General features: G+C 43.6%; 56 protein-coding genes, 1 other RNA gene and 1 riboswitch (2 of these 58 cut by a window edge). Of the genes, 30 read left to right on the top strand and 27 right to left on the bottom strand.

Features of this window, described 5'->3' with window-relative positions; translation table 11 throughout:
• The 13 genes from smc to FC51_RS01700 form a co-directional block, all read left to right on the top strand.
• On the top strand, nucleotides 1-1,529 hold the final stretch of the coding sequence (gene smc, locus FC51_RS01760; protein WP_057909101.1) for a chromosome segregation protein SMC. It extends 2,023 nt beyond the left edge of the window; 1,529 of the gene's 3,552 nt are visible here — the last part of the coding sequence; its start codon lies beyond the left edge, outside the window; the stop codon is at nucleotides 1,527-1,529.
• Entirely contained in the window at nucleotides 1,530-2,912 is a 1,383-nt protein-coding gene (ftsY, locus tag FC51_RS01755) for a signal recognition particle-docking protein FtsY (RefSeq protein WP_057909102.1), read from the top strand.
• A gap of 81 nt (nucleotides 2,913-2,993) precedes the next feature.
• Nucleotides 2,994-3,335: a putative DNA-binding protein gene (locus tag FC51_RS01750; protein WP_057909103.1), complete on the top strand. Its 342-nt coding sequence runs from the start codon at nucleotides 2,994-2,996 to the stop codon at nucleotides 3,333-3,335.
• Between the two features lie 14 nt (nucleotides 3,336-3,349).
• A complete protein-coding gene (gene ffh / locus FC51_RS01745; RefSeq protein WP_057909104.1) occupies nucleotides 3,350-4,786 on the top strand; it encodes a signal recognition particle protein in 1,437 nt (478 codons plus the stop codon).
• A gap of 162 nt (nucleotides 4,787-4,948) precedes the next feature.
• Nucleotides 4,949-5,224, top strand: a complete 276-nt coding sequence (gene rpsP, locus FC51_RS01740) for a 30S ribosomal protein S16 (RefSeq protein WP_057909105.1) — start codon at nucleotides 4,949-4,951, stop codon at nucleotides 5,222-5,224.
• Nucleotides 5,225-5,240: 16 nt separating this feature from the next.
• Nucleotides 5,241-5,489, top strand: a complete 249-nt coding sequence (locus FC51_RS01735; RefSeq protein WP_057909106.1) for a KH domain-containing protein — start codon at nucleotides 5,241-5,243, stop codon at nucleotides 5,487-5,489.
• Between the two features lie 85 nt (nucleotides 5,490-5,574).
• Nucleotides 5,575-6,096 (top strand): ribosome maturation factor RimM, encoded by a 522-nt coding sequence (gene rimM / locus FC51_RS01730; protein WP_057909107.1) that lies wholly within the window; start codon nucleotides 5,575-5,577, stop codon nucleotides 6,094-6,096.
• Nucleotides 6,093-6,893, top strand: coding sequence for a tRNA (guanosine(37)-N1)-methyltransferase TrmD (trmD, locus tag FC51_RS01725; protein WP_057909108.1), 801 nt, complete (start codon nucleotides 6,093-6,095; stop codon nucleotides 6,891-6,893). The genes rimM and trmD overlap by 4 nt, the downstream gene beginning before the upstream one ends.
• 89 nt (nucleotides 6,894-6,982) lie before the next feature.
• Nucleotides 6,983-7,345 (top strand): 50S ribosomal protein L19, encoded by a 363-nt coding sequence (gene rplS / locus FC51_RS01720; RefSeq protein ID WP_057909109.1) that lies wholly within the window; start codon nucleotides 6,983-6,985, stop codon nucleotides 7,343-7,345.
• Between the two features lie 263 nt (nucleotides 7,346-7,608).
• On the top strand, nucleotides 7,609-8,553 hold the full coding sequence (gene xerC / locus FC51_RS01715; protein ID WP_057909110.1) for a tyrosine recombinase XerC: 945 nt from the start codon (nucleotides 7,609-7,611) through the stop codon (nucleotides 8,551-8,553).
• Between the two features lie 13 nt (nucleotides 8,554-8,566).
• Entirely contained in the window at nucleotides 8,567-9,109 is a 543-nt protein-coding gene (gene hslV, locus FC51_RS01710) for an ATP-dependent protease subunit HslV (protein WP_057909111.1), read from the top strand.
• Between the two features lie 14 nt (nucleotides 9,110-9,123).
• Nucleotides 9,124-10,536, top strand: a complete 1,413-nt coding sequence (hslU, locus tag FC51_RS01705; RefSeq protein WP_057909112.1) for an ATP-dependent protease ATPase subunit HslU — start codon at nucleotides 9,124-9,126, stop codon at nucleotides 10,534-10,536.
• Between the two features lie 21 nt (nucleotides 10,537-10,557).
• Complete coding sequence (locus FC51_RS01700; protein WP_057909113.1) at nucleotides 10,558-11,433, top strand: aldose 1-epimerase family protein; 876 nt, start codon at nucleotides 10,558-10,560, stop codon at nucleotides 11,431-11,433.
• A gap of 89 nt (nucleotides 11,434-11,522) precedes the next feature.
• On the opposite strand, the gene plsY is transcribed toward FC51_RS01700, so the two are convergent.
• Nucleotides 11,523-12,158, bottom strand: a complete 636-nt coding sequence (gene plsY, locus FC51_RS01695) for a glycerol-3-phosphate 1-O-acyltransferase PlsY (RefSeq protein WP_057909114.1) — start codon at nucleotides 12,156-12,158, stop codon at nucleotides 11,523-11,525.
• A gap of 147 nt (nucleotides 12,159-12,305) precedes the next feature.
• Between plsY and parE the strand changes: the two genes are divergently transcribed.
• The 8 genes from parE to FC51_RS12230 all read left to right on the top strand — a co-directional run bounded on the left by parE (nucleotide 12,306) and on the right by FC51_RS12230 (nucleotide 21,415).
• Entirely contained in the window at nucleotides 12,306-14,261 is a 1,956-nt protein-coding gene (gene parE, locus FC51_RS01690; protein ID WP_057909115.1) for a DNA topoisomerase IV subunit B, read from the top strand.
• Between the two features lie 16 nt (nucleotides 14,262-14,277).
• Nucleotides 14,278-16,716, top strand: coding sequence for a DNA topoisomerase IV subunit A (gene parC / locus FC51_RS01685; protein WP_057909116.1), 2,439 nt, complete (start codon nucleotides 14,278-14,280; stop codon nucleotides 16,714-16,716).
• Between the two features lie 102 nt (nucleotides 16,717-16,818).
• A complete protein-coding gene (locus tag FC51_RS01680) occupies nucleotides 16,819-17,778 on the top strand; it encodes a LysR family transcriptional regulator (RefSeq protein WP_057909117.1) in 960 nt (319 codons plus the stop codon).
• 27 nt (nucleotides 17,779-17,805) lie between these two features.
• On the top strand, nucleotides 17,806-18,732 hold the full coding sequence (locus tag FC51_RS01675; protein ID WP_057909118.1) for a manganese-dependent inorganic pyrophosphatase: 927 nt from the start codon (nucleotides 17,806-17,808) through the stop codon (nucleotides 18,730-18,732).
• A 136-nt stretch (nucleotides 18,733-18,868) separates the two neighbouring features.
• Nucleotides 18,869-19,297 (top strand): peptide-methionine (R)-S-oxide reductase MsrB, encoded by a 429-nt coding sequence (gene msrB / locus FC51_RS01670; RefSeq protein WP_057909119.1) that lies wholly within the window; start codon nucleotides 18,869-18,871, stop codon nucleotides 19,295-19,297.
• Nucleotides 19,298-19,319: 22 nt separating this feature from the next.
• Complete coding sequence (gene msrA, locus FC51_RS01665; RefSeq protein ID WP_057909120.1) at nucleotides 19,320-19,841, top strand: peptide-methionine (S)-S-oxide reductase MsrA; 522 nt, start codon at nucleotides 19,320-19,322, stop codon at nucleotides 19,839-19,841.
• 68 nt (nucleotides 19,842-19,909) lie between these two features.
• Entirely contained in the window at nucleotides 19,910-21,028 is a 1,119-nt protein-coding gene (mutY, locus tag FC51_RS01660) for an A/G-specific adenine glycosylase (protein ID WP_057909121.1), read from the top strand.
• A 213-nt stretch (nucleotides 21,029-21,241) separates the two neighbouring features.
• On the top strand, nucleotides 21,242-21,415 hold the full coding sequence (locus tag FC51_RS12230; protein WP_155519312.1) for a hypothetical protein: 174 nt from the start codon (nucleotides 21,242-21,244) through the stop codon (nucleotides 21,413-21,415).
• A 42-nt stretch (nucleotides 21,416-21,457) separates the two neighbouring features.
• On the opposite strand, the gene xerS is transcribed toward FC51_RS12230, so the two are convergent.
• Nucleotides 21,458-22,546 (bottom strand): tyrosine recombinase XerS, encoded by a 1,089-nt coding sequence (xerS, locus tag FC51_RS01655; protein WP_057909122.1) that lies wholly within the window; start codon nucleotides 22,544-22,546, stop codon nucleotides 21,458-21,460.
• A gap of 229 nt (nucleotides 22,547-22,775) precedes the next feature.
• Here xerS and FC51_RS01650 point away from each other — a divergent pair, with 229 nt between their 5' ends.
• Complete coding sequence (locus FC51_RS01650) at nucleotides 22,776-23,618, top strand: LicD family protein (RefSeq protein ID WP_057909123.1); 843 nt, start codon at nucleotides 22,776-22,778, stop codon at nucleotides 23,616-23,618.
• 214 nt (nucleotides 23,619-23,832) lie between these two features.
• On the opposite strand, the gene FC51_RS01645 is transcribed toward FC51_RS01650, so the two are convergent.
• The 8 genes from FC51_RS01645 to FC51_RS01610 form a co-directional block, all read right to left on the bottom strand.
• Nucleotides 23,833-24,354 carry an NUDIX domain-containing protein gene (locus tag FC51_RS01645; protein ID WP_138491127.1) on the bottom strand — a complete coding sequence of 174 codons (522 nt, stop codon included), beginning with the start codon at nucleotides 24,352-24,354 and terminating at the stop codon, nucleotides 23,833-23,835.
• A gap of 13 nt (nucleotides 24,355-24,367) precedes the next feature.
• Nucleotides 24,368-25,216: a dihydropteroate synthase gene (gene folP / locus FC51_RS01640; RefSeq protein ID WP_057909124.1), complete on the bottom strand. Its 849-nt coding sequence runs from the start codon at nucleotides 25,214-25,216 to the stop codon at nucleotides 24,368-24,370.
• Nucleotides 25,188-26,519, bottom strand: a complete 1,332-nt coding sequence (locus FC51_RS01635; protein ID WP_057909125.1) for a bifunctional folylpolyglutamate synthase/dihydrofolate synthase — start codon at nucleotides 26,517-26,519, stop codon at nucleotides 25,188-25,190. The genes folP and FC51_RS01635 overlap by 29 nt, the downstream gene beginning before the upstream one ends.
• Entirely contained in the window at nucleotides 26,516-27,577 is a 1,062-nt protein-coding gene (folE, locus tag FC51_RS01630) for a GTP cyclohydrolase I FolE (RefSeq protein ID WP_057909126.1), read from the bottom strand. The genes FC51_RS01635 and folE overlap by 4 nt, the downstream gene beginning before the upstream one ends.
• Nucleotide 27,578: 1 nt before the next feature.
• Nucleotides 27,579-27,926 (bottom strand): dihydroneopterin aldolase, encoded by a 348-nt coding sequence (gene folB, locus FC51_RS01625; RefSeq protein ID WP_057909127.1) that lies wholly within the window; start codon nucleotides 27,924-27,926, stop codon nucleotides 27,579-27,581.
• 78 nt (nucleotides 27,927-28,004) lie between these two features.
• Nucleotides 28,005-28,535 carry a folate family ECF transporter S component gene (locus FC51_RS01620; protein ID WP_057909128.1) on the bottom strand — a complete coding sequence of 177 codons (531 nt, stop codon included), beginning with the start codon at nucleotides 28,533-28,535 and terminating at the stop codon, nucleotides 28,005-28,007.
• A gap of 51 nt (nucleotides 28,536-28,586) precedes the next feature.
• A riboswitch (THF riboswitch) is annotated at nucleotides 28,587-28,701 on the bottom strand.
• Between the two features lie 106 nt (nucleotides 28,702-28,807).
• Entirely contained in the window at nucleotides 28,808-29,680 is an 873-nt protein-coding gene (locus FC51_RS01615) for a DegV family protein (protein WP_057909129.1), read from the bottom strand.
• 19 nt (nucleotides 29,681-29,699) lie between these two features.
• On the bottom strand, nucleotides 29,700-30,113 hold the full coding sequence (locus FC51_RS01610) for a MarR family winged helix-turn-helix transcriptional regulator (RefSeq protein WP_057909130.1): 414 nt from the start codon (nucleotides 30,111-30,113) through the stop codon (nucleotides 29,700-29,702).
• 132 nt (nucleotides 30,114-30,245) lie between these two features.
• On the opposite strand from FC51_RS01610, the gene FC51_RS01605 reads away from it, so the two are divergent.
• Complete coding sequence (locus tag FC51_RS01605) at nucleotides 30,246-31,952, top strand: NFACT RNA binding domain-containing protein (protein ID WP_057909131.1); 1,707 nt, start codon at nucleotides 30,246-30,248, stop codon at nucleotides 31,950-31,952.
• A 60-nt stretch (nucleotides 31,953-32,012) separates the two neighbouring features.
• On the opposite strand, the gene FC51_RS01600 is transcribed toward FC51_RS01605, so the two are convergent.
• The 7 genes from FC51_RS01600 to FC51_RS01570 form a co-directional block, all read right to left on the bottom strand.
• A complete protein-coding gene (locus FC51_RS01600; RefSeq protein WP_057909132.1) occupies nucleotides 32,013-34,517 on the bottom strand; it encodes a carbamoyl phosphate synthase preATP-grasp domain-containing protein in 2,505 nt (834 codons plus the stop codon).
• Complete coding sequence (locus FC51_RS01595) at nucleotides 34,501-35,592, bottom strand: carbamoyl phosphate synthase small subunit (RefSeq protein ID WP_057909133.1); 1,092 nt, start codon at nucleotides 35,590-35,592, stop codon at nucleotides 34,501-34,503. Before FC51_RS01595 ends, FC51_RS01600 begins: the two co-directional genes overlap by 17 nt.
• A gap of 22 nt (nucleotides 35,593-35,614) precedes the next feature.
• Entirely contained in the window at nucleotides 35,615-36,148 is a 534-nt protein-coding gene (pyrR, locus tag FC51_RS01590; RefSeq protein WP_013727896.1) for a bifunctional pyr operon transcriptional regulator/uracil phosphoribosyltransferase PyrR, read from the bottom strand.
• 90 nt (nucleotides 36,149-36,238) lie between these two features.
• Nucleotides 36,239-37,147, bottom strand: coding sequence for an RluA family pseudouridine synthase (locus tag FC51_RS01585; RefSeq protein WP_057909134.1), 909 nt, complete (start codon nucleotides 37,145-37,147; stop codon nucleotides 36,239-36,241).
• A gap of 13 nt (nucleotides 37,148-37,160) precedes the next feature.
• Nucleotides 37,161-37,601 carry a signal peptidase II gene (gene lspA, locus FC51_RS01580; RefSeq protein ID WP_057909135.1) on the bottom strand — a complete coding sequence of 147 codons (441 nt, stop codon included), beginning with the start codon at nucleotides 37,599-37,601 and terminating at the stop codon, nucleotides 37,161-37,163.
• A 14-nt stretch (nucleotides 37,602-37,615) separates the two neighbouring features.
• Nucleotides 37,616-39,277, bottom strand: a complete 1,662-nt coding sequence (locus tag FC51_RS01575) for a formate--tetrahydrofolate ligase (RefSeq protein WP_057909136.1) — start codon at nucleotides 39,275-39,277, stop codon at nucleotides 37,616-37,618.
• 49 nt (nucleotides 39,278-39,326) lie between these two features.
• Entirely contained in the window at nucleotides 39,327-39,713 is a 387-nt protein-coding gene (locus tag FC51_RS01570; protein WP_057909137.1) for an EbsA family protein, read from the bottom strand.
• A gap of 30 nt (nucleotides 39,714-39,743) precedes the next feature.
• Here FC51_RS01570 and FC51_RS01565 point away from each other — a divergent pair, with 30 nt between their 5' ends.
• Nucleotides 39,744-40,136: a ribonuclease HI family protein gene (locus FC51_RS01565; RefSeq protein ID WP_057909370.1), complete on the top strand. Its 393-nt coding sequence runs from the start codon at nucleotides 39,744-39,746 to the stop codon at nucleotides 40,134-40,136.
• On the opposite strand, the gene FC51_RS01560 is transcribed toward FC51_RS01565, so the two are convergent.
• The 5 genes from FC51_RS01560 to FC51_RS01545 form a co-directional block, all read right to left on the bottom strand.
• A complete protein-coding gene (locus FC51_RS01560; protein ID WP_057909138.1) occupies nucleotides 40,129-41,241 on the bottom strand; it encodes an NAD(P)/FAD-dependent oxidoreductase in 1,113 nt (370 codons plus the stop codon). The two genes, FC51_RS01565 and FC51_RS01560, sit on opposite strands and share 8 nt — an antisense overlap.
• A gap of 51 nt (nucleotides 41,242-41,292) precedes the next feature.
• The gene (locus FC51_RS01555) at nucleotides 41,293-42,453 is read right to left on the bottom strand and encodes a THUMP domain-containing class I SAM-dependent RNA methyltransferase (protein ID WP_081037506.1); all 1,161 of its coding nucleotides are present in this window, start codon (nucleotides 42,451-42,453) and stop codon (nucleotides 41,293-41,295) included.
• A gap of 76 nt (nucleotides 42,454-42,529) precedes the next feature.
• An RNA gene (gene rnpB / locus FC51_RS12055) (RNase P RNA component class B) lies at nucleotides 42,530-42,903 on the bottom strand.
• 24 nt (nucleotides 42,904-42,927) lie between these two features.
• Nucleotides 42,928-43,305 (bottom strand): cell division regulator GpsB, encoded by a 378-nt coding sequence (gene gpsB / locus FC51_RS01550; protein WP_057909140.1) that lies wholly within the window; start codon nucleotides 43,303-43,305, stop codon nucleotides 42,928-42,930.
• Between the two features lie 57 nt (nucleotides 43,306-43,362).
• A complete protein-coding gene (locus FC51_RS01545) occupies nucleotides 43,363-43,935 on the bottom strand; it encodes an SLOG family protein (protein WP_057909141.1) in 573 nt (190 codons plus the stop codon).
• Nucleotides 43,936-44,059: 124 nt separating this feature from the next.
• Between FC51_RS01545 and recU the strand changes: the two genes are divergently transcribed.
• Nucleotides 44,060-44,659, top strand: a complete 600-nt coding sequence (recU, locus tag FC51_RS01540; RefSeq protein ID WP_057909142.1) for a Holliday junction resolvase RecU — start codon at nucleotides 44,060-44,062, stop codon at nucleotides 44,657-44,659.
• 18 nt (nucleotides 44,660-44,677) lie between these two features.
• Nucleotides 44,678-47,008 (top strand): PBP1A family penicillin-binding protein, encoded by a 2,331-nt coding sequence (locus FC51_RS01535; RefSeq protein ID WP_057909143.1) that lies wholly within the window; start codon nucleotides 44,678-44,680, stop codon nucleotides 47,006-47,008.
• A gap of 366 nt (nucleotides 47,009-47,374) precedes the next feature.
• Here the strand turns inward: FC51_RS01535 and FC51_RS01530 are convergent, their stop codons facing one another.
• From FC51_RS01530 to FC51_RS01510, 5 genes are all read right to left on the bottom strand, one after another.
• Nucleotides 47,375-48,097, bottom strand: coding sequence for a DnaD domain-containing protein (locus FC51_RS01530; protein ID WP_318529166.1), 723 nt, complete (start codon nucleotides 48,095-48,097; stop codon nucleotides 47,375-47,377).
• Nucleotides 48,098-48,137: 40 nt separating this feature from the next.
• Nucleotides 48,138-49,418, bottom strand: a complete 1,281-nt coding sequence (gene asnS / locus FC51_RS01525) for an asparagine--tRNA ligase (protein ID WP_372583779.1) — start codon at nucleotides 49,416-49,418, stop codon at nucleotides 48,138-48,140.
• Nucleotide 49,419: 1 nt separating this feature from the next.
• Nucleotides 49,420-50,640 carry a pyridoxal phosphate-dependent aminotransferase gene (locus FC51_RS01520; protein ID WP_057909146.1) on the bottom strand — a complete coding sequence of 407 codons (1,221 nt, stop codon included), beginning with the start codon at nucleotides 50,638-50,640 and terminating at the stop codon, nucleotides 49,420-49,422.
• Nucleotides 50,641-50,658: 18 nt separating this feature from the next.
• Nucleotides 50,659-51,165 (bottom strand): cell wall elongation regulator TseB-like domain-containing protein, encoded by a 507-nt coding sequence (locus FC51_RS01515; RefSeq protein WP_057909147.1) that lies wholly within the window; start codon nucleotides 51,163-51,165, stop codon nucleotides 50,659-50,661.
• 64 nt (nucleotides 51,166-51,229) lie between these two features.
• Nucleotides 51,230-54,067, bottom strand: coding sequence for a helicase C-terminal domain-containing protein (locus FC51_RS01510; RefSeq protein WP_057909148.1), 2,838 nt, complete (start codon nucleotides 54,065-54,067; stop codon nucleotides 51,230-51,232).
• Nucleotides 54,068-54,265: 198 nt separating this feature from the next.
• On the opposite strand from FC51_RS01510, the gene mvk reads away from it, so the two are divergent.
• The 4 genes in view from mvk to fni are tightly spaced (at most 20 nt apart) and all read left to right on the top strand, a layout consistent with a single transcriptional unit that may run on beyond the window.
• Complete coding sequence (gene mvk, locus FC51_RS01505; RefSeq protein WP_057909371.1) at nucleotides 54,266-55,243, top strand: mevalonate kinase; 978 nt, start codon at nucleotides 54,266-54,268, stop codon at nucleotides 55,241-55,243.
• Complete coding sequence (mvaD, locus tag FC51_RS01500) at nucleotides 55,224-56,210, top strand: diphosphomevalonate decarboxylase (protein WP_057909149.1); 987 nt, start codon at nucleotides 55,224-55,226, stop codon at nucleotides 56,208-56,210. The genes mvk and mvaD overlap by 20 nt, the downstream gene beginning before the upstream one ends.
• 20 nt (nucleotides 56,211-56,230) lie before the next feature.
• Nucleotides 56,231-57,316, top strand: a complete 1,086-nt coding sequence (locus FC51_RS01495; RefSeq protein WP_057909150.1) for a phosphomevalonate kinase — start codon at nucleotides 56,231-56,233, stop codon at nucleotides 57,314-57,316.
• A gap of 2 nt (nucleotides 57,317-57,318) precedes the next feature.
• Nucleotides 57,319-57,671, top strand: partial view of a type 2 isopentenyl-diphosphate Delta-isomerase gene (gene fni, locus FC51_RS01490; protein WP_057909151.1) — the 5' portion only. Its footprint extends 679 nt past the window's final position; 353 of the gene's 1,032 nt are visible here — the first part of the coding sequence; the start codon lies at nucleotides 57,319-57,321; its stop codon lies beyond the right edge, outside the window.

Genomic DNA, 57,671 nt, shown 5'->3' with positions numbered 1-57,671 from the left:
TTCAAAAAAACGAATTAGAATCACTTGAAAAGTCCACTGCTGAGATGGATCAAAAACTTGCTGAAAAAGAAACCGCTCTTAAACAGGCAAAAGCTGAATTAGCCAAAATATCAGCTTCACATGAGCGTGGTCAGCAAAAGCGGTTCGAATTTCATCAGCGAGTTCAAAGCTTGAAGAGTCAATGTGACAGTTTGCAGAATGCGGTCTCGACAAAACAACGTGAATTAAAGACGCTTGAACTGGCAATGAAAAATGCTGCTTCACAGCAGTCAACCAGTGATGAATCTCAGCTTAGTCAAAAACAGGCAGACATTGAACAAAAACTGCAGCAGACCAACAACCAGCTTGACGAAAAACGTGTTCAGCTGGCGAACGTGAAACAATCCGCCGAAACGTTTGCCACCCAAAAGCAGGCGCTTCATGAAGAAATTGTGGTTGAGCAGCAAAAATTACGTCAACTGCAAGTCGACCAAGCTGCCCTCAACAAACAAGTTTCGAACCACCAGACCGATAAAGCCGGCTTGTTGAAGCAACAACATCAACTTCAAGAAGAACTGAGCAAGCAAGTCGATTCCGGCAGCTTAAACGCCGAAATTAAACAATCAAGCCAAAAACAAACTGCTTTAAATCAGCAGCTTCAACAACTTAAAAGCAAGGTTGAAGCCGGTTCAACTGCCGTGGATCAATTAAACCAGACGATTCAAGATGAACAGATCAATTTAAACAATGCCAAGTACGAACTCAAAGCTGCTCAACAAAAATTGGCTAAGAATCAACAGAATTTAGATGCCAATCTGGCCAGCTTACAGGAACAGTACCAAATTCAAGTTCAGGATTTGAATAATCCGGACTGGAATTGGGATCCACAACAACTTGCCGGACAAATCAAGATGCTGCGGACGGGAATTAATGAAATCGGTCCGGTTAACGTTGGCGCCATTCAGGAGTTTAAGGCCGTTTCACAACGCTATGATTTCTTGATGAAACAAAAGCAGGATCTTCTGGATGCCAAGGATCATTTAATGGCAACCATGCAGGACATGGATTCAACCATTTCCAGCCGCTTTAAGGATGCCTTTGACAAGGTTGGTCGTGCGTTCGGCCAGGTTTTTGTCGACATGTTTGGCGGCGGCGAGGCCAAGTTGGTCTTAACCGATCCTAATGATCTGCTTAATACAGGAATTGAAATTATGGTTAAGCCGCCTGGCAAGAATTATCGTAATTTGAACCTGTTGTCAGGTGGGGAAAAGGCATTGACAGCCATCACGCTGTTATTTGCGATCATCAAGGTGCGGCCGGTACCATTCTGTATTTTGGATGAAGCCGAAGCGGCACTGGATCCGTTTAACGCCGACCGATTTGCCAAGTACCTCAAGCGGTTTGGTGATGAAACCCAGTTCGTTGTGATTACCCATCGAAAAGAAACCATGATTTACGCCGATCAGCTGTATGGGGTTACCATGCAGGAGTCTGGTGTTTCAAAAGTCGTAACCGTTAATTTGGATAATTTAAAAACAGAGGTGAGTTAATTGGGTCTTTTTGATATATTTAAACGTCGTTCCAAGAAAAATGAAGAAGAAATCAAAAAAACAGCAGAACCAGCTGAGTCAAAGCAGGATCAAGACAATGCATCAACGACTCAAGAAAATCAGTCAACAACTGATGAGCCATCAAAGCAAGCAGATGCGGACCAAGGTTCAACGACCACTGATGTCGACCAAACTCAATCCGAAACACCAGCCGAACCGACTGAGCCTAAAGAATCACAAGCTGAAGAACCCGTGCAACAGCAGCCGAGTGAGCCAGAAACGCCTGATGATTCCAAGCAAGCACCACAGTCTGTTGAAAAGGCTGAACCAAAGATAGCCAACCATGAGTCTGAGGATGAATCGCTAACAGAGAAAGCCCCGGAAGAATCCACGGGCGCTGAGCCTGAGGACAAATCCGTCCCGGATGCTGTCGAAGAAAAGCCAGAATCAACTACGCGGCAGTATGAAAAGGGTCTGGAAAAGTCCCGTTCGTCATTTGGCGCCAAATTAAATGCCTTGTTGGCTAATTTTCGACATGTCGATGAATCATTTTTTGATGATCTGGAAGATATGCTGATTGAATCAGACGTTGGCTTTGAAACATCTATGAGAATCGCTGATGAATTACGTGATGAGGTTAAGCTTCAAAACGCCAAGAAACCCAAAGATGTTCAAAACGTGATTGTTGAAAAGCTGATTGATTTATACGATAAGGCCGGTAACGGCGAAAACGCCGAGATTAACATGGCCAAAAGCGGCCCAACCGTTATTTTATTTGTTGGTGTCAACGGCGTCGGTAAAACGACAACCATTGGTAAAATGGCCAATATGTACAAACAGCAGGGTAAAAAAGTTGTCCTGGCTGCCGCCGATACTTTCAGAGCGGGGGCCATCGAACAGCTAAACGTTTGGGCAGAACGAGACGGTGTTGACATCGTTAAAGGAAAGGCCAAGAGTGATCCGGCATCGGTTGTATTTGATGCTGTTAAAAAGGCCCGGGATGAGAACTATGATATCTTGATGGTCGACACGGCCGGAAGACTTCAAAATAAGGTCAACTTGATGAACGAATTAAGCAAGATGAAGAAGATTTTGACCCGTGAAATTCCTGAAGCCCCTCACGAAGTCCTTTTGGTGTTGGACGCAACAACTGGCCAAAACGCGATGACCCAAGCCAAAATGTTCAAAGAAGCTACTGACGTTACTGGAATTGTGCTCACCAAGTTGGACGGAACTGCTCGTGGTGGAATTGTTTTGGCAATTAGAAGTGAGCTCCATCTGCCAGTCAAATACGTCGGCCTGGGTGAAAAGGTCACTGATCTAAAGCCGTTTGATCCAAACGACTTTGTCTATGGGCTGTTTAAAGGATTGATTTCAGAATAGCCTTCTCACAATAAACATTGACTGAAGTTGTATAAATCGGTAATCTATATTACGTATCGAGTCTCAAAGGAGCGCGTCGACATGGAACTTGAGAAAAATAATTACATTAACTCGTTGTTCGAATTTTATGAACCGCTGTTAACCAAGAAGCAGGCGAATTATATCGAACTGTACTATGCTGACGATTACTCACTTGGAGAAATTGCTGAAGAATATAACGTCAGCCGGCAAGCCGTTTACGATAACATTCGCCGCTCGGAGAAAATCCTCCAAGCATACGAAGATAAGCTCAACTTGTACCACAGCTTTGTCGATCGCAATGACAAGTTGGACCAGATCCAATCATACGTCGAACAAAACTATCCTAAAGACGAAAAGCTGAATTCAATGATCAGCAATCTCGAAACAACTGAAGAACAATGAAAGTGGTGAATTAATTGGCTTTTGAAGGATTAACCGAACGTTTACAAAATGCCATGAAAACGTTACGTGGCAAGGGCAAGGTCTCGCAAGCAGATTTGCGGGCAACCATGCGAGAAATCCGTCTGGCTTTACTCGAGGCCGATGTTAACTTCCAGGTCGTCAGAAACTTTGTCAAGACCGTGGAAGAACGTGCCAACGGTGCCAAGGTGCTGGAAGGCTTAAATCCATCTCAACAAATCGTTAAGATTGTCGATGAAGAATTAACCAAGACCATGGGGGAAGAAGCCGTTCCCCTCAACAAATCCGAGAAGATCCCAACAATCATTATGATGTCGGGGCTTCAAGGTGCTGGTAAGACGACAACTGCCGGTAAATTAGCATTAAAATTAAAAAATGAACAAAATGCGCGGCCACTGTTAATTGCCGATGATGTGTATCGACCAGCTGCCATTGACCAATTACAGACGGTCGGACAACAAATTGACGTACCCGTTTTTCAGCTCGGAACGGATGTTGATCCGGTTGAAATTGCCAAACGTGGGGTTGAAAAAGCCAAAGAAGACCACAACGACTACGTGATTATTGATACCGCCGGTCGTCTTCAGATCGACGAGAAATTGATGGGCGAATTAAGCGACATCAAGAAAGCCGTCAGTCCTGACGAAATTCTGTTGGTAATTGATGCCATGACGGGTCAAAATGCCGTTGCAACCGCCGAAGGTTTCAACAAGACGTTGGACGTTACCGGTGTGGTTTTAACCAAGTTGGATGGCGATACCCGTGGTGGTGCCGCGCTTTCAATTCGAGCAGTGACCGACAAGCCAATCAAGTTTGTTGGTCAAGGTGAAAAGATGACCGATTTGGACGTCTTTTATCCTGACCGAATGGCTTCTCGAATCTTGGGGATGGGTGATATGCTTTCACTTATCGAAAAGACGCAGCAAGAATATGACGAAAAACAAGCTCAGGAACTTTCGGAAAAAATCAAGGAGAATACCTTTGACTTCAACGATTTTCTTGATCAGCTAAGTCAAATTCAGAAAATGGGCCCACTGGATGAAATCATGAAAATGATTCCTGGGATGGCTAATAATCCAGCCCTCAAAAATGCCAACATGGATCCCAAAGATATTGAACATCTCAAAGCAATTGTTTATTCAATGACCGATCAGGAACGAACCGATCCAGATGTTTTAAATCCGTCTAGACGACGTCGAATTGCCCGAGGGTCTGGTCGGCCAGTTCAAGAAGTCAATCGAATGATTAAACAGTTCAGCCAAATGAAGACCATGATGAACAAGGTGTCGAAAGGCAATATGTCCGGAATGGAAAACATGATGAACAGTACCGGAATGGGCGGTAAAATGTCCAAGCTGGCGATGAAACAGTTTAGCCGCAAGATGAAGAAAAATAAAAAGCGCCGGTTAAAGAAAAAACGGAAGCGCAAGTAATTTTCTGACAAGATTTAACACTAATACACCAATTATTTGCTTAAAAGAAACCACAAGTTATCAATAGCCAAGCCATTTTGACGGTGTAAAGAAAAAAACCTTTACAACCATTCAAATTACTGGTATATTATTAATCGTTAAAACATTACAGGAGGTAAAAGCATGTCAGTTAAGATTCGTTTAAAGCGCATGGGTTCAAAGAAGCGTCCATATTACCGTATCGTTGTTGCCGATTCACGTAGTCCTCGTGACGGCCGTTTCATCGAAAACGTTGGTACTTACAGCCCATTAACTCAACCAGCCAAGGTGACTCTTGAAGAAGAATCAATCATGAACTGGTTAAACAATGGTGCCCAACCATCTGATACTGTTCGTAACATCTTATCAGATGCCGGCATTATGAAGAAATATCACGAAGCTAAATACTCAAAAAAGTAAGTGAGTGATTATCATCATGACAAGTATTGATGGTTTAATTAATAAGATTATCTCACCGTTAGTTGATTATCCTAAGGATATTGAGATTTCGCATAACGAATCCGATCGTTTTATGGAATATCATTTACGTTTGAACGCAGATGACATTGGTAGAATTATTGGAAAGCATGGCCACGTGATTCAAACAATCAGAACAATTGTTTACAGTGTTCCGATTGAGGGCCAAAAGAAAGCTCGTTTGATCGTCGACGATGAGAAGCAATAAGGGTTCTTAAGCGAAACGTTTGTTTTGTTTAGGCCCTTTTTTCTTGTTCTAAAACTACGATGAATAAAGCTGGAGGAAATAGTTGATGGATTATTATAACGTTGGAAAAATTGTCAATACTCAAGGCTTAAAGGGAGAGGTTCGGGTGATCTCGACGACTGATTTTCCTGATAAACGGTTCAAAATTGGCAATACAGTTTACGCAAAACTACCTAATAAGTCCGGTTTAGTCACGTTGGTTATTGATGGCGTTCGAAAGCACAAGGGCTTTATACTCCTGCATTTTAAAGATCACCCATCCATTAATGACGTTGAATACTTAAAACCATCAGAATTAAAGATTGACGACAGTAGTCTTTCCAATGATGACCTCAAACCGGGCGAGTATTACTATCATCAGATTATTGGCTTAACGGTCGTTGACACTGATGGCCATCCAATCGGGACGATTAAGGAAATCCTGTCTCCTGGGGCCAATGACGTTTGGGTCGTGGAACGGGCTAACCAAAAGGATCTTTTATTACCAAAGATTGATTCTGTCATTATTGACGTCAATCTGGATTCAGGAACCGTTACAGCTGACGTTCCGGAGGGCTTGGACGAATGAGAATTGATGTTTTAAGCTTATTTCCGGAAATGTTTACTGCCCCAATGCACGATTCAATTATTGGCAAGGCGGTTGAAAATCACATTGTTGATCTGAACGTCACCAACTTTCGAGCATTCACCAAAGATAAGCATCGTCACGTGGATGATTACCCATTTGGCGGTGGTGCGGGTATGCTGCTGCAGGCCCAACCGATTTTAGACGCCTATGATCACACTAAACAGGTGGCTGAGGCTGCTGGTTATCCAAAGGGCAAGGTGATCTTAATGGATCCGGCCGGAAAACCATTTAAGCAACAAGATGCCGAGCTGTTATCACATGACGAACATCTGACATTTATTTGTGGTCACTACGAAGGTTACGATGAACGGATTCGATCGATTGTGACCGACGAATACTCATTGGGCGATTTCATTTTGACTGGTGGCGAATTACCCGCAATGGTGATGATCGACGCAATTTCGCGTCTCATCCCCGGCGTTTTGGGCAACAACCAATCCAGTGTCGAGGAATCATTTTCAACCGGTCTGTTGGAAGAACCCCAATACACGCGTCCAGCTGAGTTTAGAGGAATGAAAGTTCCTGAGGTGTTGATGAACGGGGATCACAAAAAGATTGCCCTGTGGAATCAAAAAGAAGCCCTAAGGCGGACTTACTTGCGCCGACCGGATTTGATCGACCATCGAAGATTAACCAGCACGCAAAAAAAGCTGCTTGCCGATGTTCGAATCGAAGAGGAAGAACGCCAGGCTGCCAATGCAGCTGACAAGAAAAACACCTTTACAGACAAGTCATAATTGTGGTACACTAATTTTTGGCGCAAGCCGCAAAACAACATTCCGCTGTCATACAAGATAATGAATGTTAGTGAAAGGAAGATTTGTTTATGCGACAAAATCAATTGATCGAAAGCATCAATGAAAAGCAACTACGTAATGACATTCCTGATTTCCGTGCTGGAGATACTGTGAAGGTTCACGTTAAGGTTGTCGAAGGTACCAGAGAACGTATCCAGTTGTTTGAAGGCGTTGTTATCAAACGTAAGGGTTCAGGCATTCAAGCAACCTACACTGTTCGTAAAGTAAGTAACGGTGTTGGTGTTGAACGTATTTTCCCACTTCATTCACCACGAGTAGAAAAAATTGAAGTTGTAAGACAAGGTCACGTTCGTCGTGCCAAGCTTTACTACTTACGTGACTTGCAAGGTAAGGCTGCTCGTATTCGGGCCTCACTTCGTGCACGTTCGTAATCACAACAAAAAGGTTGGATCAGATTTTCTGATTCGATCTTTTTTTGTATTTACTTATAGGATTTATTAAATTTTAAAAGGTTAATTTCTGATAAAGACTCACCAGATTTCTGGTTCAATCAGCGGATATTCGCTAGAATAACGCTAATTCATTTTTTATGAATGAATTAACGAAAAAATAGGTAATTATCAGCACATCCGGCGTTTATTTGCTATCATGGTAATAGTGCTTGTACGCGATTACATTGTTGAGGATGGTGGCTATGGTTGAGTTAACTAAGGATCAAAAAAATATTAACTGGTATTTGAAGTATCTCAAAAGTGATCGCAACTATTCTGCGGATACCATCCAAGCGTATCAGCAAGCCATTTCGGACTTTGTTGATTTTATTGCGGAAGTTCCAGAGGATCAAAAGCAATTGACCGAAGTCGACGCTTTTGATGTTGAGTCATTTCTGACGCATTTATACGAAAAACAATACGCCAGAAATTCAATCGCCCAAAAAGTTTCAGCCTTAAAGTCCTTTTATGCCTTCTTGGTCAAAAGCGACGTTATCAGCAACAATCCTTTCGAATACGTTCATCTAAAGACCAACAATCGCAGATTACCCCGATTTTTATATCAGGATGAAATGCGGGCATTGTTTGACGGCGCCAAGCAAAATTCGGATAAACGGCTTGGACTTCGTAACTTGGCGGTATTAGAGACGTTGTATGCGACTGGGATTCGGGTGAGTGAATGCGCTGGGATTCAATTAAACGACATTGATTTGGACAACCGAACCATATTGGTCACCGGAAAGGGCAATAAGCAGCGCTATGTCCCGTTTGGTGAATACGCGCAAAATGCAATTGAAGCCTGGTTAACAGACGGCAGAACGCAAATTATGGCCAAATACAAGCAGGTCCATTCGTTTCTGTTCGTCAATCATTACGGTCGGCCACTGACCGCTCGGGGAATTGAATACATCATGGATGAGATCGTCCAAAAAAGTAGTCTCACCACTAAAATTCATCCCCACATGCTGCGCCACACGTTTGCGACTGAAATGCTCAATAATGGCGCCGACATGCGGTCGGTACAAGAACTTTTGGGCCACAGCAGCCTATCAACAACCCAAATTTACACACACGTCACAAAATCACATTTAATGAATGATTATAAGAAGTACTTCCCACGGAATAATGATTCGTTAAAATCTAATTAAAAAGGGGTATATTATGCCAATCAAATTTGAAGCAACCACCATCGTCGCCGTTCGTCACAACGGACATCTCGCAATGGCCGGGGACGGTCAGGTCACTATGGGTGAAAAAGTCATTATGAAGGGAACCGCACACAAGGTTCGCCGGATTTACAATAACCAGGTCGTTGTTGGGTTTGCCGGCAGTGTTGCCGATGCCTTCAACTTGGAAGAACGGTTTGAAAAAAAGCTGAGTCAATTTGACGGTGACTTAAAACGATCCGCAGTTGAACTTGCTCAAGAGTGGCGCGGTGATCAACAACTTCAAAAACTCGAAGCTTTGCTGATTGTGATGAACGACAAGGACCTGCTCTTAGTATCAGGCCAAGGTGAAGTCATCGAACCGGACGATGATATTTTAGCAATTGGATCTGGTGGCAACTTTGCGCTGGCCGCAGCAACCGCAATGAAACATCATGCTCAAAATATGAGTGCCAGAGAAATTGCCGAAGCTGCCATTCACATTGCCGGAAACATTGACATCTTCACCAACCAAAACGTCATTTCTGAAGAATTATAGAGAGGAATTTAAAATTGACAGAATCTACTCAAACACCTAAAGAAATTGTCGAAGTTTTGGACCAGTACATTGTCGGCCAAAACGACGCTAAAAAAGCGGTCGCCGTCGCCTTACGCAACCGGTACCGCCGAATGCAATTATCCAAAGAGATGCAGGATGAAATTTCACCTAAAAACTTGTTAATGATTGGACCCACCGGTGTCGGGAAAACAGAAATTGCCCGTCGGTTGGCCAAAATCGTTAATGCACCGTTTGTTAAAGTTGAAGCAACCAAATTTACCGAAGTCGGCTATGTTGGTGGCGATGTTGAATCAATGGTTCGCGACTTGGTTGAAAATGCGATTCAACTTGAGCGGGCTGATCAATACAAACAAGTTCACGTGGAAGCCGAAAAAAAGGCCAACAATGAATTAGTCAAGCTCTTGGTCCCAGCAAAGAAAAAAGAAAATCGCCAAAATGAAATGCAAAATCTGATGAATATGTTCAGCCAACTTCAAAACGGTCAGGCGCCCACTCAAGACAATACCGACCAAGAAGAAGTCACCGACGATGTCCGTGAAAAACGAATGTCAGTTGCCGAAAGACTACACGCCGGCTTACTTGAAAATGACCAAGTCGAAATTGAAATGGACGATCCTTCCCAACAACTGTCCGGTCAAAATACGATGCTCAATCAAATGGGCATTGATTTAAACGATACCTTATCCGGTTTGATGCCCAAGAAGAAGATCAAGCGAACGGTTCCCGTCAGTGAAGCCCGCGAAATTTTGACTCGTCAGGCTTCTGAAGCACTGATTAACAAGGCTGATTTATATCACAACGCCATCGTTCGCGCTGAAAATACCGGGATTATTTTCATTGACGAAATTGATAAGATTGCCGCCGGCAGATCTCAAAACAGCGGTGAAGTTTCTCGCGAGGGTGTTCAACGAGACATTCTGCCAATCGTTGAAGGGTCTCAAGTCAACACCAAATATGGGGCAGTCAATACCGATCACATGTTGTTTATCGGCTCAGGAGCCTTTGCTGAAAATAAACCATCCGACTTAATTCCTGAACTGCAGGGCCGTTTCCCAATTCGAGTGGAACTCAAAGATTTGACCAAAGACGACTTTGTGCGTATTTTGACTGAACCAACCAATTCGTTAACCAAGCAATACATGGCTTTGATTGGAACGGATAATATTAAAGTGACCTTTACCATCGAAGCGATCAACCGAATTGCTGAAATTGCGACTGACGTCAACCACAACACCGATAATATCGGTGCCCGTCGCCTGCACACAATTCTTGAAAAGCTGCTCGAAGATATTTTATACGAGGGACCTGACATGCAGATGGGCGATATCACGATTACTGAGAAGTATGTAGACGATAAAGTCGGCAAGCTCGCTCAAAATAAAGATCTTTCGCGTTACATTCTTTAATACTTGGAGGCAGATGGCAGGATGATTACATTAAAGAATCAGTATTTAACCGTTTTAATCAACGAGTTGGGCGCCGAATTAACCAGTGTCAAGGATTCGGAGGGTATCGAGTACATTTGGCAGGCAGATCCGACGTACTGGAAACGCCACGCCCCCATTTTGTTTCCAATTGTTGGTCGACTTAAAGATAACCAATACCAATTTAATTCAAGGACGTACGACATGACACAACACGGATTTGCCCGTGATCACACATTTGCGGTTGAATCTCAATTACCGACCAAAGTGTCTCTGGTCTTGAAATCAAATGAAGAAACCCTGGTGAACTATCCTTTCAAATTTGAATTGCGGGTGATTTACGAACTGGTGGACCACAGCTTAAATGTTAGCTTAAACGTTATAAACCCAACTTCCGAAACACTGCTTTTTTCAATTGGTGCTCATCCCGGGTTTAATATTCCCCTGGTCGAAGATGCCGGCAGCTTTGAAGATTACTTTGTGCGGGTTGCACCAAAGAAGGCATACTCTCAGATACCGTTAAAACCGCCGTACAGCGATCCTAACGATCGTCGGGAGATTGACCTAACCAAGCCGCTATCTTTGAACCACGAGCTGTTTAATAGCGATGCAATTGTCCTTGACCTTAATCGTCAGGAAACAACCGTCATGCTGGCATCCAGCGTCAACGATCACGGAGTTTCGCTCACCGTGGAAAACGCACCTTACGTCGGCATCTGGTCACCTTATCCAAAGAAGGCCCCATTTGCCTGCATCGAACCTTGGTGGGGACTGGCAGATACGGTGGACGCCAATGGCAAGCTGGCAGATAAATTTGCCATTAACAAATTAGCCGGGCGCCACGCGTTTGCGGGGAAGTACCAAATCAGTTTCTTTTAGACAAATCAGGTTAATTTAATAATAGTGAGTCAAAAAAACGGGTGATTCCGATTAAAGAATCACTCGTTTTTAGTTAAATTAATCGTCAGTTAATTATTTTCTTTTTTCTGCCGTAACAGGTGACCGAGCCCAAACGGCACCATACTTTCGGTACCGTTTCGAATACGACTGATGTTGGCCCTGTGACGGTAGAAAATAAAGACGGTGAGGATTGCAGCCAGAATGCTTAAAAAAACATCGTGGGTGAAAAAAATTGCGATGGTCGTTAAGGTAAAACCAACCATACTGGCAAGGCTCACCATGCTGGTCAAAAGGATTACCAAAACCCAAATTGCGAGTGCCAAAAAGAAAAAGGCCGGTTTGTAGGCTAAAAGCATCCCTGCACTGGTAGCGACCGCCTTGCCACCCTTGAATTTATCAAAAATTGAGAAGGTATGGCCTAAAATTGCGGCCAGTCCAAATACCAGTGGACTGATGGTATAAACGTGAAAAAAAGTTGGCAGCAGGGTTGCCACGGCACCTTTTGAAATATCCAGGGCCATGACAACGGTTCCGGCAATTGGGCCTAAAACCCGATAGGTATTGGTCGTTCCGATATTTCCGGAACCGTGTCGTCGAATGTCGATGTGAAAGAAAGCTTTGCCGATCCACACACCGCTGGGAATTGATCCCAATAAATAAGCCGCCACTAACATTAATATAACTTGTTCAACATTGTTAATCATCCTAAACCTCACAGTAATCAAGCTTAATAAACTTCATAGCGTTTTTAATTCTAGCATGATAATTGCATTGCGCCAACAAAATTTCGTTTCCATAACCGCAAAATTAGGTTATTATGAAGTAGATTGCAAAAAAAGGAGTCATAACGAATGGTAAAGCAAAAGCAAAAATATGATGATTCCTCGATTCAAATTCTTGAGGGACTCGACGCAGTTAGAAAGCGTCCCGGAATGTATATCGGTTCCACAGACTCACGCGGATTACATCATCTTGTGTATGAAATCGTTGATAATGCTGTCGACGAAGTCTTGGCCGGTTACGGGGACGAAATCCAAGTTACAATTCATAAAGACAACAGCATTACCGTTGTTGACCACGGAAGAGGAATGCCAGTTGGAATGCACGCTTCAGGGAAACCAACTCCTGAAGTGATTTTGACGATGCTTCACGCAGGTGGAAAATTTGGCCAGGGCGGCTACAAAACTTCCGGTGGACTACATGGGGTTGGTGCCAGTGTTGTTAATGCCTTGTCAACTTGGCTCAAAGTGGTCATCGTTCGTGATGGCTATAAGTACGAAGAAGATTTTAAAAATGGCGGCCATCCGGTTGGCACATTAAAAAAGTTGGGCAAGACCCGCGACCATAGTGGGACGACGCTGACATTCAAGCCGGATCCGACGATTTTTACCAGCACCGTTTATAATTTTTCCATTCTTTCCGAACGGCTCAGGGAGTCAGCCTTTCTTTTGAAAGGGACCAAGATTACGCTGACCGATGAACGAACCGATCAGGAGCAAGAAGAAGTCTTTCACTATGAGGAAGGCATCAAGGAATTTGTCCAGTATTTAAACGAGGACAAACACACGCTGGGCGATGTCATGTACTTTGATGGTAAGAGCGAAGGCGTGGAAGTTGAGGTTGCCGCTCAGTATAACGACGGCTACTCCGAAACCATGTTGTCTTTCGTCAATAACGTCCGCACCAAAGACGGTGGAACCCATGAAGCCGGATTAAGAAGTGCCTGGACGAAGGCTTTCAACGATTATGCCCGCAAAGTCAACATGCTCAAGGAAAAAGATAAGAATCTTGACGGAAGCGACGTCCGGGAAGGTTTATCGGTCGTTCTCTCATTGCGGATTCCAGAAGAAATTCTTCAATTTGAAGGCCAAACCAAGGAAAAGCTGGGAACGCCAGAAGCCCGTTCCATCGTTGACAACGTTGTCAGCGAGAAGCTGGGTTACTATTTGATGGAAAACGGCGAGTTTGCCCAAACGCTGGTCCACAAAGCGCTAAGAGCCCGCCAAGCCAGACAGGCTGCCCGTAAAGCCCGTGATGAAACCCGGAGTGGCAAACGTCATAAGAAACAAGAACGACTGCTTTCAGGAAAATTGACCCCGGCTCAATCAAAGGATTATAGCCGCAATGAGCTTTTCTTAGTCGAAGGAGATTCAGCCGGTGGATCCGCCAAACAGGGCCGAGATCGTCGTTATCAGGCAATTTTGCCGCTTCGAGGGAAAGTCTTGAACACCGAACGGGCCAAGCTTCCCGAAATTATGAAAAACGAAGAAATTAACACGATGATTTATACAATTGGCGCTGGAGTGGGTGCTGATTTCAACATTGACGACGCCAATTACGATAAAATTATCATTATGACCGATGCCGATGATGATGGTGCCCATATCCAGATTTTATTGTTAACTTTCTTCTACAAATACATGCGGCCAATGATCGACAATGGCCGGGTGTTTATTGCCCTACCACCGCTATATAAGCTGCAAAAAGGTGCCGGTAAGAAGCTGAAGGTTCAATATGCTTGGACCAACGAAGAGCTCAATCAGGTTTCCAAAACCTTTGGTAAGGGATACAGTCTCCAACGATTTAAGGGACTGGGTGAAATGAACGCCGATCAACTTTGGGAAACCACCATGAATCCTGATACCAGAACGCTCATCCAAGTTCGAATTGATGATGCAGCCTTAGCTGAGAAGCGGGTAACCACGTTAATGGGCGACAAGGTTGAACCACGGCGAAAATGGATTGAGCACAACGTCAAATTTAACCTCGAAGAAGACGGCAGTATTTTAGATAACACAAACGATTAGGGGGCGCGACTAAAAAATGAGTAAAATTGAAAGTTTAACCCTCGAAGACGTGATGGGTGAACGATTCAGCCGATATTCCAAATCCATTATTCAAGAACGGGCTCTCCCTGATATTCGAGATGGGTTAAAGCCTGTTCAGCGACGGATTTTATATGCGATGAATAAGGATGGCAACACCTTTGATAAGGCCTTTCGTAAATCCGCAAAATCCGTCGGAAACGTCATGGGTAATTTTCATCCCCACGGGGACAGTTCAATTTATGAAGCGCTGGTTCGAATGAGCCAGGACTGGAAGGTTCGAGAACCGTTAATTGAAATGCATGGTAACAACGGTTCAATGGATGGCGATCCGCCTGCAGCGATGCGGTATACCGAAGCTCGCCTGAGTAAAATTGCCAGTGAAATGCTGCGGGATATTGAAAAGGATACCGTTGATTGGGTATTGAACTTCGATGATACTGAGTATGAACCGGTCGTTTTACCTGCACGATTCCCGAACTTACTGGTCAACGGCTCAACCGGAATTTCTGCCGGATACGCCACGGACATTCCGCCGCATAATCTGGGAGAAGTCATCGACGCTATTTTATATCTTCAAAAGAACCCGAACGCGACTTTGGATGACCTGATGCAGTTTGTTAAGGGGCCTGATTTTCCAACCGGCGCGATCGTTCAGGGCATTGACGGAATCAAAAAGGCTTACGAGACGGGTCATGGCAAAATTGTTGTTCGGTCAAGAACGTCAATCGAACCGCTGAAGGGCAATAAATCTCAAATTGTGATTACCGAAATCCCTTATGAGGTGAATAAGGCCCAATTAGTAAAACGGATTGACGAAATTCGTTTGAACAAAAAGGTTGACGGTATTTCTGAAGTCCGTGATCAAAGTGATCGAAACGGTTTGAGCATCGTCATCGAATTAAAACGCGACGTCGACTCAACCGGGATTTTGAACTACTTATTCAAGAATACCGATCTACAAGTCTCCTATAACTTCAACATGGTCGCAATTTCTCACATGCGGCCAGAACGGCTGTCGCTTAAAAAGATATTGGTGGCTTACCTGGAATTTCAACAGGAAGTCATCAAAAAACGAACCCAGTATAACTTGAAGAAAGCCCAGGACCGGCAACACATTGTCGAAGGGCTGATTCATGCGTTGTCCATTTTAGATAAGGTTATCAAAACCATCCGCGCCAGCAAAAACCGCAAGGATGCCCGCGATAATTTGGTTAAGGAATATGGCTTTTCTGAAAAGCAATCAGATGCGATTGTCGCCTTACAACTTTATCGTTTAACGAACACAGATGTCACTGAACTTGAAAATGAGCACAAACATCTCTCCGATGAAATTAACAAGTTCAACAAGATTCTCGACAATCCTAAGGAGCTTAACCGTGTCTTGGCCAACGAATTAAAAGCCCTGGCGAAAACCTATCGGAATGCAAGACGGACCGAAATTCAAGCTGAGGTCTCCGATATCAAAATCAATACAGACGTGTTGGTTCCCGATGAAGATGTCGTTGTCATGGTCAGCCACGATGGGTACATTAAACGAAGCAGCATTCGTTCATACAAGGCCTCGACTTCCGATGACGGACTCAAAGACGAAGACTACCCAATTTTTATGGAGCAGTTAAATGCCCGCGATCACTTGTTTATGTTCACCAACAAAGGGAACCTGATTTATCGGCCAGTGTTTGAAATCGCTGATGCCAAGTGGAAAGAGACCGGCGAGCATATTTCGCAAACCATTGGTCTGGATCCTGATGAAGAAATTATCGGGACGTATGCCTTTAATTCACTCAAAGAAAACGGCACTTTCCTAATTGCCACCGATGATGGGCACATTAAGCAAACCGGTTTTGAATCTTTGACGCCAGGACGAACGTACAAGAAACACGCTTATACCTATGAAAAGTTAAAAACACCGGATTCTCGAGTTGTTTCAATCGAGTATCTGCCAACGCCGGAAGCTGCCGGCCAATTACTCCTGATTTCTAAAAACGGCTTGGCGCTTCGCTTTGATGTTAACGCAGTTCCAGTTAACGGCGGACGCACAACCGGCGTAAAATCAATGGGGCTCCGTGGTGATGATAAGGTTACCAATCTACAACTGGTCAACGAAAACAGTGTGATTGCCCTTGTGACTCAGCGCGGTTCGTTCAAGAAGCTGGCCATCAAAGAAATTCCTGCCACTTCCAGGGCACGAAAAGGTGTCATGATTCTACGCGAGCTAAAGAGCAATTCCCATCGGATTGTTGATTTTTGCACGATCGAAAATGATGACCAACCACTTGAGGTGCGGACCGACCATCATCGTATTCATGATATTTTGCCAGCCGACTATTCGTTTGGCGGCAGATACTCCAATGGCTCGTTTGTCATTGATGTTGACAGTGAAGGGACACCCGTTTCCATCCGGCCAAAATTGACAGACTTATCAATTGATTAAATTTTTATCATATCAATTGATTGTGGTTGTAATAAGAATTATCATAATAGCAGTATCCTGTTAATTATTTAATGGTCTATGTGACCGATAAGGAGAGACTGAATGAAAACCACTCAGGAAAATATTTTCGCATCGAAGACATTGTCGTATTTTCTCCAGTTGTCTGAAACCATGAACTACACTCAGGCGGCTCAGATCTTGGGGATTACCCAACCGGCACTGACCCAACAGATTAAGAAGCTTGAAAAGACGATGGGGACGCCATTGTTCTATTCGGTCGGCAAGAAATTACGCCTGACTGATGCAGGTTTGATTATGTTAAAGACAACCCGTGAGATTTATGATTTGTTAAACGATGCCAACGACCAAATTCAACAAACCACCAGTTCAACAACCGGCCAGGTTAATCTTGGAATCCTGGCATCAATTGAGACAAAGGTATTCGAAGATTTCGCGCTGGAATTGTACAAAGACAATCCGGATTTGGAAATTAATTTCCATATGTTAACCAGAAAAGAAATCTGGGAAAGCTTGGAAAACAACCGCATCGATTTGGCCATCATGTATTTGCCTGATGAATCGATCAAGAATTGGAAACCATACAGTTCCAAGAAGATCATTTCAGATGATTTGTTGTTTATTCATCACAATCCCAGCTTGGCAAAGAAAAAGCGTGTTCGCCTAAAGGATGTCAACGATCGCCCTTGGGTGATGTACCCACAGGATTACTATTTGAACCAAACGCTTCATGAAGCGTTCAAGAATCAAATGGTTGATTGGCCAAAGGTGGCCGCACGTTACACGATGCCCGAACAAATCTTGAAATTTGCGATTAATTCTCACACCAACACCGCTTTACCAAATTCATTTATGCTCAACATCGATTTGAAGAAGTTGACCGATGACGATATTTGGGTAACTGAATTGGAGCCAAAGGTCAAATTTGATTTGAATTTTGTTTACCGTAACAAGAAAAACGAAATTCCAAGAATTGAACGCTTCTTGGAAAAGTTCGATGAATTTCTTGCTGAAAAAGATTATTTAACCCGCTTGGGAAAATAAATCATAAACTCAAAGGAGATAATTTTAATGAGTAAAGAATTAGTTTTTGGTCACCAAAGTCCAGATACAGATGCAATTGTTGCTGCCAAAGCATTTTCGTACCTTCAAAACCAATTAGGATATGATACTGAAGCAGTTGCTTTGGGCGAACCTAGTCCAGAAACCGCCTTTGTATTGAACTATTTTGATGAACCAACTCCTCGAATCATCAAAACCGCTAAAAATGAGGTTGACTCAGTCATGCTGGTTGACCATAACGAATTTCAGCAAAGTGTCAGCGACATCAAAGATTTAACCATCACTCACGTCGTTGATCACCACCGAATTTCAAACTTCCAGACTGATCAACCACTGTACTACCGTGCCGAACCAGTTGGCTGCTGCAGTACAATTATCGTTAAGATGTTTGATGAAAATAAGATTGAAATTCCGGTTCAATTAGCAGGATTGATGCTCTCAGCAATTATTTCAGATACTTTATTGCTGAAGTCACCAACGACAACTGAAGAAGACAAGATTGCCGTTAAGACATTAGCTGAAATTGCCGATATCGACTACGAAAAATACGGTGTTGAGATGCTTAAAGCCGGCACCAACGTATCTGCAAAAAGCGACCAGGAATTAATCGATCAGGATGCCAAATCATTCACCATGGGTGGTAAGAGTGTTCGAATCGATCAAATCAACGTCGTTGAATTCAGCGAAATTGATGCTCGTAAAGACGATATTGAAAAAGCCATGAAAGCAGAATCTGCTGACAAGGGCTATGATTTATTCCTAGTATTGATTACCAACGTCTTAAACAGTGATTCTAAGATGCTGGTTGTGGGTGATCCGATTTCAGCTGTTGAAAAAGCATTCAACGCTAAAATCAGCAATAACACCGTATCGCTTCCAGGCGTTGTTTCCCGTAAGAAACAAGTTGTGCCACCGTTGACTGACGCCTTAAGCTAATTTGAAACATTGTGCGGTTATGACTAATTAATGATTGGTTATGACCGTTTTTGTTTACATTCATTATCAAAATCCTTATAATGAGTGAGAGATTAAGTTGTGTGCAATTTAATAAGCTCGTGATGGAGGGTTTAAAATGGATAAAGAAGACCTTAAAAACAAGTTAACACCGGAACAATACGCGGTCACCCAGCAAAAAGCGACGGAAGCGCCTTTTAGTGGTGAGTATGACGACTTTTACCAAGATGGCATTTATGTTGATGTCGTGAGTGGCGAGCCACTATTTTCGTCGACTGATAAATACGATGCCGGTTGTGGTTGGCCATCATTTACCAAGCCAATTGATCAAAATAACATCGACAATCATATGGATTTATCCCACGGCATGATTAGAGAAGAAGTTCGTAGCAAAACAGCCGGTTCCCACTTGGGCCACGTCTTTTCCGACGGCCCCAAAGAAGCTGGTGGCCATCGTTTTTGTATCAATTCTGCAGCCCTTAAATTTATCCCGGTTGATCAACTAGAAGCCAAGGGCTACGGAAAGTATCGGCAACTATTTAACTAAATTTGAATTGAGGTGTCCATTAATGGAAGATACAGCAATATTTGCAGGCGGTTGTTTTTGGTGCATGGTTAAGCCGTTTGACACAATGCCCGGAATTAAACAGGTAATCTCGGGATATACCGGCGGCCACGTGGCCAATCCAACTTATGAGCAGGTTGCCAGTCACACGACCGGACATACAGAAGCCGTTAAGATTATTTTTGATCCGGAAGTTATCAGTTACAAACAGTTGGTTGAGATTTATTGGCATCAAACCGATCCAACGGATGCCATGGGGCAATTCCAAGACCGCGGAGATAACTATCGACCGGTTATTTTTGTCAAGGATGAGGAACAACGAAAGATCGCCGAGGCTTCCAAGCAGGCCTTGGCTGATAGCGAACAGTTCGATGCGCCAATCGTCACTTCGATTGAAGATGCCAAGCCATTTTATCCAGCGGAAGAAGAACACCAGGACTTTTACAAGAAAAACCCATTGCGTTACCAAATGGAAGAAATGGGCGGCCGAGAAAAATTCATCAAGAAAAACTGGCAACATCAATAATGGCTTCAGGACAGCCACTCTCCATAAGGGGAAGCTGTCTTTTTGTTGTCTGGTGAGAGGAGAAACTGATGGTTGAGTGGTCTCAAGATCAAATTAACGCATTTCAAACAACTTTATTGACCTGGTACGACCAACATAAACGTGATCTGCCTTGGCGACAGGATCACGATCCGTACCACGTTTGGGTGTCTGAAATCATGCTTCAGCAAACCCAGGTTCAAACCGTCATCCCGTACTATTTACGGTTTATGAAGCAATTTCCCACGGTTCAATCCTTGGCAGAGGCTGACGAAACGGATTTGATGAAGGCTTGGGAAGGCCTTGGCTACTATTCTCGCGCGAGAAATTTACAAAGAGCCGCCAAACAAGTGGTGAATGACTACCATGGTCACTGGCCAGAAACAGCGTCCGAACTGCAGGATTTAAGTGGCATTGGCCCATATACTGCCGGCGCGATTGCCAGCATTGCCTTTAACCAGCCAGTCGCAGCGGTAGACGGCAACGCATTTCGGGTGTTTGCCAGGCTGTTGGAAATTGACGATGATATCGCCAAACCACAGACACGAAAAATCTTTGAAACGGTCATCAACCGACTGATTTCAAAAGAGCGTCCTGGCGACTTCAACCAGGCAATTATGGACTTGGGGGCCAGCTATATGACTGCGACGAATTTTGATTCCAGCAATTCACCAGTTAAAGCCTTTAACCAATCGTATTTGGATGGGATCGAGTCCAAGTACCCGGTTAAGACCAAGAAGAAGCGACCAGTGCCTCACAATTATTTCGGGCTCGTCATTCGATCATCTAAGGGGTATCTACTCGAAAAACGACCGACAAGTGGCATTTTGCCAAACTTTTGGATGTTTCCGTTGTATGATCAACAAGCACTCATCAAAGAAAAAGCCGATTCTCAAGCACAATTAATTCAACGCTTGGAAAAGCAATTACAAGCGGATTACCAACTGTCAATTCAACTCCACAAGGTTGCAGGCAAAACCGTGAGCCACACCTTTACACATCAAAAGTGGCTGATTACGTTATTGGAAGGCGATTTGTCAGCAACAGCCGATTTGAGTTATTTTCCAGGAAAGTGGATTCAAACGACTCAGTTTCCAAAAATGGCCTTCTCAAAAGTTCAGTCAAAAATGTGGGAAGCCTATCAGAATCAACGATTATCTAAAAAATAGAAACGAGTAGGCGCACTTTTAGTCTTGTTCCGGACCTCCTTGTACAGTTAGGTTAAAACATTGGTTTGGTAATGAAAAATTGGATTATTCAAGCAAAAAAATGCACCCTCGGGTATTTTGACTTAGATCAGGGATCACAAAAAGATATTTTAAATATAATTGATTTTAGATGGTTGCTAAATTTTAGATAACTGGCAATGGAGATGTTGAACAATGAAACCTAATTATGAAGTGATGACTAAGTTAGAATTAATGGACGCTTACCAAGAGAAGTTCCATGAAGCGTTCCCTATCCGGATGGCTGGGGACGCATTAATTCAAATGCGACAAGCGTTAAAGACTGGTAAGCCTTTCAAACCCATATACGATGACGATAAAGTATACTAAGCATTCTGGATGTTCTACTAACCCCATTACGGAATTTAATCGTCACTTCGTTTTATGCAACCCATCAAGGGCGCGCCGCTGCTTTGTGTCAATGATGTGTGTATACAACCCAGTGGCATTCGTTGAACTTTGGCCAAGTTGGGTTGCGACCAGATGTTCATTATTAGTCTCCAAATATAATTTGGAAGCCAGTGTGTGCCTTAACTTATGTGGTGTAATTCGCACATGATTAAACGCCTGCGAATATTTTCCGACTAATAGCTCAACGGTGGCAGTTGAAATCCGCCTTGGCACCTTTGCCCCTTTCGTCAAAAAGAGGGCAGGGGTGTCTTTTGTGGCCAGGTAACGATCTTTTCTGATCTCCAAGTAAGCTTGAATATAGGGGAGCACCCAACCGGCGATCGGCACCAAGTCACGTTTGCCGCCTTTACGACGGACAGAGATTGTCGCTTTTTTCAAGTTCAAATCTGAGACGTTCGCGTTGGCAAGTTCAGAAACTCGGATGCCGGTTCCAAACATCAATGCATTAATTGCCGTATCACGTTCCCGGTCCCGTTGATATCGGTGCAGTGTTTGCGGATTTTTGATGGTTGTTGGATAGGTATTTTGAATAAAATCGAGAAATTGAACGTCAACATTTCCCAGCATTAATTGATCTTTAATGTTATTTGCCCGAGTTTGATAAGTTTCGTTATCGGGAACCAAGGCGATTTTCTTCATCACGTTTCGGTAGAAATAAGGCTCACCATCGGCGTTTTCAGTTTCCTCAGTCAGATACCTAAAGAGCGCTGAAAGTGCGTTCAGAGACCGGTTAACGGTTCTGTGAGAGATGGTTCCTTGAGGGTTGGCTGCCGTTTGCTTACCGCGATTCAATAAGTACGATTTGTAAAGCTCCATGTCTTGTTTTTTGAAGTGTTCAAGCGTTGAAAGCGGGACATCTTTAGTCTGATTGACTGAGGTGATATTAGCATCAATCATCCAGGTAAAAAAGCGATGAAATTCGTTTAGGTATTGGTACAAAGTCGCGGGGGACAGCGGTACGGTTGACTTATCAAGATAGTATTCGTTGATATAATCAGGCATCTTGGTCAGCATTTCCTGATTATGATGTAAATATTGATCGTGATTCATGTTAAACTCCTTAATTAAATTAATCGATAAAATACTTGAATTTTGGTGGGGCTGTTTTTAAAATAAGTGTAACTTAATAAAATCTGTATTTTATTAAGTTAATTATAGCATATTCAGGCAATATCTTTGACCTAGCAGGTACAATGTTTAGAATAATAAGTTAATCGTATTAATCAACATAAGGCGATGTCAATATCTCAACCGACAAAATTAAGGGGGGGCTTCTAGAATGGTTGATCTGAAATTGATTCATAAAGTTCAATTAGGTATCTTAGCAAATGTCGCTTCAGTAGCCGCAAAACATCATCTACAATTCTTCTTGACTGGAGGCTCCGCAATCGGTGCTATCCGTCATCATGGTTTTATTCCGTGGGACGACGACATTGATATTGGATTGTCGCGCACGGATTTCGAAAAATTCCTGCAGGTTGCACCAGCTGAGTTGCAGTCAACGGGCTATTTTGTTGAAGAAAACCGGCTTGATCCGCAATTCGAATATGATTTTGCCAAAGTCATGGCCGACGGAACGCGAATTTTGGAACACGGCCGTGAAGAAGCCAAAGTGCGCAATGGGATTTTTATTGACGTGTTTCCGTTTGACCGGATGCCGAATAAACGCAACCTGCAGCAGTCTCAGCAACAGCAGTTAACTGCTATTCTTAACGAAATCAGAAAACGCTTTTATCCGGAACAGTATCGTGGCCAAGTCATTGATTCCAAGTATTCGCATTTGACGTTAACTGATTTGTACAATAGTCGATTCAATCTAATGACCAAATATAACGGTCATCCAGAATTAACATTAGCCAATATGTCATCACCATATGCATATGGCAAAGAAATCATCAAACCACACGAACTCAATCAGGTAATTACCGTGCCGTTTGAAAATTTGCAGGTGCCAATTCTAAAAGATTATGATGCGTATCTGACCAGGTTGTACGGTGATTATATGAAATTACCACCGCTTGAGAAACGCATTCAGAGACACGTTTTAAAAGTCAAAGTGGATAATCATCAAGCGAGTGCCCAAGCTCAACCGGAAAATAATTTTGAGCAAGCTGCTGGGTAAGTTGGTTATCCACGTCATCAAACAAAAAACGATTGGACGATAACTGCCATTAAATGAATGTGGCAGCTTTATCTCCAATCGATTTTTTCGTTTTTTGACTACTTCGTATAATATATATTATGTAAAGTAGAAAATGAATTAACAAGCTAACGTCTTTTGAGAGCCCCCCGCTTCTTGTTATCTCCTGTTGCGTCATCTTGTTAATTCGAAATTATTATGAGTTTAATTTCAAATCAAAATACGCTTGGAATTCCTCCGGAGCTCGTTTTTGCTCAAGTCGAAATACTGGCAGTTCTGCTGAATTTTGTAATTGAGATTCCAACATAAAATAATAGCGGAAATCAACATGTTGATGCTGTCCCTCATGCTTAATCGGATTTGCGGGAATCTGGATCAAATTGACATCAATTAACTGCCCGGTGCCTGCTTGAACCATGAGTCCAGTTTCTTCATGAAACTCACGCACGGCACAGACAATTGGCAGCTCGCCAGGTTCGACATGGCCTGCCGGCAACAAAATCGTGTGCAAGTATGGATGACGAATAAAAATTCCTTTGAACCGATCGAAAACCATCGCACTGGCTGATAAATGAAGCGCTGATTTGCGATCACGTAGCCCATCAGGATGTGTAATCATGAGTTGTTGGATAGTCGCTAACTTTGTGGCAGATAGCCAACAATAGTCAGCTTTTTCAAGTTGTTTGATTTCTTGTGTTAATTGCGTCATTAATTTCATGATTGCTTAATCCTTAGTTCAAAATGTCTTGAAATAGTTGATAAGTCTTCACCAGTTCCTGAGTTTCCTTAACGTTATGCACACGGATAATTCTACCGCCCAATTGCGTCATGTAGGCCTCAAACAATAAAGTTGGGATCAGTCGTTCATCCGGACCGGCATCGAATAATCGTTTTGCAAAGCTTTTTTGAGAAATAGCAATCATAATCGGCGCGTTAAACTGTCGAAGCTGTTTTGTCGCCCGCATTTTGATTAAGTCAAACTCAAGCGTGTTTTGATTGGAAAAGCCAACGCCGGGATCAATGACGATATTTTCTCGGTCTAGCCCCTGCTCTTCTAATCGTTGAATTGAATCGGTAAAAAATGACGTCATTGTGTCTTCGAGTGTTTGCGGTTGCTCGTCAAAGTTTCGGCCATTAAACATGGTGACAACCGATGGCTTATACTTTCCAACCAAATCAAGTTTTGTTTGAGAATTGAAACCATCAATATCGTTAATAATCTGGATGCCAGACTGAAGTGCCCGTTCAATCACTTCATCGGTGTTTGAGTCAATCGCTAAAACCGCTTTGGGGAAGCGCTCCTGGATTGCTTTAAGATATGGCGCCACCCGATTCCATTCCTCATCGGCAGAAATATCATCGAAGTGTGGCTTGGATGATTTACCGCCAAGTTCAAAAATTTTGGCGCCATATGTTAGTTCGGTTTCGATTCGGTGAAGCACTTGGTCAATTCCAGTATTCACACCACCATCGTAAAATGAATCCGGTGTTAAATTCAAAATCGAATAGATGATTGGGTCTTTGGAAATGTCAAAATCAAAATGAGCGCCTTTAAAGTGAAGCGGTTGTGTTCGGGACATGAAAATCACTCCTATTCTCTAAAATAAATGTTCGAATTGGATTCAAAAGATAAAACGACCCCACGACAAAGATCACCGTATCAGGTTGAGAAGCTGCTTCTTTAACTGCTGCTTTCAACGCCTGAATTGGATCGGCAATGACTGGGTAAGTAACACCCGTTTGAGTCGCTAATAATTTCTGTAAAATCACCGGATCAAGCTGTCGCTGCTCATTATCAGGGGTTGTCAGCCGAAACGCAGCATTCGGAATTTGACTCAGTAATTTAATGTTGTCAGCATAATCTTTATCGGCCAGAAATCCGGTAATGATCAGCTTCTGTTGAGACTGGAATTGCTGATTCACGGTTTGGACAAACGCTGTAATGGCATCGACATTGTGGGCACCGTCCAGGATAAGTCGCGGTTGATCGGAAATGAGTTCAAACCGCCCCGGGATATTCAGCTTGCCTAACGACTGAGACAGCAATCGATCAAGCTCGATCGTTGGCCGATCACCCGCAAAACTGAGTAACCACCTCACGACTGTTCGAACATTCTCCAGCTGATAGGCCCCCTGAAGCCTGAACGTAAATTGGCCTTGATTTTGACCAAGCTGATAAGCCACCGTCGATGCTTTTGGTTCAAACGTGATGGTCAGATCATTTGCATCAAAGAAATTGGCCGCTTTTTGTTCCGCTTCCTTTTTAATAATTTGTAAGGCTTCGGGCCGTTGGTTGGGAGCTGAAATTGTCGTGTTATGGGGACGAATAATTTTTGATTTAGTTGTGGCAATTTGTTCGATCGTATCACCCAAAATGCCGACATGATCCATGCCAATTTTGGTAAAAATGGAATACATGGTCGTTTTGACGGCGTTGGTCGCATCCAACTCACCGCCGAGCCCGCACTCCAAAACAACGTAATCAACCTTCTCATCAGAAAAAGCCATCATCGCTGCCACAAAGAGTGCTTCAAATTCGGATAATTGCTGCTGGTTAAAGGTTGCCGTTGCCATCGTTTGTTTAAGCGAATCAAAATAAGTCGTCAACCGACGCTGAGAAATTGGCTTTTGATTCACTTGAACACTGTTAGTGACGTCACCAATAAACGGACTGGTGAACAGCCCAACTCGATACCCCATTTGTTGCAAAATGGCCGCAATCATCAATGATGTGGAGCCCTTACCGTTGGTGCCGCAAACGTGAATGATTGAAAAATCAGTATCAGGGTTGCCTAGAGTCGCCAACACCTGCTTCAGTAACCCAATTCGATCTCCCTGGTCATACAAAAATCCAGTAAAGGTTTCTGTTAAATCTTTTGTCATATTTGGCCTACCTGAATTGAATTCAAAAATTCGCTTCGTAACTCGTCATTTTGCTGGAAAACACCGGAAAATTTAGTCGTCCGAGTGACTGTTCCGGTCTTTTTGACACCACGCATTTCAATACACATGTGGCGGGCATCAACCACCACGCCTACTCCTTTGGGATGAAGGATTTTTTCCATCTGATCTAAAACATCATCGGTTATCTTTTCTTGTAAACTTAACTTGTGTGATACAAAATCCACTAACCTTGGGATTTTGCTAAGACCGATAATTTTGCCGTTATCTGGTAAATACGCGACACTGACCTTCCCCCAAAATGGCATCATGTGGTGCTCGCACATTGAGTAAAACGGAATTTCTTTAACCATAATCGTTTTTGAGTCATTTGATTCAGGTGAGTCAAATAATTTGTAATCTTGAAAATCCTCAATTCCGATAGAATCAAATATGTCCGCGTACATTCGGGCAACTCGATCAGGCGTTTCAATCAGACCCTTGCGGTTGGGATCATCACCTATGGCAGATAAGATGTGGGTCACATTGGTTTTAACCTCGGTGGCAAAATCATTTGCGGGGTTTACTTTCTGGATTGTCTGGTCCTGATTCTTGAGTGACTCAACCGCCTGTTTGATTTGTTCATATTGAGAAAAGTGCTCGTCGACCAGTTCCAAAATCGGAACCAGTACGAATAGCCGCTTAAAAGCTTCGGGATGCGGCACAGACAAATTTGCTGTCTGAATCTTTTGATTCCCAAAAAAGATAATATCAATATCAACGGTTCGGGGTCCCCAATGAATCTTCCGAGTACGATGAAGGCCACTTTCAATTTGATGGATCACTTCGAGTAAAGCTTCCGGAGAATAAGTAGTTCCAATCTTAACGGCGGTATTAATAAATGCCCGTTGTTTGACGCCACCAACCGGTGAGGTTTCATAAAAATCAGCCTGTTTTTCAATTAGAATTTGAGGATCGTTTCCAAGCCCGTGAATTGCTTGTTCCAAAAATGCTTGTCGATTACCGATGTTACTCCCTAAGCTTAAATAAACTTCGTCCATATTAACCCTCCATTTCGATTTCAACGTTATCAAAGACACCGTCAATTGGCGTTGCCTGTTTTTGAATCCGAACTTTGACCGCCGAAATTCGGTTGTCAACCGCTGTAATTTTCTTGATAATCATCTGGGCCAATGTTTCAACGAGATCGACGCGATTGCTTCGGATGATTTCGGCAATCACCGGATAAAAATCGGCGTAAGAAACGGTTGAGTCGAGTTGGTCATCGTGCGGGACAGCATCGATGGTTGTTTCGAGATCAATCGCAATATTTTGACCGACAACTTTTTCTTCCTGCAAGACGCCAATGTGACTATGAAAGCGCATATTATTCAATCGAATGACATACATCAGCAAAATCTCCTTTCAAAATGACGACAAAAAGCGGCCCGCCGAACAACAAAGTTGCCCAGTGTGTCGCAATAATGACTATTTAAATAAACGCGTTTGGATATTTTTTAACGTCTGAGAATTTAAACTATAGTAAATAATGGCCATCTGAATTGGGGTCATGACGATTTCTTTAATAATTCTAACCGGTAAGTACTGCCAAAATGGTGTCTGATAGAGAATCGTCAACCAATAGGTATTCAATAACGCATTGACAACCACTGCAATTAGTAATTGGGCAATAATTACCCGCCGCCAAGTGACCGTGTGACCATAGAAAAAGTAGCCATAGATAGCAGCTCCTAAGATCGCCGAAATAGTAAATCCCGGGAAATAGACGCTTCCTGAAACCATGGTACCAATCACGTCAACAACTGCCGCAATGGATGCAGACCAAAGTGGCCCGTAAAGCAGACTTGCAAAAGCAACAACGACGAACCCAAAGCTCAGCCGCCACGCTTGAACCCCAACCGTAAACCGATTGAGAACCAGCAGTAGAGACATAAAAATGCCTAAAACAACAATGTCAACAACCCGCAACTTGCGGAAACCCAATGATAATGACTTCATGATGCAGCATCTCCTTAAAAGGAGCTCACCATTATTTAGAAATCTAAATAATATAGCGAATGCGCAACCAGCACCGCAAGTATCCGACAAGTCGTAGCCGAACACCTTTCGTTCGAAGTTCACATTCCGTTCCTTCGACACTTAACGCGCTGATTCCTACCCCATATTTATTTTATGTAACTATTAAAGTTTACCACACGAACTAAAAAAAGCAATCGCTTAGTTCGGATTTTACCGAACGTTTAGTGATTGCATTAGAAAATTGTTCATCTTTATAAATTATCCTGATCAAAATCACGAAGCCATGCGAGTGCTAAAGCCTTGTCTCCCAAGTGGGTTCCAATGACCGGACCGAAATAACTTTGCTCAATTTTCATGTCTGGATACAGTTCGTGAATTTTGGCTGCCCACTCGTTACCGGCTTTTGGATCATTGGCATTAATGACCAGTGCTCGAAGTGGATAATCGGCTTTTTCCCGTGCGGCAGCAAACAGTTCTTCGACGCGTTTGAGAGCCTTCTTGCGAGACCTGATCTTTTCAAAGGCAACAATTTCATTGCTCTTATCATCGAAGGTCAATAATGGCTTGATTTTTAAGATGCCGCCAATGAACGCAGAAGCGTTGGAAAGCCGGCCGCCTCTTACCAAATTTTGTAAATCATCAACCACAAAAAGTTCATCAATCGTCGCTCTTAAGCCGTCCAGATATGTAAGAATCTGTTCTGGGGTCCGACCGAGCGCCGCCATTTTACTGGCCTGAATCGCCATGTATCCCATTAATTTGACCGTAATTTTTGAATCATAGGGAATCACCTTAATTTTATCAATGGAAGGTGCAATTTGTGTTAATGAATTATAAAAGCCGGAAATTGTACTTGCCAGATGAATACTGATAACCGTGTCATATCCCTTATCTGCCAAGGAGTTGTATAGGTCAATCATCTCACCAATTGGCGGTTGGGAAGTACTTGGGAAAGCCTGAGAATTTTTTAATTTATCATAAAATTCGGTTGTGGTCAGATCGATGCCCTCATTATATTCACGACCGTCAATAATCACCGGAATGGGTACAACGGTAATGTTGTACTTGTCCGTTTCTTCTTTTGTTAAATACGCCGTGCTATCAGTCACGATCGCAATTTTCATTCAGTTCACCTGCTTGTAATTAAATTCTACCCAAACTTTTTTCCAGTCGGTTAATCAAAATCTTGAGCAAATTCTTTTCTTCATCTGTCCAGTGATTAAAAACGCGTTCGGTTAGTTGATCAATTTCAGTTTGGACGTATTCACTGGCTTTAACACCCTTGTCCGTAACTTTGTATATTAACTGACGCTTATCCTTGCCAACTGCGGTCTTTTCAATCATTTGTTTTTCAACCAGCCGTTTTAACTGACGTGATAATGTGGAAATATCTAATTTGGTAGTTTCTGATAATACTTCTTGCGTCGTATTGCCAGCAATCACTTGAGTGAGCAATTTCCACTCCGAGATTGTCAGCCCCGTCGCCTTTGTAATACTAAAAAGCTGCGTTCGATGATTTTTGGCGGCGGAGTTAAGCGCCACAAGAATATCCTTCATAATGAAAAGACCTCCGAAAAAATAGTATACGCTATTTGATAATTACTTACAAATAACATGTGTCTTCCTTCGCATGAGTGGGTAAAATGCGCTATACTAGTACATGCTACTTATACGAAAGTGAGTGATAAGATGTCATTTGATGGTTCTTTTACCCATTCTATGAAAAACGAATTAACTAATCTTCTGCAAACTGGCAGAATTAGTAAAATTAATCAACCTTATCCTAATGAGCTGATCCTAACGATCCGCGCTCATGGGAAAAGTCACCAATTACTATTATCAGCCAATCCAACTTATGCCCGGGTTCAAATCACCAAGGTACCATATGTAAATCCGAGTGTGCCGACAAACTTCACCATGATTATGCGAAAGCATTTAAGCGGCGGAATCCTGACCGATATTAAGCAACAAAATAACGATCGGGTAATGACGTTTACCTTTACTGCCAGAAATGAGCTGGGGGATCAAACCAAGTTGGATCTGATTATCGAAATCATGGCTCGACATAGTAATATTATTTTGGTCAACCAAGCGGATCGAAAGATTATTGATGCCGTCAAACACGTCGGCTCAGACGTGAACCGATACCGGTTATTGCTACCCGGTGCAACCTACATTAACCCGCCAAAACAGGATTTACAAGATCCGTTTGTCAAAACGGACTTTGCAGATATTGAACAGCTGGTCAAAGATTTTCCGAATATTGATGTTCTGGCAGGCAATCTAAGGAAAAGTCTCCAAGGACTCGGTAATGACACATCCTTGGCACTAGCAAGTTTCTTGCATCGAGACGGAAAAGTGGCCGTTAATTTCCAGGATTTCTTTAAACAATTTGACGATCCAAAGCCAACCTTTAGCCATATTGCTAGTAACAAGATTAATTTTACCGCATTTCCCTATCCAGATACAACCAAAAATCGATTTTATCCAAGTTTAAGTGAATTATTGGATGCGTTTTATGCCAATAAAGCGCAACGGGATCGCGTCAGGGAACAAGGTTCTGTCTTGATTCAAGTTGTCAAAAAACAACTCAAAAAAAATCGAACAAAACTCAAAAAGTTGCAACGCGATATGGCGGAAACTGAAAATGCTGATGATTATCGCATCAAGGGTGAAATTTTGACGACCTATCTCAATCGAGTCGATCGTGGAATGACGTCAATTGAACTGCCCAATTACTATGATGAAGATCGCCCGATCAAAATCCAACTTTCCAATCAACAATCGCCTTCACAAAACGCTCAGCGGTATTTCAAAAAATACCAAAAGCTTAAGAATGCAGTTAAGTTTGTCAGTGAACAACTCAATTTAACCAAACAAGAGATTGATTATTTCGAAAATATTCAATCTCAAATTGAGCTGGCTGACCCACAAGATTTGGTCGATATTCGTTATGAATTGGAACAAGGTCATTACCTTAGAGACCACGAACAAAACAAAAAGAAAAAGGCTAAACGCCAAAAGATCAACAAACCTGAAGAATTTATTTCAAGTGACGGCACTGAGATTTTGGTTGGGAAAAATAACTTACAGAATGAAAAGCTGACGATGCATACCGCCGATAAGCGCGAAACCTGGCTGCATACTAAAGATATCCCGGGCTCTCATGTGATTATCCGCAGCTTCGATCCGTCAGAACAGACCCTGGCCGAAGCTGCCAATTTAGCAGCTTACTTCTCAAAGGCACGCGATTCGTCTAAAGTCCAAGTTGACTACACCAAGGTTAAAAATATCCGGAAGCCAAACGGCACCAAGCCCGGCTACGTGATTTATGACAATCAGACGACACTATTTATTACACCGGATGAGCAACTTGTTGAAAGCTTAAAGAAATAAACTGACACAAAAACAGCGTTATGGACATTGAAACTTCTGTCCAAAACGCTGTTTTTTAAGTTACGATTCAAAGTTTTTAAATGAAATCGCAGAGCCAACCTCTTGTTTGGTCGTCCCTTCTGATTGACGGGACTGCAGTTCTCTAAACGGAAATTTGGCAATCATCGTCGAAGAGCGTTGATGTTGCGTTGGCGTCAGTTGCTCTCGAAGTGACTTCATATCCAAAATACCCAAATACTTTCGCACCAACACACGGACCCAATTAATTCCAGTCGTCTTGGTTAAAAAAGCCGTTTCTGTAATTCTAACGGGCCGAATACCGGTCATCTCGTAGTTTGAATCACCAGTTGTATTATACAATATTTGGACGAGTCCCTGCCATTTGCTGGAATCGACCTTTTTTACCGCATCAGCGATTAAATCAGCCTCATCGGTTTGCCAATGATCCATCGGTTCTTTGTAGTCATTAATGAGTCGCAAATCAGTGCGTTGATCCTTGCCAACAAAAGAAATGGTTGCAACTGGCAAGACTTCATCTCCTTCAATAAAGAGATCGACGGCGGTCGTCGCCTTTTTTTGGTTGTATGTAGCAACCTTCTGGTCTGGCGGCAACACCACAATATTCAAATCTTCAAATTGTTTGAGCTGTTCAGATAAATAGTGCCGGTTGCCAGGCAAAAATACAATGTCCGGCTTCTCTAAATCGACAATGTTTAAAATATTTCCAAGCTGAATCGGTTCGATATATTCTTTATCACTCAACTGGGGCGTCAATGACACCGCGTTTGGATTGGTATTCATAATAATGGTTTTGTAACCAGCTTTATGAAGCGAAATCAATACCTGAGCAGTATAATAATCCGCTGCTGAGTTGGGGCCCAGTTGATTGCCCCCACGACCAATCACCAATGCACTTTTTTCAGCAAACGGCTTACTTTCATTTTCGAGTTCGTAGCTGCTATAGAAAATATTGGTTGCTTCCATGAATTCACCAGCACTTGGTTCAATGGCTTTGTAAGTGACTTGATTTTTGACATTATGATTCATGCGCTGAATGGTTGAAATATTCACTTGCCAAAGTTCGGCCAGCATACCATCACCAAAACCGTATTTATGCCCGATTTCAACTGATTGTGGCGACAACGGATTGTTAACCACATAGTCTTGAGCGCGCAGCAATTGATTTAATTTGTAAAAGTAGAACCGATCAATTTGAGTTAATTCAGATAATTCATCAATCGAAAATCCCCGCCGAAGTGCTTCCATTAAAATCAGAATCCGACTCGCCAACGGATGAATCAGTTGATTGATGACGTCATCATCATTGACTTTAGAAACACTTGGCAAAATGTCCCGTGGTGAAAATTGGGAACTGTGCATTGCTTTAATAATCGCTTCTTCAACCGTGCGGCCCACCCCAATGGTTGATCCCACGGATTTCATCAAAGTATTCAAATGTTGATCGACGTCGGTAATGTCTCGAAATGGCCATAGTGGGATCTTAACGACCACGTGGTCCATAGTCGGCTCCATAAAGGCTAAAAACTTGCTGTATTTGCTTGGTAATTTGATTTCGGTAAGATTATACCCCAACTCCAAAAAACTCGACACGTACGTTAAGGGATAGCCTGTCGACTTGGCAGCTAAAATAGTATTCCGCGTGAAAAACGGACTCACTTTGGTTACAAAGTAATTCGCATCCGTTCGACTCTGGGCAAATTGCACATGGCAAGTCCCAGTGACATTGAGTGCATCCATAATTCTAAAGGTTGCAGTCCGAAGCGCCTGGTATTCCTCGTTAATTAAAGTTTGCGTGGGCGCAAAAATAATCGAATCGCCGGAATGAATCCCAATCGGATCCATATCTTCCATTCCGGAAATCAAAATCTTGTTGCCATTAGCGTCTCGAATCCCCACCATTTCAATTTCTTTGTAGCCGACAATGCTTTGCTCAATTGAACACCGTTTGATATAGGTCCGCTTAAAGCTGACATCAAGGGCATCTTCCAATTCATCGGTATTATTACAAATAAAACGGCTGGTATCATGACTTGCCGACATTGGTTTAACAATGACCGGAAAGCCAACTTCCCTAACGAAATCCATCGCCTCGTCGTCATCGGCAACAATCTTTGACGCAATCACTTTCTCATCAATTTCGGTGAGTAAATCTCGCAGCTTTTGATTATCAATGACTTTTCTCAAATCAGCTGGTTTAATCCCTAATAAGGAAATGTTGTTGGATGCAAGGATCCCGCTTTCCGCAAGCTGCCAAGCAATTTGCATCGCGTTAAGGCCACCCTGGGTTGCCATAATGGCATCAGGCTTTTCTTTATCAATGATGTTGATCACATTTTGAAAATTGACTTCTTGAACATAGACGTTCGCTGGCTGAATTTCTTCGCTGGTGACCGAAAATGGATTGTTATCAACATAAATAATTTTGGCACCTGTTTTTTTAAGGGCCATTAACCGCTCAAATGCAGCAGCATCCAATTCGTTTTCGTGTCCAATATTGGTCGGCCCACCGCCGAGGAGGAGAACTTTTTTAATATCTATCGTCATTGTTGTCACTCCTTCTTGACATGAATTCCATGAAGTCATCAAACAAGCCGACGCTGTCCTTGGGCCCGGGAGCGCCATCTGGAGAAAACTGCACTGAAAAAGCAGGGTAATCCCGGTGACGAAGACCTTGAACCGTTCCGTTAACTAAATCGACATGCGTAATAAATAGACTGGCATGATCGATGGATTTTGGATCAACCGCGTAACCTTGTTCTTGACCAGAAAAAAAGATTTCGTTGGTAATGATTTCACGGATCGGATGGTTGCTGCCATGGTGCTCAACAGCTAATTTATAAACTTTGGCATTATTGGCTAATGCAAACAATTCATGGCCCAAACCAATTGCAAATAACGGCGCTTGAGTCTGGACTTCGGTAATCATTGTTAATACAGATTGCGGCAGATTGGCGGGTGAACCAGGACCGGTTGACAACACAATTCCATCCGGATCAAGATCAAGGATCTGCTCGGAGGTAAAATTCCACGGGACGACGGTCACGTTGCAGTTACGATGGGATAATTCGCGTAAAATCCCGCTCTTTAAGCCAAAATCGACCACAACAACGTTTGCACCCTCATCCGGGTTGGGAAATGGCTTGGGCGTGGCAACTTGAGCCACCTGCTGATTTGTCAGCACCGTGGCATGAAGCTGGTCAAAAGCATGATCATCGGCAACATCCACAATACTGGCTTTCATATTGCCCCGCCGTTGAAGATGATGACGAATTTCCCGAGTATCAACATCATAGATGCCAGGAATCTTATGTTGCTTTAAATAACGGTCTAACGATATGCGTTTAAAATGATCGGTCGCAAGATTTTCATATTCCCGGACAATGACCCCTTTTGCAGTCGGCAAAATGGACTCGTACGCATTTTGGTCGAGTCCGGTATTTCCTATAGATGACTGGGTGAAAACAATGATTTGGTTATGATAAATTTGATTGGAGATAATTTCTTGATACCCATTCATCGTTGAGTTGGCCACAATTTCACCCGTTGTGGTGGCAAGCGATCCAAATGCCTTTCCAGCATATGCGGATCCATCTTCTAAAATTAAATATCTTTCCGTCATGCTGACTCCTCGTTAATAAGCGCTATTTGATGAGTTCAACAGCATCCTTATCATCAATCTCTGATACGTACACTTTAATTTTTTCTTTTTGCGAACTTGGAATGTTTTTACCAACAAAGTCTGCCCGAATTGGTAATTCTCGGTGGCCACGATCAACCAACACAGCTAAATTGATACTCTTGGGTCTGCCAAGATCCATAACAGCTGACAAAGCCGCCCGAACCGTTCTTCCGGTATATAAAACATCGTCGACTAAAATAACCCGCTTTCCTTCAATGGAAAAGTTGATTTTGTTGTTCGACATTTTAACGTCGCTGCTCATCGCATCGTGTTCAATATCGTCACGATAGTTGGTAATATCCAACTCACCGACGGGAATTGAGACATTTTCCAACTGTTGAAGCCGATCAGCAATTCGATTTGCCAAGAAAATGCCGCGGGTTTTAATCCCGATCAAAACTAAATCTTCAACACCCTTATTTTTTTCAACGATTTCATACGTAATCCGTGTCAAGGCGCGTTGCATCGCCATTTTGTCTAGTATTATCTTTCCCATTAGTAAAAGCTCCTTAATTGAGTCACATTTGTACTTTAACCCGTATAAAAATGTTACACCACTTCAGAATATGAAAACAGCGCCGGATTGTCAAGATCCTAAAGCGTTGTTTACTCGTAAATTATTTAATGTATCTTCAAATATCTTTGGTAATGGTGCCGAAAAAATCATCAATTCATGTGTTTTGGGGTGCTCAAATCCCAGTTCTTGGGCATGCAGAAATTGTCCGTGCCCAGAAATGGTCTTGCGGGGACCATAGAGTGGGTCGCCTACAATTGGATGATGAATATATTTCATATGGACCCGGATTTGGTGTGTCCGGCCCGTTTCCAAGCGGCAACTAACCAGGGTATAATCGGCAAATCGTTCGAGAACTTCAAAATGTGTGACCGCCGGACGCCCATCAGCAACAATCGCTTGCTTCTTACGATCTTTTGGCGAACGGCCAATCGGTGCATTAATCACACCTGAATCTTCCCCAATTCTACCATGAACCAGTGCGACATACTTTCGTAAGCTTTTCTGTTCTTTGAGTTGCTGTGACAGAAATTGGTGGGCCGCATCATTTTTAGCCACCATCAATAGCCCGGATGTATCCTTATCGATCCGATGGACGATTCCAGGGCGAAATTCGCCATTAATCGTCGAAAGTGGGCTGTGAAATAGCAGGGCGTTGACAAGCGTGTGGTCAGGATGCCCCGGTGATGGGTGAACCACCATTCCCTGTGGTTTATTGACAACGATCACATCGTTGTCTTCATAAACGATATCCAACGGAATATCCTCAGGAGTTAAACTGATGGGCTGCGGCAAAACGTCGTCCACCACAATTTTATCTCCCGATTGAACATGGTACTTTGGCTTGGCAGGCTCGTCGTTTACACGAATCCGGCCGTCATCAATTAAAGATTTGGCACGGGAGCGACTGATGGCGGTATCCAGGTCGGAAATCACTTTATCCAGCCGCCCGGTTTGGTCGGTGACGGTATATTTTTTCACAAGTAGTCGCCTCCTACTTTTCGCGAATGATCGCGATCGCCAAAATTAAAATGCCAAAGGTCAGGTACATATCGGCACAATTAAAGATTGGGAAGTTAATAAAATCCAGTTGGAACATATCGACAACGTGATTGTTAAAGATCCGATCAATCACATTACCCAATGTTCCCGCCAACAGCAGGCCTAATCCAATTCGGTAAGGCACATTGGACCAGTACGTCACAATAAAGTACGTGACCAAAATTGCAGCCAGAATTGCAATAATCACGAAAACAAATTGATGGCCGGAAAGAATACTCCACGCTGCACCCGTATTGTTAATTCGTGTAATTGATAAGATCCCGTCAACGACTGAAAAGGATTGCCCCAAAGCAAGCGAGGCGACAACCCAATGTTTAACCAACTGATCCAGCCCGATCAGCAAAATGATTCCGATTACGTACAATACTGGCATTCAAATATCCCCTTTTAGAACAAGCCGGTAATTCGTCCTTGTTCGTCGATGTCCATGTCCAATGCAGCCGGATGAGTTGGCAGGCCGGGCATGGTTAGAATCTTTCCTGTAAGCGCGACGATAAAACCAGCACCTAATTTTAACTGTAAATCTGAAACGTGAATATTGAAGTCCTCAGGAGCACCGAGTTGCTTGGCATCGTCAGTGAATGAATATTGAGTCTTAGCCATGCAGACCGGCAAATTACCATAGCCCATCTTTTCAATCCGCTTCAGAGCATTCTTAGCCTTGTTAGACAGTTCAATATCATTGCCACCGTAGATTTGGGTGACAATCTTCTTGATTTTATCCGTTAATGAATCTTCATTTGAGTATAATGAATGAAATTCGCTAGGGTGATCACAGGCGGAGACCACTTCCTTGGCAAGTTCGATGGCCCCTTTACCGCCTTCAGCCCAACTATTGATAATGGTCCCCGTTACTTGAAGATCATTCGTAACGTAGTTTTGCAAATAAGTTAATTCGTCGTCGGTATCACTTGCAAATTTATTAATTGCAACAACCACTGGTTTACCATAACGTTGCATGCCTTCAACATGTCGTTTCAGGTTAACAACGCCCGCTTTGAGTGCAGCCAGGTTTTCTTCGTTCAGCGTTTTTTTGTCGGCACCGCCATTTAACTTCAGTGCCCGCACTGTCGCCACCACAACGACACAATCTGGAGACTGGTTCAAGCGTGGCGTCACGATGTCCATGAACTTTTCAGCACCGAGATCGGAACCAAATCCGGCCTCAGTAATCGCATAATCGCCAAAGTGAAGCGCTGCTTGGGTTGCCAAAATACTGTTACAGCCATGGGCAATATTGGCAAATGGGCCACCGTGGATAAAGGCTGGCGTATGTTCGATGGTTTGAACCAGATTCGGCTTAATGGCATCTTTAAGCAGCAGTGTTAAAGCACCCTCTACGTGCAGATCGGAAACCAGAACCGGCTTTCTATCGTAAGTATAGCCAATGAGCATTTTACCAATTCGTTTTTTGAGATCCTGTAAGCTGGTTGCCAGACACAAGATGGCCATCAGTTCACTGGCAACGGTAATATCAAAGCCATCCTGACGGGGAACGCCTGATGTTCGGCCACCCAAGCCAACGACCACTTGCCGTAATTCACGGTCGTTAACATCCATTACCCGTTTCCAAGTAATTTGGCGGGGATCGATATTAAGTGAGTTACCATGTTGAATATGATTGTCAATCAACGCAGCCAATGTGTTATTGGCCTCCGTCAGGGCATCAAAGTCACCGGTGAAATGCAGATTGATATCGTCCATCGGAACAACCTGAGCGTAGCCGCCGCCGGTCGCGCCACCCTTCATTCCCATAACAGGTCCGAGTGAAGGCTCACGAAGTGCCAACACCACTTTTTTATGTAATTCGTTTAATGCATCGCCTAATCCAACAGTAACGGTGGTCTTCCCTTCACCGGCAGCCGTTGGATTAATTGATGTCACTAAAATCAACTTTCCGTTTGGCTTTTCAGTCGTTGGATCAAAGTTGACTTTGGCCTTGTAATGCCCGTATTGTTCGATCTGATCTTCGCTAATTCCGAGTTTGCCGGCAATTTTGGTAATTGGTTCCATAACAGTTTCTTGAGAAATTTCAACATCGCTCTTCATAATGATTATGATCCTCCTAAAATAACAATCGACAGACAACAGGACAAAATTATTTGTTGGTAATCAATTCCTTTATTTCAATTACGGAATTTGCAGGTAAAATGAAACTATAGATCTTGGTGTTTGCAACAAATGCCAGTTGGTACTTTGCGGTGGTCACGTTTGAAATTTGGTCTAAATCAACGGTTAACCAATGAGGATTGGTAATCCGGCTGACGACTAATTGATGATCATGGACGATGATGCTTCGAAAATGAATCTCCGCCCAAGTGACGACCGCAAACAGCACGAAGAAAAATAACGTAATCCACTGAAAATGCGTAATCTCAAGCCAAATGATGACGCCGACAAAAAAGATGACCAGCGTCCAGCTCCAACAAATAATGCTACTTAACGGACTTGGCTGATAAAAAAAGTGACGTTTTTGAGTTACCATAATAAACTCCTTAAAGAAAGTGTGTTTGAATTGATTAAATTATACAGTGACGCAGCAGTAAATCAACATACCGGCCACACAGCAATCGGATTGTTAATTGTTCATGACGGAAAACAAATCCAATTAAAGAAAGTCATTGAACCGATGAACAACCATCGTGCCGAATTTAAAGCAGCGATTATTGGATTTCAACAACTCATCAAACTGCAGATCAATCCGGCCGAACTGATCTTTTTTTATACTGACAGTAAAATTGTCGTTGACAGTCTAAACAAGCAATACGCCAAACACTTTGAAGATGATGTTGACACGCTTTTAGCACTTCAATCGAAATTCACCACCGTTGTGAACACATGGATTCCCGATTCCCAAAACATGGGCGCTCACACTTTAGCATTGCAGGCCCTCCACGGAGCTAACTGATATAAGTGCCAATCGGTTTGGTGTAGTGATTCCAGTCAACCAAATGGCTGGAAAGAATCGATTGCGCTAAATGATAGCCAATCATTGGCCCAGTCGTTAACCCCGATGAGCCCAGCCCGCCGCCAACTAAAATCGATGGCATCGTAGGCAAAATACCAAAGAAGGGCGAAAAGTCGTCTGTGTAAGCCCTGGTACCAACACGCATATCGGTAATTTGGGCTTTTGATAACTGCTCAATAAAATATTGGGCGTTCTCAAACAACTGATTTTTGGCCGCTTCTTTAGGCGTTAAATCAAAGCCGCCGTCATTTTCATGGGTTGCCCCAACGACTAGTTTGCCATGATTAAATGGAATGATATCGCTCATACTTTCAGGCATCATTACTGGCATATTGTCCCAGGATGCCGGCATATCGACCAGCAAATCAATTAGTTGGCCCTTTTGCGGTCGGACCTTTAAGGAAAGCCCCAACGGTTTCAGCGTTTCGTGCATCCAGGCACCGGTCGCGACGATGATGCGATCAAACTGTCGAGGCCCTTGTTCGGTCAAAACTCGACCCGAACCGTCGAGGGAAACCCGCTGGTTAACAACTGCCAGATTTTCCTGCTGAGCGTTGGCTAATAGTTCAGCGACAAAATGCTGGCCATCAATCCGGGCGCCACCACTGACGAAGACCCCTTCCGGCGGATTTGTCAAAATTGGCATCCGTCGTTTGACTTCCGCTGAACTCAATAATTCAACGTTCCCCATTGCCGGCGTCTGGGCTGCTTTAATTTCCGCCTCATGATACAAGTCTAATAAATCAGCGTGGTCTTTTCGGGTGACAATCGTTCCGGTTCGACAATAGGCATTTGCGGACAGCTGAGCGTCGTTTACCAGTTGTTGGTATAATTCCGCACCCTGCTTTGCCAAAGCGTACCAGCGCTTGTTTCGTCGCTTTGAGAGCCACGGTGAAATGATACCTGAGGCTGCTTTGGTTGCTTGGCCGGTATCTTCGTCAAACAACGTGACTGCCACCGACTCATGTCCCTTTAAGTAACTCAAATAAAAAGCTGCAGTTGCACCAATGATGCCGCCACCTATGATTGCAACTTGTTTAACCATTCACTCACTTCTTTCTACCAAGTCGTTCTTATTTTACCATAGAATCGTGAATTATTTATCGTTATATTGGTTCAAACTGCGTAAATCTCGAACTTTTTTACCCCAAAATTGGAAATAGTCCGTTCTTATCGAACCGTTATAAAGTTTTCGTCGTTTAGTGGCCTTTTGACCATAGTATTTTTCAAAATCGAGATCAGAGGTTAAGAAGTACTTCGACCAGCTCGTGAGTGGGTTGAAGACTTTGCCCATTTGACGATAAAGCTCGTGCGCATGTTCGGCATCACTCATTCGCTGTCCATATGGTGGGTTGCCGACAATGACGCCGTTTACCTTGTCGGTCTTGAAATCAGCTACGGCCAATTGTTTAAACTGAATATCGTCAACCAGCCCGACTTCTTCAGCGTTGCGCTTGGAAATTTCGATCATGTTGCCGTCAATATCACTTGCTGAAATATCAAGTTCAACATCGTAATCAGCCTTTGAATCCGCTTCGTCGCGGACACGTTGAACCATATCCCCGTCAATGAAAGGCCATTGTTCGCAAATAAAATCGCGGTTAAAGCCAGGCGCAATGTTACGACCAATCATGGCAGCTTCAATTGGAATCGTACCCGAACCACAGAATGGATCGACAAACGGCATATCAGGATACCAACTGGTCAATAAAACAAGTGCGGCGGCCATGTTTTCCTTTAATGGTGCCGTTCCTTTTTCGACTCGGTAGCCCCGTTTGAATAGACTCGACCCGGTTGTGTCCATGGTCAGCATCACGTGGTCCTTGTTAATGGCGACTTCTAGTGGGAAAGTAGCGCCAGTTTCCGGTAACCGTGTGTGACGGTGATAAGCCGTGCTCAACTCATTCACAATCGCTTTTTTGACAATGGCTTGTGAATCAGGGACGCTGTGAAGTTTAGAGTTGCGTGAACGCCCTTCAACCGGAAAGGCCGCGTCCATTGGCAACATTTTGTCCCAAGCAATCGCGGTTGTCTGTTCAAATAACTCATCAAATGTGGTGGCATCAAATTCATCGACGATAATTTTGATTCTGTCAGCTGTTCTAAGCCATAGATTAGTTTTAATAATATCTTCTTCGGTACCGGTAAAACGGACCCGGCCGTTTTCGACTTCAACTTCATAACCTAAATCACGCATTTCTTTGCCAACAAGGGCTTCAATTCCGGCGGCACAAGTGGCCATTAAATTATATTTCATAAATTCCATCTCATTTCATATTTCTGGGTAACAAAAAAGTGGGAGCAAGCTCCCACCCAACCTGTTTGGTGTAAATCCCTGTAAGCCATGTTTTGTGCTTCTTACATCCCAGGACGATGTAACAAGTAGTAATCATCTATCTGAGAAATACCGAAGTATCTCTCCCCCACACTTGGTTCATTTACCGTGTGTGAAGCTCCCCTACCAAAAGTTTGGGTTTCCCGCTCGAGGGGTTTACCGCGTTCCATCAGTGAAGTTTCCCTCACTGTTCGTCACTGTGGCACCTTAGGGAATTAAAGCATAGCAAAGCCTTAGCCTTAATATCCGCCGTAACTCACAAAGAGTCCCCCGGCTTATTTTTTCACCGAGCACGATCACTACGGGCATCTCAGCCCGTGCGAGAATGGACTTTCCTCAGCCGTAAAAATACGACCGCAATTACTCAGAATTTACACCATTATTAGTTACGCAAGCCTAAAGCCTGTGTGAATCATTGGTATTGTTATCAAGCTGTGATCCGAATACCCGTCGCTCGAGATTTGACAAACGCTTTAAGATATCCATGTTGGTTGCACTGGACATTGGTTGGCTGGGAGCTGTTCGAGTTGGTGTAACACCAGCTGATGGCATCGGTTGGGAGCCGGATACAGCAATCTGCTTGTTCAATTCATCCACTTGGACTTTTAACCGTTCATTTTCATCACTGAGGGATTGGAGTTCCTTATTGAAGGTTTCATAATCCTTGATGATGTCATCCAAAAAGCTGTCAACATCATTGGGATCATAGCCACGCATCTTTTGTTTGAACTCTTTTTGAAGAATATCCTTCGGAGTATAATTAATGTTTTCCATTTATTGGTTACACCTCATCATTAATTTGCAACAAACCAATTAGAATAATATCATATATTAATCATCTTGAAAACTATTATTCAAGTTTTCCTGATATTCATCCGCTGCACTCTGTAAATCATCAAACGTAATGAGCTTATAGGGATAGGGATGGGTCTCTGCAAATTTGTTTATTTTATCGTAATCGTATTGCGATTTTCCTGGATTATCTAAATCATATATCAATAATGCCTGATCCGTATGGTTTAGCATGAATTCTTGGTAATTTCTTAACTGTTGCGGTGATTGATACGGCTTCTCGGACACTGACGCAGAAAAGTCAACCTTGGCCTTCAATGTTTGCAACTTCGTTTGATTATTCTCGTTCCAGTTATTGCCGAACTCCGCAAATGGCAGCATCATTGCTGTTTGAAACTCACCCGGATAATTATCTTTTAGACTAAGTGCCACTTCGAGCGACCACTGTTCGATCCCCAACTGACCGCCAGAAATAATCCAGTCGGTTCCATCGACGATCGCTTGGACAAGTTCATTCTTTAAAACAGTATCAAGCACCTTGCGCTTTGGATCATCATCCTTAAAAATGCCGAGTTCATAGCTGCGATAGCCGGTTACCCACAAACGGCTCATGATATCACCCTAACGATTAATTATTTTCAATAGACACTCCACTTGCTATAATAACATTATTGTGGTTATTGTTTACTTAAATGAAGTACAATATAACTATTCACAAAAAAGGAAGCTTCCGTTCATGACGATTAGATACCCTAATGGAAATCAGTTTTACGAACAACCAGCCTCTTCAAACACGCACAACGATTCGATTGACTTCTCCAATCGGGGAATGACGTTGGAAGACGAGATCAATAAAAGCAATCAGTACTACTTAAAAAATGGGATTGCGGTGATCCATAAAAAGCCAACGCCAATTCAAATTGTCTCGGTCGATTATCCCAAACGAAGTGCGGCCAGAATTAAAGAGGCTTATTTTCGTAAGGCGTCGACGACAGATTACAATGGCGTTTATAAGGGAAAATATATCGACTTTGATGCAAAGGAAACCAAAAGCAAAACTTCTTTTCCTTTAAAAAACTTTCATAAACATCAGGTTGAACATATGAGACAATGTTTAAAGCAACAGGGAATCTGCTTTGCGATCATCAAGTTCATTTCCGACCAGTCAGTTTACCTTTTAAAAGCCACCGATCTGATCGACTACTGGGATCAACAGGAAACTGGCGGTCGCAAGTCAATCCCAAGAAAAGTCATTGAAAAAGACGGCTTTTTGATTGCGTATCGGATCAACCCACTGCTCCCCTATCTCACTGCGGTTGATTCATTCATTGAATAAGTTACGAAGGAGACCTCTATGTCACAGAACAGTCCTCAAAACTCACGTGCACAAGTTAGGCGTGGGCGACAATTCAGCAATACCAAGAAAAAAGGCCCATTCCGAAGAATTTTGAAGTATGGACTGATCCTTTTAGGTGCCCTGTTTATTTTTGGCGCCGGTTTATTTACGTATTACGCGGCCAGTGCACCGCAGATTACCCGTTCCGCGCTAACCAGTGATAATTCGACTAAGTTTTACGATACAAATGGCAAAGTCATTTCACGTTTGGGCAGTCAAAATCGGGATTATGTCAAATCAAAGAATATTCCACGAACCCTCAAACGAGCTGTCGTCTCCATCGAAGACCGCCGATTTTATAAACATCATGGTGTCGATCCGATCCGAATCATGGGTGCCGCAGTGTCTAACCTCACCGGATCGTCGCTTGGCCTTCAAGGCGGAAGTACGTTAACCCAACAACTGGTTAAATTGTCGGTATTCTCAACGGCAGCCAGTGATCGAACCCTTAAACGAAAGGCTCAGGAAGCTTGGCTGGCAATTAAAGTTGAAAATCGATATTCCAAGAGTCAGATCTTGGAATTTTATATTAACAAGGTCTACATGGGAAACGGCGTCTATGGGATGCAAACGGCAGCGGAATTTTATTACAACAAGACACTCAATCACTTGACGCTCCCCCAATTTGCATTATTGGCCGGAATGCCGCAGTCGCCAACGCTTTATAACCCTTATAAATATCCGCAGTACGCAACCAAGCGCCGCAATGAAGTGCTTGATGCAATGGTTAAAAATAAGGCCATTACTGAACAGCAGGCACAGTCCGCAAAGAATACCAGTGTTAAAGCGCACCTTTCAAAAACACACGCGAAGGCACGAACGTCTGAAAAAACATCGAAATACATTGACTCATATTTAAAACAGTCGATTGAAGAACTTGAAGAAAAGGGCTACAAAGCCAACAGTGGCTTGAAAGTCTACACCAATCTCGATATGTCGGCGCAAAAGAAGTTGTACAACGTCAGCAACAACGACCCCACGATTGCGTATCCGAATAACCGGTTCCAAGTCGGTGCAACTATCGTCAATGTGAATAACGGTAAAGTTGTCGCAATGCAGGGAAGTCGAAAGACCAAGGTTGCGTTTGGCTTGAACCGAGCTGTACAAACCGGGCGGTCATCAGGGTCAACGGCTAAGCCAATCATGGATTATGGCCCTGCCATTCAATATTTAAAATACCCAACTTATCAACCCGTCAAGGATACCCCTTACGTTTATCCCGGCACCGATAAGTCCGTTTATGATTTTGATAATAAATACCAAGGGACCATTACCATGCGAAAAGCACTGGTTGAGTCACGAAACATTCCGGCAATTCGAACGTTGGAAAACGTCGGTGTTCCAAAGGCAACAAGCTTCCTGAAGAACCTTGGGATGACTTTCAGTAAACCCTTGGAGATTCAAAACGGAATCGGCTTATATATTTCTTCCGAACAGCTGGCTGCTTCCTACGCTGCCTTCTCAAATGGCGGTACTTATTATAAGCCGTATCTGATTAATAAGATTGTTCAAAACAACGGCGTTACGCACACTTATAAATCCAAAGGCAAACGGGCAATGTCTCCTGCAACCGCGTTTATGATTACCAATATGCTTAAAGGGGTCATGAACAGCAGTAATGGTTCAGGAACTGCCGCAAAAATTTCAGGGCTCTACGAAGCTGGTAAGACCGGTACGACCCAGTACCCGGATGACTACTTAAATAAAGTCCCTGCAATGTCGACCATGGATTCGTGGTTCTCTGGTTACACTAGAAACTACTCGCTGGCAGTTTGGACCGGCTACGATCATCAATTTAAGGCAAATTCTTACGTCACGTCTGCTCAAACAACGATTGCCCAGCAAATTTATAAAAACGTCATGAGTTACATTTCCCAAGACAAACCAAACCAAGACTGGGTTCAGCCAAGTGATGTTGTTTCAACGGAGCGCGGCGGCCAAACGGAATACTACGTTGCCGGCTATCCGGGAACTGTCACTGATAATAGCTCCAACCAAACAACCAGCGGTTATACCACTGATAGCAGTTCGAGTTCAGCAGTTGTCACTCAGCCTCGTGGAAGCGAAAGTTCAAGTAGTGCTGAAAGCTCTAGCGAATCTTCAGCATCTACTCCCTCAGAGCAAAAGCCAAGTGGTGATGGTGGCAATAACGGATCTGACGATAACTCGTCAAGCGCCAGTTCAACGGATAACAGTGGCAATGATAATAATAATGCGACCGATAATGGCGGCAACACAACCAACGGTGGTAACGACAATAATGGCGGAACGACTGATGAAACTCAATAAATGATTGACTAGAAAACGAGATGTCGGGGCAAAATTAACTGTTTTGCTCCGGCATCTTTTTGTTATATAAAAATCAGTCAAGCTGGGATGTTTGGAAAATTGACTTATACCTTAGAGTCAAATCAAAATTGGTTCCAGACCCGCCTTTCCATCGTCAATTAATAGATACGAAACAAGGGGCTGTGGCAAAACTAACATTTTGCCGACAGCCCCTTGTTTTTTCAATTTTTATATAGCCGGAACGTGTGCCAAAAGGCCGCTTCCTAGGCATAACTACGAATAACTTTCCGAGCTTTCAGCTCAAAAAGTCATTCTAGGTTATGCTACGGAAGCAAACCCGCCTTTTGGCACACTCCCTTTAATTATTTAATGATCCTCACCCGATAGATTGATAAATGGGATATCCGGTCCGTGGTACTCACCCGCACCATCGTCCGCTTTCCCAATGTTTCGGTTCTTGTTGTAGGCTTCAATTTGATGAGCTGATTGGAGATTTTTCTTCTTCCAGTTAATCAAAATTCGGTCCATGTATTTCAAACTATATACTTGATTTAAGACGGTTTCCTTTAAAGCCAATCGAATCATTTCCGCTGAGTAGTGATCAATATCCAACCACTGGCTAATCATTTCCATTTCCAACGGTGACAGCGTCCTGCCAAACTCTTTTTCGATACTCTCAAAGACGGCTTGGCGTTGGGTGCTGTCAACTGGTTGATTGGTGTTGGAGAGCTCCGGACGCGTCTCTACTTGGGTATCCTTGACCAGAGACAGCTTTTCGTACAGCGACGTAAAGTCGTATGCGTCTACCGGCTGACCCTCAATGGTGACCCGCGTAATTTTCGCGAGCTTTTTTTCAATCAACTGATGAAATAACGCGAATAACTGTTGCTCATTGTATCCGGTCTGGTGCGCCAGTTCAGCCATTTCAGGCATGGGAACGACCAGATCATGATCTTTTTTGATCAGCAGGTAAATAAACAATTCTTGATTACTGATCCCAATTTCACGGTAATGTTTCAGCAAATAGTTACTGATTGTCGTCTGTCCCTGATCCAAGATCTTGTGGGCATAATCATCCAATTCAATCACCTCTGATCCTTACAAATGATTGACACGAAAACAGATTGATTTATGGGTAAATTCGGTTAAGCAATCTTGGGAATGGAATCGCCTCACGAACATGGTCCTCGCCTGTGAGCCAAGTTAAAGCCCGTTCGAGTCCAAGTCCAAACCCTGAATGAGGAACACTGCCGTATTTACGAAGGTCCAAATACCAGGAATATTCTTTTGGATCCAGTCCTGCCTTAACAATCTGGTCATACAAATAATCATAATCAGTTGCCCGCTCAGAGCCACCAATAATTTCCCCGTATCCTTCAGGTGCCAATAAGTCGGCACAAATCACAACGTCATCACGAGTTGGATGTGGCTTCATGTAAAATGGCTTAATGGCTTTTGGATAGTTAATCACGAACACCGGTTGATTAAATTGGTCAGCTAAGAAGGTTTCCTCAGGAGAGCCAAAGTCAACGCCCCACTCGAGATCAAAGCCACCCTTTTTGAGCATTTCGATCGCTTCATCATAGCTGATTCGAGGATAAGGTAAAACGGTGTACTTCTTTAAAATCTCAGGATCACGTCCAAGGGTCTTTAATTCCATTTCACAATTATCCAACACTCGCTGAACCAAGTAGGCGATATAGCGTTCCTGAATTTCCAAGCTTTCTTCTTGGTGCATGAAGGCCATTTCAGGTTCAATCATCCAAAATTCGATCAAATGACGACGCGTCTTTGATTTTTCAGCTCTAAAGGTCGGTCCAAATGAAAAGACCTTGCCAAATGCCTCCGCACCGGCTTCTTCATACAGTTGCCCACTTTGTGACAAGTAGGCATCCCGGTCAAAATACTCGGTATGAAACAGCGTTGTGGTACCTTCAGGGGCACTACCCGTTAGAATTGGTGAGTCAATTTTGATAAAGCCCTCGTCATTAAAGAAATCATAGGTTGCTTTGATGACTTCATTTCGAATGCGCATCACAGCGTGTGGTCGACTGGAACGTAACCACAAGTGACGGTGGTCCATCAAGAAATCGACACCGTGCTCCTTAGGCGTAATGGGATAATCATGGGTTTCAGAAATGACCTCAATGGTTTCAACTTCAATTTCATAACCAAATTTAGACCGGGCATCCTCATGAATAATCCCAGTGACCCACATACTTGTTTCCTGCTTAACCTCTTTTGCTAACTCAAACGTTTCAGGGGTTACGTTATTTTTAACAACAACACCTTGAAAGAAAGCTGTTCCATCACGTAGTTGCAAAAAGGCGATTTTACCACTGGATCGTTTGTTGGTAAGCCATACGCCGATTTTAACTTTTTCATTGACGTATTTGGGTGCATCGACCATGTTAATCTGTTTCAATTCCAATTCCTCCAGATACTTGTTTTTCTAAAAATTGATTCATAAAAGCGGTGATCCGTTCAACAGCAGTGGACAAGTCTTCCAAACTCGTTGCATAACTCATCCGCAAATAACCGGGCATCCCAAACGCAGCGCCATCCACGACAGCTACGTGGGCCTCCTGTAGTAGACGGTCAACGAGTTCGCCCGATGACTGAACGCCGGCGAGTTGAATGGCGGCACTCACATCTGGGAACAAATAAAAGGCTCCCTCAGGCTTGGCACGCAACTTGAAGCCGGGAATTTTTTCAACCAGCGGGTAAATCGTATTCAACCGTTGTTCAAATGCCTGCCGCATCGTTTCCACTTCTGATTGGTCCGATTCAAGAGCGGCAATTGCTGCATACTGACTGACGGTTGCTGGATTGCCAGTCGTATGAGACAAAATCGAATTGACTTTGCTGATCAGCTCCGGCGCTCCGGCAACGTAACCGATTCGCCAACCAGTCATTGAGTACGCTTTGGAGACGCCGTTAACCAAAATCGTTGAGGCCGCAATCCTGTCATTGATTTGGACAAGTGAATAAAACTGGTTTTGATTGTAAACCAACTTGCCGTAAATATCGTCGGCAATTAAGATAACGTTGTGCAAAACCGCCCAATTACCAATTGCTTCCAGCTCTTCTTTTGAGTAGATGGTCCCGGTTGGATTTTGTGGTGAGTTGATCACAAGCACCTTGGTGTTGTGGTTGACAGCATCGTCCAGCCCATCGGTGGTGATCTTAAAATCATCCCCGGTTTCGACAATCACCGGCTTGCCACCCGCCAACAAAACCTGCTGCTTGTAGCTGACCCAACTTGGCCGTGGCAGCAACACTTCGACCCCTGGATCAACCAATGCCTGCATCAGCACATAAAGGGCCATTTTTGCCCCGTTCGTGACACTAATTTGATCGATTGGGTAAATGACCCCGTAATCTTTTTTAATCCGCTCAGCAATGGCCTCTTTAAGTTGCGGCAAGCCACTGGCTGGTGTGTAAAAACTTGTTTTACCACTTTTAATTGCTTTAATCGCTGCATCAGCAATCAATTGAGGCGTCGTAAAATCCGGTTCGCCAATTCCTAAATTGATCACATCGATTCCTTTACGAATCATGGCTTTGGCGGTATTAGAGACTTTGACGGTCGCGGATGGTTCAACATTCATTGCCCTGTCAGAAAATTTCATCAAGCTATCCTTTCATGTCTATATATTTTCAATCGATTGATAAATGGTGCCGTTTTTAAAGCTAATGGTTGCAAAACACAGATTGTTCTTGGCGTTCATGTAGCTCACAACCCAATAAGGCTTCGACTTAATCAGCGTCAAACCAATGCCGTTAATTTTTTTCGGCTTTTTTCTTTGCGTCACGACGTTTTTGGCCTGCTGCTCACTGATCCCACTACTACTGTTGATAATAGTGACCGTTCCGCCCTTCTTGGCAACGATGACGTACACGCTTTTATTTTTGTTATCGACGCCGGAAACGGAATAGTAGGTCTTACCCAAATTCGAGGTGTAAAAGGAATTCACATCCTTTATGCCGGCATACTTCTTGGCAATTGTTTCCGTTTGCCCGCGCGCAATTGTCATTGGCCGTTCCGCAGTATGCAAAATGATAAACGCCGTAAAAGCAATAATCAGGATAATCGAAATCAAGATCCATGAGATTTTAACGTTTGACTGCTTTTTGATTCTTCGTTGCCGTTGCATGTAATTTTCCTCTCAAATTTCGTTATTTCTCATTATAGCAAATAAACGCCTGTCCTGAAGCACATTAATTCCTGCTTTCAAAAAACTTAACCATGTCAAGGATACAGTCGCTAATATCGCCCTTGATAATTGGAATTTCGTTGCGCAGATTTGCCAGAATTGTACTGCCATAGCGTTTAGTCAGCAAACGGGGATCCAAAATAAAAATGGTGCCATAATCATCTTTGGTCCTCAAAAGCCGTCCCATCCCCTGACGCAATCTGAGCGTCGCTTTGGGCAGTGTAATGCTGTAAAAGGGATTCTTACCTTTGCTGCGTTCAATGGAGTACAGCGCGTGATTATAAGGGTCTGACGGCGTGTCAAACGGCAGCTGGGCCACAATCAGGTTTTCCAAGAGGCTGTGCGGAAAATCAACGCCCTGCCAAAACGTATTGGCGCCCAACAAAATCGCGGGCTCATGGTGAATAAACTGCTTGCTGATTTTTGAAGCCGTGCCATGGACGCCCTGCGCCAAGACGAAATGAGTGGCGGTAAATCCACTTTCCTGAAGCATTTGATAAATCCGTTCGATGGCATTCAGGGAGTTAAACAGGACCAACGTCTGTCTTGGCTCATTCTTGTAAATGGCCTGAATGTCTTCAGCAACTCGTTTTAAGTAGGCATCCGAATTGGTCGCGAACTTTTGATCATCCTTATCGGTCACCAAATAAAGGCGCGCCTGGTCCTGTGGATTAAAGTCGCTTTTCAGTCGCTTAATTGAGGACTGGTCACGGTCAATCCCCAGCAGGTTATAAATAAATTGCGACCGGCGGGATGAAAAGATCGTCGCTCCGGTAAAAGTAACGGGTTCAAAGACCGAATACAGATGCTCGCGCAGATAATCTTCTGTCTTCAAAATTCCGCGGTTCAAACTTAAACTGTTAACGTCTTTTACGTGGTTAATCGTCACCCAGGTCACGTGTTGTTCGATGGCTTGGTCATCCACGTCAACGATCGAAAGCAATAGGCGCAGGAGGTGATTGAATTCGTTATAATTTTCGAAAAACGAATAGATACTCATGAAGTCGTGATTCGTATAAACATCGGTATTATGATCAATTTGCGTATTCAACGTGACCAACAGCGAATCCAGCTGGTCGTGAATGGCACCGATTTGTTGAATGATTGGTTGATCAGCGGACACCATCGACTTCATTTCAGTGATCGGGATTAACCGCTCGAAAAACGCACTGTTGCGGTGCAATTTCTTACCCTTAACCACCTGCTCAAAAATGGTTTGAATCAGTTCTGAAACCAAGTCTTTAACCTGCTTTAATTGGGTGTCCATTTCGTTAACCGCATTGGCCAAAATGGCATCATCGCCAACAATTTCTCGAATGTTGGCCTCGTGGGTTTGATTGATATTGCCCAAAAGCTTGTTGATGGTGGTAATCAATCCCAAGGGATTAATTTTTTCCTGATTATTTCGAATGGCAGTCTCTGCAAACTGCTGGGTTTCATCAATCAGAAGGTAGGGCTTCACCGAAAGCGCCTTGAAGTATTGCCAGTTCTTAATTAGATAACTGTGATTGACAATGATGAAATCGGCATTTTCCGCCTTCTTCAAATTGTATCGTAAAAAATCATCGTCATAAAATGGCTCATTGGGATCCAGCCATTTAACGCCGGTGTGCTGAATTTTCCAAACAAACGGGGTTTGGTCGACATTTAAATGCAATTCGTCCAAATCTCCGGTGGTCGTGACGGTCAGCCAAACCAGAATCTGGGCCTTGATAAAGGCTGTTTGACTGGAATTGTCCGGGACAAACAACAGATTGCGGAACTTGTACAAATCGATGTAATGACTGGCCCCTTTCAAGATGACACTGTGAATTTTGAAGGGCAACCCCTGATTGAGCATTGGCAGCGTTTGATTTTGCAGCTGAAACTGAAGATAAGTTGTTGACGTACTGATTACAGTGGGCTTTTTTGATGAAACCAAATAACTTAGCGGCAGACAGTACCCGAGGCTTTTCCCAATTCCGGTTGGTGCTTCAATCAGCAACGTTTTGGCCTCGTGATGGCTGGGGTCGGCATAATTGTTATAAATGAGATTCATCATCTTGTTTTGTTCCAGCCTGGATTCCAAATTGTCAGGTAAAATCCGTTGTTTGGCTTTTTTTGTCTTGGGATAATGAAACTGCTGTTTATCAACTGGAGGCAGGTTCTTCAAATCATCGTGTTTGCGCAATACTAAGCCAGACGACACCCGCAGCTGATCAGCTAATTTCGGGGTGTGGGCTTGGTGTCGATTGCGTTCATCCGCATCCAAAAATACCTGCATCGTATCTTGTGGCAGCGATGGATTGACGCTGATAATTTGTTCAAGGGTCGTTCTTGGCAACGTTTGAATCTGACGAAGCAAAATCAACAGTAATTTGGCGGTCGCCTTGGCGTCGCTGTCTGCGGTGTGCGGATGGTCGTGTTCAATGTTAAAATAAGCACTTAAATCCTGAAGCCGATAACTGGCGAGTGTCGGTAGTAAAATCTGGCTCAAAGTAACCGTGTCAATGGCTTCGATCTGAAGTTCAGGATAACCGACCCGCTGAAATTCCGCATTGATAAACGGAAAGTCAAAATTAACATTATGAGCGACAAATACAGTATTATTTAACAGTTGATACAGTTCCGGTGCAACCTGATCGAACGTTTTCGCTTTTTTAAGCCGTTCATTGGAAATCCCGGTTAACTGAACAATGCGGTTGGGAACTTCACGCTGCGGATTGATATCCGTTACGTATGTTTTAATAATTTGATTGTTGGAAACAAGGCAGCAGCTGAACTGGATGGTCCGATTATCTGCGGAAAGATCCGTTCCGGTGGTTTCGATATCAACCACTGCGAAGGTAGTTTTTGAATTCATCTGTCATTCACCAATCTGTTTATGAGCTGACTTTTTTCTTAATAATTCACTAACTTTAATCATACTACAAGCAAGATATGATAATCTACCATGGAAAGTAAAGTCGAAATCTTGAAGAATCTCTAAAAATATCTTTAAAACGTTCTGGATACAAGGAACTATGATAAAATTGGAATGTTTGAAAGTGAGCGGATAAAGTTGAAAGAAAAAGCAACTGGAAAAAGTTATGCAAAAATTATTTGGTTTGGCGAGCACAGCGTCGTTTACGGCAAGCCGGCCATTGCCATCCCAATCTACTCGGTTGACGTTACAGCGACGATCCGACGCATCAATGCTGGCCAAAATATCCATTGTCGCTACTTTGACGGCCCGGTTGATCAAATGGCCGAAAACCTGCGGGGAATTAAGACCCTGATTGATCATTTAACCAACTTATTGGGCGCAAAAGACGTTGCCTTTGACCTGACGATTGAAAGCAAATTGCCCTCCGAACGGGGAATGGGCTCGTCTGCGGCAACGGCCATTGCTGTCATCAGAGCTTTTTTTGCCTTTTTTGAAGTGAGTTTAACGCGCGACATGCTGCTAAAGCTCGCAGAAATTGAGGAAAAAATTACCCACGGCAATCCAAGCGGCTTGGATTCGGCAACCGCCAGCTCGAGTATGCCGATCTGGTTTATCAAAAATGAAATCAACGAACAGATTGATTTTAATTTGCCAACTTCATCGCTGGTGATTGCCGATAGTGGCATTAAGGGTAAGACGTCCGAGGCTGTTTCGTTGGTTCATAGTAATTTAGTCGACCAACCGGAAATGGCTGACCCCCTAATCCAACAATTGGGCACAATTGCAGAAACTGCCCGTCAAGCGCTGGCGGAAGCTGACGACGAGACATTAGGTAAATTAATGACCCAATCCCAGCAAAATCTCGCACAGTTAGGTGTCAGCAATCACACCCTCGATACGTTTTGCCAAGTCGCCTGCCAAAATCACGCTTTGGGCGCCAAATTGACGGGAAGCGGCTTAGGCGGCTGTGTCATCGCACTAGCCAAGAACCAGGCGGACGCCCAACAAATTTCAACGGCACTTCGAAAAGCAGGCGCCACTCAAACTTGGATTCAATCATTCAAGAATTATCAATTTTCGACAGGAGAAGCACATGACAACCTCGTCCAATAACTCAGCTACTGCCTTGGCCCACACCAATATTGCCCTGATTAAATACTGGGGAAAGAAAAATGCAGATTTAATTATCCCCTACACGGGAAGCCTGTCACTCACCCTGGATCAATTTTATACCAAGACCCAGGTGTCGTTTGACCGGCAACTTGAACAAGATACCCTCTTAATTAACGAACAAGCTGTCACGGATAAGAGCTGGCAGCGGGTCCACGATTTTTTGAATTTGGTTCGGCAGCAGTCCGGGATCACCGAAAACGCTCGGGTCATTTCTGACAATCACGTTCCGACCGCAGCAGGACTGGCTTCATCGGCTTCCGCCTTTGCTGCATTGGCCGCTGCGGCCAGCAAAGCTTCCGGAATGGATTTAAATGAGCGGGACTTATCCCGACTTGCCCGCCGTGGTTCGGGATCCGCTTGTCGTTCAATATACGGTGGCTTTGTCGAGTGGCAGCGAGGATCCGATGATACGGATTCCTATGCGGTTCCAATTGAAAATCCAAACTTAAAGGACATTCGAATTGTTGCTTTGACCATCGAGACCCACCAAAAACCAATTTCCAGTCGTCAGGGGATGGAACGTTCAGTGACGACTTCGCCCTATTACCCAACTTGGGTGAAAGTGGTTGAGTCGGATCTAAAAGAAATCAAATCAGCCATCAGCCAAAATGATTTCGCCAAGTTCGGTGCAATTAGTGAATTTAACGCCATGCGGATGCACGCGTTAACGCTTAGCGCCAATCCCGACTTCCTGTATTTTAACGGAATGACGTTGGATGCCATGAACGAAGTCAAGCGGCTTCGGCATGCTGGGGTTGAGTGTTACTATACAGTTGACGCGGGGCCAAATGTCAAAGTCATCTGCCAAACCAAGAACGTTGACACAATTGCCAACACATTTTCAAAAATATTGGGTCCGGAAAAAGTGACGGTAGCAAAGCCGGGCCCCGGAATTAAGTATCTTTAATCAGGAAAGGAAATGATCCGTTGATTACGGTTAAAGCGCCAGGAAAACTTTATATCGCCGGAGAATATGCGGTAGTCGAGACCGGCTACCCCTCTATTATTGTTGCATTAAATCAGTTTGTGACCGTCCAGATTTCCCGGAGCGAATCTTATGGCAGTATCGTTTCCAAACAATACCGTGAGGATTCCGTGTACTGGCGGCGCCGCGGGGATCAAATGATTCTGGACAATCGGGATAATACTTTTAATTACATAATTTCAGCCATTCAGCTGACTGAAGAATATGCCCAATCCCTCGGCCGCCAAATGGAAGTCTATGATTTGCGGATCAATAGTGATCTGGACAGTCCAAACGGGAAGAAGTATGGTTTAGGATCCTCTGCGGCAGTGACCGTCGCGACGGTTAAGGCACTCTGCCAGTTTTACAAATTGCCGTTAACCAAGAGTAAACTCTTCAAACTTTCGGCGATTGCCCACCTCGATGTTCAGGGGAACGGATCTTTGGGAGATATTGCCGCCAGCGTATACGGCGGCTGGATCGCCTACCGTTCGTTTGACCGAAACTGGTTAATGGCTGCCCGCAGACAGGAAAATTTGACCGAGCTCGTCAATAAGACTTGGCCGCATCTTATGATTACCCAACTGACGCCGCCTAAAGAGTTGAAATTGATTATTGGCTGGACCGGATCGCCCGCTTCAACCTCTCATTTGGTTGATAAAGTGGCGGTCCAAAAAAGCCATCAACACGCCACCTACACGCAATTTTTAAAGGACAGTAAAGATTGCCTCGATGAATTAATTGACGGCTTTAAAACTGGCAGCCTTTCGGTTATCAAGCGCGGCATCTTGCGAAACCGGGAAATTCTTCAACACCTGGCTGAATTTACCAAAGTCCCGATCGAGACACCGATTTTAAAACAAATGTGTGATATTGCGGTGGCACATTCCGCAGCAGCCAAGTCGTCAGGCGCTGGCGGCGGCGATTGCGGAATTGTTGTCGCGGATGAAAACACCGATATTGAGTCAATGATTCAAGGCTGGAAACAAAACGGTATCAAGCAATTGTCACTTCAAGTCCATCCCGTGATTGACCTTGATAAGGAGTAACTATGATTTCAAACCATTCACACCGAAAAGACGAGCACGTTTCACTAGCCGAAAAATTTTATCAACCCAACTCATTTTTTGACGCCGTTCGCTTTATACCAAACGGTCTGCCAAAAACGTCGCTGAATCAAATTGACATTTCAACGACGGCTGGCCGGCTTCAATTTGAGACCCCTTTTTATATTGAGGCAATGTCAGGCGGCAGCCCGCGAACGAAGGACATTAATCGGCGACTGGCTGAAATTGCCAAAGAAACCGGCTTAGCTATGGCCGTTGGCTCGCAGAGTGTTGGCCTAAGTGATCCATCAGTGAGTGATTCGTTTACGATTGTCAGAGAAGTTAATCCGAGTGGCCT

Source organism: Lentilactobacillus parabuchneri DSM 5707 = NBRC 107865 (assembly GCF_001435315.1).
Lineage (GTDB): Bacteria > Bacillota > Bacilli > Lactobacillales > Lactobacillaceae > Lentilactobacillus > Lentilactobacillus parabuchneri.
This window is presented reverse-complemented; position numbering and strand designations above follow the sequence as displayed.

What these genes read in the sequence shown, in the direction of transcription:
- FC51_RS01750 (WP_057909103.1), top strand. Translation starts at nt 2,994, where the DNA reads ATGGAACTTGAGAAAAATAATTACATTAACTCGTTGTTCGAATTTTAT.
- rpsP (WP_057909105.1), top strand. Translation starts at nt 4,949, where the DNA reads ATGTCAGTTAAGATTCGTTTAAAGCGCATGGGTTCAAAGAAGCGTCCA.
- FC51_RS01735 (WP_057909106.1), top strand. Translation starts at nt 5,241, where the DNA reads ATGACAAGTATTGATGGTTTAATTAATAAGATTATCTCACCGTTAGTT.
- rimM (WP_057909107.1), top strand. Translation starts at nt 5,575, where the DNA reads ATGGATTATTATAACGTTGGAAAAATTGTCAATACTCAAGGCTTAAAG.
- trmD (WP_057909108.1), top strand. Translation starts at nt 6,093, where the DNA reads ATGAGAATTGATGTTTTAAGCTTATTTCCGGAAATGTTTACTGCCCCA.
- rplS (WP_057909109.1), top strand. Translation starts at nt 6,983, where the DNA reads ATGCGACAAAATCAATTGATCGAAAGCATCAATGAAAAGCAACTACGT.
- xerC (WP_057909110.1), top strand. Translation starts at nt 7,609, where the DNA reads ATGGTTGAGTTAACTAAGGATCAAAAAAATATTAACTGGTATTTGAAG.
- hslV (WP_057909111.1), top strand. Translation starts at nt 8,567, where the DNA reads ATGCCAATCAAATTTGAAGCAACCACCATCGTCGCCGTTCGTCACAAC.
- FC51_RS01700 (WP_057909113.1), top strand. Translation starts at nt 10,558, where the DNA reads ATGATTACATTAAAGAATCAGTATTTAACCGTTTTAATCAACGAGTTG.
- plsY (WP_057909114.1), bottom strand. Translation starts at nt 12,158, where the DNA reads ATGATTAACAATGTTGAACAAGTTATATTAATGTTAGTGGCGGCTTAT.
- parE (WP_057909115.1), top strand. Translation starts at nt 12,306, where the DNA reads ATGGTAAAGCAAAAGCAAAAATATGATGATTCCTCGATTCAAATTCTT.
- parC (WP_057909116.1), top strand. Translation starts at nt 14,278, where the DNA reads ATGAGTAAAATTGAAAGTTTAACCCTCGAAGACGTGATGGGTGAACGA.
- FC51_RS01680 (WP_057909117.1), top strand. Translation starts at nt 16,819, where the DNA reads ATGAAAACCACTCAGGAAAATATTTTCGCATCGAAGACATTGTCGTAT.
- FC51_RS01675 (WP_057909118.1), top strand. Translation starts at nt 17,806, where the DNA reads ATGAGTAAAGAATTAGTTTTTGGTCACCAAAGTCCAGATACAGATGCA.
- msrB (WP_057909119.1), top strand. Translation starts at nt 18,869, where the DNA reads ATGGATAAAGAAGACCTTAAAAACAAGTTAACACCGGAACAATACGCG.
- msrA (WP_057909120.1), top strand. Translation starts at nt 19,320, where the DNA reads ATGGAAGATACAGCAATATTTGCAGGCGGTTGTTTTTGGTGCATGGTT.
- mutY (WP_057909121.1), top strand. Translation starts at nt 19,910, where the DNA reads ATGGTTGAGTGGTCTCAAGATCAAATTAACGCATTTCAAACAACTTTA.
- FC51_RS12230 (WP_155519312.1), top strand. Translation starts at nt 21,242, where the DNA reads ATGAAACCTAATTATGAAGTGATGACTAAGTTAGAATTAATGGACGCT.
- xerS (WP_057909122.1), bottom strand. Translation starts at nt 22,546, where the DNA reads ATGAATCACGATCAATATTTACATCATAATCAGGAAATGCTGACCAAG.
- FC51_RS01650 (WP_057909123.1), top strand. Translation starts at nt 22,776, where the DNA reads ATGGTTGATCTGAAATTGATTCATAAAGTTCAATTAGGTATCTTAGCA.
- FC51_RS01645 (WP_138491127.1), bottom strand. Translation starts at nt 24,354, where the DNA reads ATGAAATTAATGACGCAATTAACACAAGAAATCAAACAACTTGAAAAA.
- folP (WP_057909124.1), bottom strand. Translation starts at nt 25,216, where the DNA reads ATGTCCCGAACACAACCGCTTCACTTTAAAGGCGCTCATTTTGATTTT.
- FC51_RS01635 (WP_057909125.1), bottom strand. Translation starts at nt 26,519, where the DNA reads ATGACAAAAGATTTAACAGAAACCTTTACTGGATTTTTGTATGACCAG.
- folE (WP_057909126.1), bottom strand. Translation starts at nt 27,577, where the DNA reads ATGGACGAAGTTTATTTAAGCTTAGGGAGTAACATCGGTAATCGACAA.
- folB (WP_057909127.1), bottom strand. Translation starts at nt 27,926, where the DNA reads ATGTATGTCATTCGATTGAATAATATGCGCTTTCATAGTCACATTGGC.
- FC51_RS01620 (WP_057909128.1), bottom strand. Translation starts at nt 28,535, where the DNA reads ATGAAGTCATTATCATTGGGTTTCCGCAAGTTGCGGGTTGTTGACATT.
- FC51_RS01615 (WP_057909129.1), bottom strand. Translation starts at nt 29,680, where the DNA reads ATGAAAATTGCGATCGTGACTGATAGCACGGCGTATTTAACAAAAGAA.
- FC51_RS01610 (WP_057909130.1), bottom strand. Translation starts at nt 30,113, where the DNA reads ATGAAGGATATTCTTGTGGCGCTTAACTCCGCCGCCAAAAATCATCGA.
- FC51_RS01605 (WP_057909131.1), top strand. Translation starts at nt 30,246, where the DNA reads ATGTCATTTGATGGTTCTTTTACCCATTCTATGAAAAACGAATTAACT.
- FC51_RS01600 (WP_057909132.1), bottom strand. Translation starts at nt 34,517, where the DNA reads ATGACGATAGATATTAAAAAAGTTCTCCTCCTCGGCGGTGGGCCGACC.
- FC51_RS01595 (WP_057909133.1), bottom strand. Translation starts at nt 35,592, where the DNA reads ATGACGGAAAGATATTTAATTTTAGAAGATGGATCCGCATATGCTGGA.
- pyrR (WP_013727896.1), bottom strand. Translation starts at nt 36,148, where the DNA reads ATGGGAAAGATAATACTAGACAAAATGGCGATGCAACGCGCCTTGACA.
- lspA (WP_057909135.1), bottom strand. Translation starts at nt 37,601, where the DNA reads ATGCCAGTATTGTACGTAATCGGAATCATTTTGCTGATCGGGCTGGAT.
- FC51_RS01575 (WP_057909136.1), bottom strand. Translation starts at nt 39,277, where the DNA reads ATGAAGAGCGATGTTGAAATTTCTCAAGAAACTGTTATGGAACCAATT.
- FC51_RS01570 (WP_057909137.1), bottom strand. Translation starts at nt 39,713, where the DNA reads ATGGTAACTCAAAAACGTCACTTTTTTTATCAGCCAAGTCCGTTAAGT.
- FC51_RS01560 (WP_057909138.1), bottom strand. Translation starts at nt 41,241, where the DNA reads ATGGTTAAACAAGTTGCAATCATAGGTGGCGGCATCATTGGTGCAACT.
- FC51_RS01555 (WP_081037506.1), bottom strand. Translation starts at nt 42,453, where the DNA reads ATGAAATATAATTTAATGGCCACTTGTGCCGCCGGAATTGAAGCCCTT.
- gpsB (WP_057909140.1), bottom strand. Translation starts at nt 43,305, where the DNA reads ATGGAAAACATTAATTATACTCCGAAGGATATTCTTCAAAAAGAGTTC.
- FC51_RS01545 (WP_057909141.1), bottom strand. Translation starts at nt 43,935, where the DNA reads ATGAGCCGTTTGTGGGTAACCGGCTATCGCAGCTATGAACTCGGCATT.
- recU (WP_057909142.1), top strand. Translation starts at nt 44,060, where the DNA reads ATGACGATTAGATACCCTAATGGAAATCAGTTTTACGAACAACCAGCC.
- FC51_RS01535 (WP_057909143.1), top strand. Translation starts at nt 44,678, where the DNA reads ATGTCACAGAACAGTCCTCAAAACTCACGTGCACAAGTTAGGCGTGGG.
- asnS (WP_372583779.1), bottom strand. Translation starts at nt 49,418, where the DNA reads ATGGTCGATGCACCCAAATACGTCAATGAAAAAGTTAAAATCGGCGTA.
- FC51_RS01520 (WP_057909146.1), bottom strand. Translation starts at nt 50,640, where the DNA reads ATGAAATTTTCTGACAGGGCAATGAATGTTGAACCATCCGCGACCGTC.
- FC51_RS01515 (WP_057909147.1), bottom strand. Translation starts at nt 51,165, where the DNA reads ATGCAACGGCAACGAAGAATCAAAAAGCAGTCAAACGTTAAAATCTCA.
- FC51_RS01510 (WP_057909148.1), bottom strand. Translation starts at nt 54,067, where the DNA reads ATGAATTCAAAAACTACCTTCGCAGTGGTTGATATCGAAACCACCGGA.
- mvaD (WP_057909149.1), top strand. Translation starts at nt 55,224, where the DNA reads ATGACAACCTCGTCCAATAACTCAGCTACTGCCTTGGCCCACACCAAT.